This is a genomic window from Flavobacterium jumunjinense, from assembly GCF_021650975.2.
GTDB lineage: Bacteria > Bacteroidota > Bacteroidia > Flavobacteriales > Flavobacteriaceae > Flavobacterium > Flavobacterium jumunjinense.
Genome location: NZ_CP091285.1, coordinates 4034991 through 4092661 on the forward strand (window position 1 = coordinate 4034991; position 57671 = coordinate 4092661).

Genomic DNA, 57671 nt, shown 5'->3' on the forward strand with positions numbered 1-57671 from the left:
TTCGCTTACCAAACTGAACTGATAAATTTGAAACTGTTAACATTATTATGAGTTTTTATAAAATTGTTGCAAAAATAGAAAAAAATATGCAGTTTTGAGATTATAAAGTGGTTTAACTTTATTATGTTTATTTTAACGCATCGTTAACAACACTTTTAACATGGAAAATTTACTTTTGTTTCTGAAATTAATAAATTTATTAAATGTTTAAGAATTACATTAAATACTTTTTACCGCTTTCTATTGCTGCTCTAACCTCTCTTACTTCTTGTAAAAAAGCTTTTGAGCCTGATAATTTTGTAGCCTATTTTGGTGGAGAAATTATTAACCCTCAAAACAATTTTATTCTTTTTTCCAAAGATGACAAGGTTATAGACACAATATTTCTTGATGAGAACAATCGTTTTTTACACAAATTCGATTCGTTAGCACCTGGCTTGTATACATTTGTTCATCAGCCAGAATATCAATACATCTATTTTGATAAAAATGATAGTTTAATGATTCGCCTGAATTCATTAGATTTCGATAATACTCTTGCTTATTGTGGAAGAGGTGATGAAAAAAATAATTTCCTTATTGATTTATTTCTTAAAAATGAACTAGACAAATCTAATTTATACGACATTTTAGAAAAAGATTTAACTACATATACTAAATCTATAGACTCTAGCTATGAAAAAATTAAGTCACATTACTTAAAAAGAAAGTCAGAAGTCAATTGGAGTAAAAATTTTGATATTGTTGCCAAAGCAGGTGTTGAATACAATTATTTCTATAAAAAAGAATTATATCCATATGCTCATGAATATAAAACTGGAGAAAATATTTGTCCAAAGCTTCCAAAAGATTATTATAAATACAGAGATAGTGTTAACTTCAATAATGTAGAGTTAGGAAGTTATTCTCCATTTATTAAATATGTAGCAACACTTTTAAATAATGTTACTTATGAAAAAGGAAAATGCAAGTTAGACACCAAATCATTAGAAAATAATGTTCGAAAATTAAATATTACAGATACTTTAATAAAAAATCAAAACATTAAGAATACAGTTTTAAATAATATTGCTTATATGTATTTATTGGAAGATCAAAATATGTATAACAACAAGAAATTTATTGATCGTTATATTGAGTTATCTACCGATAAAGAACAACACAAAGAGGTTTCACAGATTTATAATGCTGTTCAGAATCTAAAAATCGGCAACCGACTTCCGAAAATTTCAATAATAGACAAGAACAATAAAGAAATTGATTTTAACAAGGTCATAGATAACAAAAAAACTGTCGTTTTCTTTTGGACGACACATGCCGAATCTCATATTAAATCGGTACACTCAAAAGTACACAAACTACAAGAGAAACATCCAAACATTAATTTTGTAGCCATAAACATTAACGACACAGATGAAAGTTGGTTAGGCGCTTTGGATAAGTACGATTTTAAAAACATTACAGAACTGAAAGCTGTTAATTTTGAAGAGATTAAAAAGAATTGGGTAATTACTAAAAATAGCCGAACAATTATACTAAACCCAGATGGGACAATTAAAAATGCTTTTTCAAATATTTTCGATGTAAATTTTGAAAAAGGATTATAAACACAAATAATCATAAAAAAAGGCGATTTACAATGTAAATCGCCTTTTTTTATGATTCTAATAGAAATTACTTGTTTCCTTTCTCGAAATCAGCAATAAACTGAGCTAAACCAATATCTGTTAAAGGATGTTTTAACAACCCTAAAATTGAAGATAAAGGTCCTGTCATTACATCGGCACCTAATTTAGCACAATTAACAACATGCATTGTATGACGAACAGAAGCTGCTAAAATTTGAGTATCGAAAGCATAATTATCATAAATTAAACGAATTTCATCAATCAAATTTAAACCATCTGTAGAAACATCATCTAATCTTCCTAAAAAAGGAGAACAATAAGTCGCTCCAGCTTTAGCTGCTAATAATGCTTGACCCGCTGAAAATATTAAGGTAACGTTTGTTTTAACTCCTTTATCTGAAAAATATTTACATGCTTTAATACCTTCTTTAGTCATTGGCAATTTAACAACGATTTGATCGTGTGATTCAGCCAATTCTTCTCCTTCTTTAATCATTCCATCATAATCCACTGCATTAACTTCAGCACTAACATCACCTTCAACAATATTGCAAATATCTACATAATGCTTTAAAATATTATTTTTTCCAGTAATACCTTCTTTCGCCATTAATGAAGGATTTGTTGTAACTCCATCTAAAACCCCTAAGGCTTGTGCTTCTTTAATTTGCTCTAAATTAGCCGTGTCAATAAAAAATTTCATACGTTTTGTTTTGTTTAAAATATGTGTGTTGTTTTAAAAATGCAAAATTACTAATTTATACAGCTCAAACAACGATTTTTAATTACTATTCTTATATTTTATTAGAGTAGAAAACTCATATATAATTCTCTTTTCTTCTTCCTTCAAATAATCGGATGCAAAAGGAGAACCACAATTTTGGTTATTCACTTGATGAACTAACTTACTCTTAATAAAATAACTTCTTTGCTCAACTATTTCATTTTCCGATTCACTAAACGTCTCATCATAAATTGGATATTCATAATCAATCCATTTTTCAAATACAAAAGACAACTTATCATCAAGTAAGTAATATTCTGTCAATTTCTGATTGGTTTCTGCAAAATTTCTAACCGTAATTTTTTCTAGTTTTTCATTAGAGTAATAACTAACCACTCCACCTTCGGAGCTTATATTATAGTCTTTCTGAATTATCGATTTCCAATTTTTATTAGAAATTGAATTAATTCTTTTAAAATTTACCCTTACAAGCTTTAAGTTTTCCTTTAAATAATCATTATATTCAATATCAACTTTATTATATGATTCTTTTAAAACAATAGTATCTATTCCATTAACCTTTGTTAAAACATTATCAATAGAATCATTTACATTTGATATATTATCTTTTAAAACTGTTACTTCACTTATTTTTTTATTTGAATTCAAATTACAACCTAACAAAATAAACATCGCCATCAGAATCAACTTCATAATTTCTATAACTTATAATGATTCATTAATAATTTTTCATAGATAGTATCTGGAAGAATACGTTTTAAAACAATTGAGAACTTTTGCATAAATACACCTACTTTATAATGTATTTTAGGATTAGGTTCATTAATGATCTTAAAAATCACTTCAGCCATTTCATTTGGGTTACTTCCTGAATCTACATGACTATCCATCATTTCTAAAACACTACCATACGTTTTTTCATATGCAGAACCTTTAACTACTGGTGCATGATACCTACCTGCTGCAATATTTGTAGCAAAATCCCCTGGAGCCACATTTGCAATACGGATTCCGAATGATCTCACTTCCATATTCATTGCCTCTGTTACTAGTTCTAAAGCACCCTTAGAAGCTGAATAAACACCTCTAAAAGGCAATCCCATATAGCCAGCAATAGAAGTTATATTCAAAATTAAACCACTTTTTTGCAAACGCATTTGTGGCAACACAGCTTTCATTACTTCAATTGGACCAAATAAATTGGTTTCAAAATTATTTTTTATTTCTTCTGTAGGAATTTCTTCTAACGGACCTGTAATTCCTACACCGGCATTATTAATTACAACATCAATTCTACCCGCTTTTTCTATAACTTGTTTAATTGCCGTTTTTATACTTTCTACATTTCTAACATCTAATGCTACTAATTCTATTTTAGAATCTTTAATTCTTTCCGGATTTCTACTGGTTCCAAAAACAGTAAAACCTTTATCTAATAAAAATTCTCCAATAGCCTTACCTATTCCAGACGATGCTCCTGTTATAAAAACAACTTTACTCATTCTATTTTTTTTGATTATGCAATGCGAAGTTACGCAACTTTTAGGTAAAAAAAAATCTCCTTTTTCAAGGAGATTAAAGTATATTGATATGATATGTTTTCTAAAAAAGGCAAGCGACCTACATCGCACCGCTACAACCGCTTACCCTTGCTGTGTTCCCACCCTGGGGGAGTCTGCAGGAGCTGGTCGTGTAGGACTTGCCGGTGCAAATATACAAACATTTTATATTTTTGCAAGCCCAATTGCAAATTTAAAAATTCATTGTATATTGTAATATCAAAAAAATGAATGATGAAAAAATATAAGCTATTAGCTTTCACAGTTTTAAGCACTTTAATAATTTCTTGTGGAGACACAAAAAAAGATGAAAAAAAATTATTTTCTATTGATACTTCTGCTTTAAAACAGGTTTATCTGCTAAATGAGAGCCTAAACTTGACATTGAAAAATGATAAAAATAAAATAATTGACTCCGTAATCTATTATATTAATGATAAAAATATTGGAGCTGTTAAAGGCAATAATCCATTAGAATTTGCTTTAAATAACCAAAAACTAGGATATCAAAACGTAAAAGCATTAATTTATTTTGAAGGAAAAACAGTAGACACAACTACTAATTTTACCATTACCCCATCTAAAGATCCTGAGTTATTAAAATATAAGATTGTAAACACCTATCCGCACGATATAAAAGCCTATACACAAGGTTTTGAATTTCACAGAGATACTTTATATGAAGGAACTGGAAACGGAGAAGGTAAAGGAACAGGTACTAGAGGAATGTCTAGTTTGAGAAAAACAGATTATAAAACAGGGAAAGTATATAAAACTGTAGAGCTTACTCCAAATTATTTTGGTGAAGGTATTACTATATTAAACAATAAAGTGTATCAATTGACTTGGTTGAATAATGAAGGCTATGTATACAACACAGATACTTTTGAGAAAATAAAAACATTTCAATATTTTAAGAAAATGCAAGGTTGGGGCTTAGCAAATGATGGTGAAAAATTATTTATGAGTGAAGGAAGTGAAAAAATCTACATTTTAGATCCTGAAACATTAAAAGAAATAGATTATTTGAATGTCTACACTAAAAGCGCTAAGATTGAAGCCTTAAATGAATTAGAATGGGTAGATGGAAAAATTTGGGCAAACGTATATGGTAAAGATGCAATTGCAGTTATTGATCCAAAAAATGGAACTGTTGAAGGGATTATTAATTTAAGTGATTTAAAATCGAAAGTAACACAACATCCAGATGTAGATGTTTTAAATGGTATTGCGTATAATCCTAAAACTAAAACGGTATTAGTAACAGGAAAAAATTGGGATAAAACATTTGAAATTGTTGTAGAGAAATAAAAACTAATGAAGACTCTTGTATTGCTATTTTTAATTATGATCCCAAAATTGAATACTCCATGTTTAGAACAAGAAAAAACAATAGAGGGTCAAATTGTTACAGCAAATGAAGAACCAATTAGTTTTCAAAAAATTAAATGCAGCCCAACTAAAGCAATTCATTACACAGATAAAAATGGGAAATTCAAATTTAAAACACATCTTGGAGAGCTGTTAATTATAAAACGAAAAGGTTTTAAAACAAGAAAGATTATAGTTACAACTAGTCATTATTATATTATTCTTTCCGAAAAAAAGAAAAATGAAAAAACAGTAACTTTTGAATGATTTCCAATAAAATAAACTTTTCAATTCCTACTCCTTGTCATGAAGATTGGCAAAAAATGACTCCTTTAGAAAAAGGAAAATTTTGTAGTAGTTGCCAGAAACAAGTACATGATTTCACTAAGTCATCAGACAGCCAAATACTTGCTGTTTTTGATACAAATGAAAATTTATGTGGTCGTTTTTTAGTAAATCAGCTCAATAGACCTATTGAAAAACCAAAAAACAAGAAAAAGAAATGGCTAGTTTTAGCAACACTTACAGGTTTTTTAAGTCTAGGAAATCAAAAAATATTTGCACAAGGTGAACCTATAAGAACAGAACACAGAGAACACAAAAAGGTCTTATCTTCAGAAACAAATAAAGATTCAACTCAAACGAGAACAATTACTGGAGTAATCTCTGATTCTCAAGGATTTTTACCTAGTGCTACTGTTGGAATAAAAGGGACAAAAAAAAACAGCATCACCAATTTTGATGGAGAATTTACTATTCAAGCCGCTACAAATGATATACTCGTATTTAATTATATCGGATATAAAACAATTGAAAAAGTAATAACGGACGAAACAAATTATCAGATTACACTTGAAGAAGATTTAGATGTAGTTTACGAATCTGTTATTGTTGGTGGAATTTGTGCAAGAAGATCTTTTCTTGGTCGATTATTTCAAAGTGTTCGCAATTGGTTTAGATAAATTATAAAAAGGAGAAACTCATACAGTTTCTCCTTTTCTTTCAATTATATGTTATACAACAAGACTTTGTTTTTAGGAAACTCAGGAGTGAGCTTTTCAGACCATTTTTTAGCAATACGCATTTCTTCTCCCATCATAAAATTCTTCTCATCGACTTTAAAAAATTCAAAATAAACTTTTGTATTTGAACTATACAATTCTATAGCTAACTCTAATTTATCAATATTTTTAGTTCCAGTTTTATAAGTACTTGCTATCGAACAATTCTTTATATCTTTTAATTCAACAACCATTTTCTCATCATAGGTTTCTGTTTTTCTTAAAAAATACAGTTTTGTGTTATCGTTACTAATTCCAATGATTGAATTATCTGTCCAAGCATCAAATTCGCCAATTTGTTTATTATCTAACTGTGCAAAGGCATTTATCTTTGCTATAATTCTTTTTCTTTTTTCTAATACTTTTTTATTAATTAAAAGTATAGGTAATAGAATAACTGCGAATAAAGTTATTCCCATTATTAAGTTTGGTATATCCATTTTTATGTGTAATTTTTAGTTGAACTTTTTAATATATTTATGAGTACAATATTAAATGTTACCAAAAATTATGAAACGGAAAAATAATTTGAGTAGTTGAAAAAAATATTGATACGTTATTCTGTCTTTTTCGATTTAAACAAATTAAACTTGAGAAATAAGTATCTCTTTGAAAAGAAAGTGTAGTTGTAAATTTTGATGCCAATTTTTTAAATGAAAGACCGCTCTCAAAATCGGAATGTTCTGTAAAATAATTTTCACTTTGAACTTGAATAGCATCTTTATTACTACTTTGCAAAAATGAACTGTAATAATTACTATCCGCATCAGTAGATGTAGCTATTACATGGGTATCTGTGTTGTTTTCACTTACAAAAACAGTACAGATTAATAAACAAAATAAGTACCAAAAAGGCTTATTCATTTTCTACAAATTAATATTCAAATGTAAATACAATTCTAAACTAATAACATAAAAATTTGTTAATTTTCACATCAAAAAAAAGAGCTAAAAAATCAACTCTTTTTAGCTCTTCTCGCTTTATAATATTTTTTTGTACTTATATAAATCGTTTTGTCCAATTCTGTAAAAACAGTTTCTTTACCATCAGTAATATACAATTGTTTCACAATATCAATTGCATTTTCAACCTTTACCCTTTCAATTATTTTTTCTATTTCTTCTTTTGTAAATTCGAAAGTAACGAAAGCATTTTTATAGGCTGGTCTTCTAAACCGAATATCGGTAGATTTATCCCAAACCACGTAATCAGACCCTAAAATATTCATCAATTGAATCATATAAATAGGATCGGTTGCAGAAAATAAACTTCCTCCAAACATAGAACCAACATAGTTTCTATTCTTATAATTTAAAGGAATTTTCACTTTAACGACATGCAAATCATCCGAAACAAAAAATAATTTACCACAACTCCTTCTATACATAGGAGAAATGTTAAACATTACCCTAAACAAGGTCGATTTTTTGAAGAAGCGGTTTAGAAATTTAAAAATTTTATCATACATACCATTAAACTGTCAAATGCGTCACAATATCTTTCACTGGTAAAATTGCTTTTGTATGTTCGATACTTGGTCCAGCAACCCAAACCGTTTTATAGGTAACCTGTGTAGCCGCTTTTTCAGTTGCTTTCATACCAATATAAAATCGAACCATTTTAACCCATTTTTTTAAGGTCTTATTTTTATTTAAAATACTTTCCAACCAACTTTGTTTTGTTCCAACTTTTTGAACATAAGGTGTATTAATTACTGTACAAGGTGTACCAGAAATACGTTCTGTCATTACAATATCTTTCTCCCCATAGTCCACACAGGCTTGTTTATATTCATCGGAAACTCCTCCTTCAATTGAAGCAATAAATGGACTTCCAACTGAAACACCAACTGCACCATAACTTATCATAGAATCAATATCTGCTTTACAACCTACTCCTCCTGCTGAAATTACAGGTAAAGAAGTACCTTCATTTAATTGTTCTATCAAAGTTTTTGGGTCAATTTCTCCTCTATGTCCACCTGCTTGATTGTTTACCGCAATCAATGCATCTCCTTTTAAGCTTTCTACTTTTTTTGCAAAAGCTAAGTCAGTTACATCACAAAAAACCTTCACTCCTGCTTTGTGAGCTTCTCTAATTGTTTCTTCTGGGCTTCCTAAAGATGTAATAATAAAGTCTACTTTTTCTTCACATAGAACTCTAAGTTGTTCTTTATATTTTATATTCGATTTATTCACAATTAAATTATATCCAAAACTTCCTCCTTCTACTTTTGCAGCCTTCAGCTCTTTCACCGAAGCTCTTAACTCTTCTAAAGTTCTGTAATTTAATGCTGGAATACAACCTGCTACTCCACTCTTCATACCTTCTATTACCATTTTTGTATTAGAAACTAAAAACATTGGAGCCATTATTATTGGATGTTTTATACCTAAAAGTGTCGTTAAATTTGTCTTTTCCATTTTTAAATTATTTTAGTCAAATATAGTAAAAAGATTAGAAAATAGTATGCGTGCATACTATTTTATTTTATTCTTTTAATAATTGTTATCTTCTTTTTGTGTTTTTAGTCGAAATAGTTTTTAAAGGTATATATTTCATACTTGAAGTATCAAAAGTATAAGTGTTATTTTGGGTTTTATTCTTTAAAATAAAATCTCCATTAGGCAATAGTTGAAATTCAAAACCTTCTTTTCTATTCTTTTCTTGTGTTTCGGAAGCAGTTTTATTACGATCTAAATAAACTGTTTCAATAATATGACTAGACGTTTGCGTATTACCTAACAATAATTCTTTGGTTTCAACATTCCAAATTTGAGTATATACTAAGTCTTGATCTTCTTGTTTCAATTTTGTTGAAATCTTATTTTTTTCTTCCCATTGAATATAGTAGAACTTTTTTCCTTTTGCTTGAAATGATTTTAAAGTAAAATTTAAAGGTTTAAAATCTTTTGGTACTATTTTTTTTACTTCTAAAGTATCAACTCCATCAGTATTTTTAACAAAAAGAACCATGGTTTTTAATTTGTTTATAGTAATAATCTCCGCTGAAACATGATCTAATTTTGCTACAAACACTTTTACACTACTACTCGGTTTCTTCGAAGATTTCTTTTTTTGACAATAACCTATCGATATACTAATAAGGAGTAAAAAAACAAATAATTTTCTCATTTTAAATATTTTAAGTGCACCAATGTACAAAAAAAGTTGAGTTGTTAATTATAATACTATTCAGAAACATATTTTAATATTTAAAAAGAAATAGCTACAAAAGAAAAACTGTTAAGAGAATGTATTTTATACATATATGCAGTTGGTATACAACAATTAAACGTTTGTTGAAAAAATAGTACACTTGGTTGAATTTATTTTTTAGCAATAAAAAATTAAGGTAAATTTAATATTAATTATAGTTAAAAACACACATTTCTTAACAGTATGTATACATAAACTATAAAAATATTCCAAGTAGAAAAATTACACTGCCAAATTAATCACATAAATATTCCCAATATTCGTCCAATTTGGACAAAAGTTGTATTCTCATTTAAATAATGGAAATGATACAGCCAAAGAAGTGATTTCGTAATAAAAACAAATAAACATAAATAATAAACACTTAAATTAAAACAAATGAAATCTAAAAATCAATGTAAACCCAGAAAAAGGGTAACAAAGCAATTTCTATTGCTACTAGTACTAATTCCCTTCATTACACTATCCTCCTATGCTCAAATTAATAGCGGAGGTTCACATTCAACTGCAAATCATAGTAAGCAAATAATTGGTTACGTTCCCAATTGGGATGCTTGGAAAGACACCAATCTTCATGTTCCAAAAGCATCTTTAAACCATTACAATATTGATTATTCTCAATACACTATTTTAAATTTCTCCTTTTTTGGAGTAGCTGTCGATGGTTCATTACATAGTGGTGATTTGAGAAACAAACAAATCTATGCTAATGGTCAAGTGCAACAACCCGCAGCATTATTACATCCAGATGAATTTAGTAGTCATGACCAAACCTTTGTACTAGGACAACCAAAAACTTTTTGGGGATGGGATGAAAAACTTAGAGCATTAGGCTATGAGCCTCATCCAGATGGTGGTTGGAAAGGCTGGATTAAAACAGCCTCTGGTCAGCAAGGTAATTGGCCTTTAGTAGAGTATGTTGAAGAAAGCATGATTAAAATTGCGCAAGCTAATGGTGTAAAAGTTATGGCTTCTATAGGAGGTTGGAGTATGTGTAAACACTTTCCAGAAATGGCATCCGACCCAGTTAAAAGAGCACGTTTCATTGCTGATTGTGTTACATTAGTAAACCAATATAAATTTGATGGAATAGATTTAGATTGGGAATATCCAGGACCATTTTCAGGAATGAATTTCACTGGTACAACTGCAGATTATCATAACTTTACCATTCTAGTTTCTGAAATAAGACAAGCAATTGGACCAAACAAGCTTATTACAGCTGCAATGTCTGCTTCTCCAAATAAACTAGATGGTATAGAATGGAGTGCCATTGATCAATACATGGATTATTACAACATGATGACTTACGATTTTAATGGTGGTTGGTCTGGTATTGCTGGACATAATTCTCCATTATATGATTATCCAGGTGCAGAATATGCAAACTTTTCATTAGATGCTACTTATAAAAAATTAGCAGCATTAAATGTGAATCTTGCTAAAGTAAACCTTGGAGTTGCATTCTACGGAAGAGCCGTAAATACATCAGTAGCACCAGCATTAGGAGCGCAAACATTAAAGACGCAAGTCAATTTTTCAGTTGATGGACCAGTACAGTCAGCTGCAGATATGACACGTTTTGCTACAATGGAAGGAACGCCATATTATACTCATTTACTACATGAAATTCAAAGCGGACAATGGAATGAACATTGGGATGATGTTGCAAAAGTGCCATATCTAACTCATAAAACTGCAAATTCATTCATAAGTTATGATAACCCACAATCCATTCAATTAAAAGCGCAATATATTAAAGATAAAAATTTAGCGGGTTGTATTGTTTGGGAAGTATTTAGCGATTGGGTTGTTGGACCAGAAACTAAAAAAATTGGACGTTATCCATATTGTCCAACTACTAAATCTCCGTTAGTTAACGTAATCAATCAAACATTTGCAGGTAGTGTAAATAATACAGCACCTCAATTAGCAATTGTTGCTCCTACAAGTCTGCAGGTGTTTACACAACAAACATTAGCAAACATAAATTTAAGCGCAACTGCAACAGACAGTAATGGAACTATTGCTAGTGTAGTTTTTGAAATTGAAGGTCAATCTTTAACAGGTCAAAGTAATGGGAATAATTATAGTGTGTCTTTCCTTCCTACTGCCTATAAAACTTATTCATTAACTGTTAGAGCGACAGATAATCAGGGAGCTGTTACAACGAAAAATGTAAGCTTCACTGTTGAATCACAAGGAAGTAATCAAGGACATCCATTAGTATCAGAAAACATGTGGAATACTTTATTCCCTTATAGATATGGTGCTGTAAATAATGGAACAGAATGGGTTTTAGATCCTGCTAACGATTTCTTCACTTACCAATCGTTTTTAGAAGCTCTAAATAGAATGAATAACATTAAAGCAGAATTAAAAAGAAGATGTGGTACAAATGCTTATGTCGTTACACGTATCAATAAAACAACAGGTGAGTCTGTAGAAATTCGTCATGATAGTGACTTTGATGCTCCAATGCATGCCAACAAAGCTATCATTACAAAAGAAGTAGACTATGGAACTTTCTTAGAAGAAGGAACGTTAGAAGAAAGAAAAAGAGAATTATCAGCTTTCTTAGCAAATATTGCTCATGAAACAACTGGAGGATGGCCAACAGCTCCTGGCGGACAATTTTCTTGGGGATTACACTTTAGAGAAGAAGTTGGAAGCCCAGCAGGATATAGAGATGAAACAAACATAAATTACCCACCTGCTCCAGGAAAATCATATCACGGAAGAGGTCCAATTCAACTATCTTGGAATTATAATTACGGACAAGTAAGTGAATATTTATATGGAGATAAAAATGTTTTATTAAACGAACCAGAAAAACTAGTACAAGATGCAGCTCTTGCTTTTCAAACTGCAATATGGTTCTGGATGACTCCTCAATATCCAAAACCAAGTGCACATGATGTTATGGCAAGTAACTGGCAACCAAATCCATTAGATGTAACTAAAAATAGAATTCACGGTCTAGGAATGACAGTAAATGTTATTAATGGAGGTTTAGAATGCGGACAAGGTGTTGAAAAATCGCAAGTATTAGATAGAATTGGGTACTACCAACGTTTCTCTGGTGTGTTCACAATAGGAACAGATATGGATGGTGTTCATGACCTTTCAGATTGTGGTTGTAAAGACATGAGCAGCTATGGTGGAGACAGTAATGATTTAACAGCTGAAGCTTGTGCCCAACAACCTTCGATTGCTTTCTCTGCACCTACAAACAATCAAATTATACAACAAGCTACTTTAGCTCCTGTTGCAGTTACTTTAGTTGTTGATCCAAAAAATACAACTTTAACTCAAATTAGTACTTCTGTAAATAATCAAACTTTTACGGGTACTTCTTTCAACTGGACACCTTCGGCTTACGGAAATTATACACTATTAGCTACAGCTACTTTTGCTAATGGTCAAACAGCTACGACTACTGTAACAGTGACAATTTGGGATGGCGGTTCTTTAAGTTGCGATGCTATTCCTGCATGGAATGGTACGTCGATATACGCACAAACCAATACTTTTGTAACCTATCAAAACGCATTATATAAAAACAAATGGTGGACACAAAACGAAAAACCAGGAAGCAATACTGTTTGGGAATTTGTTAGAAGTTGTAACGGATCTAATGATGGTTTACATTGTGGTCAATCGGCTTGGTTGTCTTCAAAAACATATAATAGTGGTGACAAAGCTTTTTATAATCAAAAAATATATAAAGCAAAATGGTGGACACTAAATGAAACTCCTGGAGTTAATGCTGTTTGGGAATTTGAATCTAACTGCGCTTCTTTAACTTCAAAAAATCAATCTTATACACTAGTGTATCCAACACATGTTAATGAGGAAATCACTTTTGAATTAGAGGTTGCAAAAACAGGTATGATTAAAATCCAATTACTTGATCTTACAGGAAATTCAGTAAAAGAAGTATACAATCAAAATACAAAATCTGGAAAACACATTGTTGTAAAAAATGTTAGCGACCTTAGAAAAGGAATCTACATTTATAAAATATTTACAGAAAATGATGTGCAAACTGGAAAAATCATAAAGAATTAGTAGTTTTTGAATTAGTAACTAAGGCCTCGTTTTCAAAAGAAACGGGGCTTTATTTTTTAACAAAAACTAAATTTAATAGCTTTTAAATCACACAAATGTTAAATAAATCTAATAATTCATGTCCAAAAAATAGATTCTAAAAAAAATAAAATATTTTTGATTGATATAAACTATACGTTAACAACCAAAAAATTATGTTTAAAAAAATTACACTAATTTCTACTTGTCTACTCTTGTTATGTAGTATTGATGGCTACTCTCAAAAAAGAGAAAGAAAGAAAAAATCGAAAGGTAAAATTACTGCAGAAGTTAAAAAACCTGAAGATAAAAAAGGACCAAAACCCTATGCTAAAGTAATCGATTCTTCAGCTATTACTCAAAATGGATTAATAGATATTCATAAATTAAAAGAAAAATATCTTTTTGAAATTTCTGATTCGTTAATAGGAAAAGAAATTATGACGATTACGCGTTATTCTAAAACGCCTGCTGGTGGTGGAATTTTTGGAGGAGAAGAAATTAACAGACAAGTTGTTAAATTCGAAAAAGGATTAAACGACAACATCTTACTTCGCTCTATTACTTATGTTATCATGACGCCAGATGAAGCTAAGCCAATTACTCAAGCTGTTAGAAATTCTAGTTCCGACCCAATTATTGGTAATTATGAAGTACTTGCCTATAAAAAAGATGCCACTGGTAATACCACTGGATATGTAATAGACATGACTCCTTCTTTTGATGCTGATGTTCAAACTTTTTCATTAAGTCCAATTAATAAACAGTTATTAAGTATTCAGTCATTTCAAAAAGACAAATCGTTTATACAAAGTATCAATAGTTTCCCAATCAATACAGAAATCAGATCAGTAAAAACATTTTCTACAGAACCACAACGTATTTCTAGAACACCTAGTCCAAAAATTGGTGTCAATTTACCTTCTGGTGTAGATGCTGGTGTTGTAACATTAGAACTAAATACATCAATGCTATTATTACCCGAAAGACCAATGCGTAAAAGAGCTTTCGACAAACGTGTAGGTTATTTTGCAAATCACTATGATGTTTTTGAAGAAGAATCTCAAAAAGCAGACAAATCCGTTTTTGCAGTACGATGGAGGTTAGAACCAAAATCGGAAGAAGATGCACAAAGACAAAAAAATGGAGAATTAATAGAGCCTAAAAAACCAATTGTATATTATATTGACCCTGCTACTCCCGAAAAATGGAGACCCTACATTAAACAAGGAATTGATGATTGGAAAGAAGCCTTTGAATTTGCAGGTTGGAAAAATGCAATTCGTGGTGAATATTGGCCTGAGAACGACCCAACAATGAGTTTAGAAGATGCTCGTTTTTCGGTTTTACGTTATTTTGCTGCTGATATTCCAAATGCCTATGGACCAAATGTTCATGATCCAAGAACGGGAGAAATATTAGAAAGTCATATCGGATGGTATCACAATGTAATGAGTTTATTAAGAGATTGGTATCTCGTTCAAACTGCTGCAGTAGATCCTAACGCAAGAAATAAAACTTTCGATGATAAATTAATGGGCGAACTAATCCGTTTCGTGTCTTCACATGAAGTAGGACATACTTTAGGATTACGCCATAATATGGGAGCAAGTTTTGCTACACCAGTTGAAAAATTAAGAGATAAAGAGTATCAAGAAGCTAACGGACATACAGCTTCAATTATGGATTATGCACGTTTCAATTATGTGGCTCAACCAGAAGATGGCGTTACTAATTTATTTCCAAGAATTGGAGATTATGATAAATGGGCAATTAAATGGGGTTATGCTTATTTTGATGGCGCTAAAAGTGAAGACGAAGAAAAAGCGAAACTTAATGAAATGACAAAAGAGGCGTATAAAAATCGTCGCTTATGGTTTGGAACAGAAACAAGTCCGTATGATCCAAGGTACCAAACAGAAGATTTAGGTGATAATGCTATGAAAGCATCCGATTATGGAATTAAAAACCTGAAAAGAATTCTTCCTAATTTAATCGAATGGAGTAAAGAAGATGGTGAAGATTATTCAGAATTAGAAGGATTATACGGTTCGTTGGTAGGTCAGTTTAGAAGATATATGGGACACGTTACCAAAAACGTAGGTGGAATTTATGAAACTCCAAAAACCTACGATATGGAAGGCGATCTATACGAAGTAGTACCTTCAAGTATTCAAAATGAAGCGGTTTCTTTCTTAAACAAAGAATTATTCGACACGCCAACTTGGTTATTAGATCAAAATATTATTGCTAAAATTAATCCTGATAGTGGTGTTGAAGCGATAAAAAGTATTCAAGATAGAACATTATCTAGCCTTTTAGATGGTGATCGATTGGTTCGTTTAATTGAAACATCTTCATTAAACAAGAAAAATTATTCTGTAGATGAATTAATGAGCGATTTAAGAAAAGGAATTTTCTCAGAATTAAAAACAAATGCTCCAATTGATATTTACAGACGAAATCTTCAAAAGTTATTTGTTGAAAATATTATCTCCTCTTTAGATGTAGATAAAAAAGCAACTGCACGATTTAACAGAAGGTCAATTAAAATTAGCGAGACAGATATTCCTTCTATCGCTAGAGGACAATTACTAGAATTAAAAGCGCAATTAAAAGTTGCAGCGAACTTAAATAGAGATCGTTTGAGTAAATTCCATTTATTAGATTTAGTTTCAAGAATAGAAGCTGCTTTAGATCCAAAATAATTAAAAAAAACATCCATTTTAAACCGTTTCATTTTTATGAAGCGGTTTTTTTATTTTTAATACCAGTTATGATTTGAATTTACTGTAAAAGAAAATGATGGTTTTTTTCTTGATATAAAATAGAAAATCAAAGCATAGCATCGTTACGTTTTTATTTTATATTGAAATAGCGAGGAAAAAAGGGCGTTTTATTACAGTAAATTCAAGTGATAAATGGTATAATACCAAAAAAAATACACTAAAAATCAATACTTTACAATTTTAATAAAAATATTTTTTAATTATTTTTCTACTACGCAAAATAATTACGCACACTGTTTTGAATATTTGTACTGTCGATAAGCGACATCATTTAATTTAAAATGTAAACCATGAAATTTAATTATTTTAACAAACAGAAAAATGTAACTTCTAATTATGAAGGAGCAAAAGCATTTACTTTAAATCCTGAAATGGAATTGTATACAGCTGTGGTAACAACAGGATTAAATGATGTTACCTACGAAAAAAATACAGATCGTTTAGCACGCATTCAAAAACTAATTGCACAATGCAATCCAGAATTTACCGCCAAATTAGCAATCTATGTGCGTAACCAAATGTATATGCGTTCCATTCCAATGGTATTAACCGTAGAATTAGCCAAACATACTTATGGAAATAGTATCGTAAAAAACACAGTACAAGGTGTGGTAAAACGTGCCGATGAAATCACAGAATTATTAGCCTATTATCAAATGGCAAATAAAAGAACAGAAACTAAAAAATTAAATCGTTTGTCGAAACAAATTCAAAAAGGTTTGGCTGAAACATTCAATAATTTTGATGAATATCAATTTGCAAAGTACAATCGTAATGGAGCAGTAAAATTAAGAGATGCTTTGTTTTTAGTTCACCCAAAAGCAAAAGATAAAAATCAACAAACCATATTCAATAAAATTGCAGCCGATACATTAACCACACCTTACACTTGGGAAACCGAATTGTCCGATGTTGGTCAATATAAATATGATAATGAAGAAGCTAAAAAAGCCGCTATCAAACAAAAATGGGAAGACCTAATCGACAGTAATCGAATGGGATATATGGCAACAATGCGTAACCTACGAAATAGTATAGAAGCAGAAGTATCTTTTGCTCATATCGAAAAAATATGCCAGTATTTGAGTAATGAAAAAGCTATAGCCAATGCAAAACAATTGCCTTTCCGATTTTTAGCTGCTTATCGAGAAATCAAAGTGTTTAAATCACGATACACAACAATGATTTTAGAAGCTTTGGAAGATGCAGTAATGCATAGTGCAAAAAATATAAAAGGTTTCGATGGAAATACATCTGTTGTAATTGCTTGTGATGTTTCTGGTTCGATGCAACAACCTATTTCACCAAAAAGTAAAATACAATTGTATGATATCGGTTTAATGTTAGGAATGTTAATGCAATCACGATGCAAAAATGTAATTAGCGGAATGTTTGGAGATACTTGGAAAATAATTAATATGTCTAACCGAAACGTATTAACCAACGTTCAAGAATTTTACCAACGTGAAGGTGAAGTTGGTTATTCTACGAACGGATATTTGGTAATCGAAGACCTAATCAATCGAAAAGAAATTGTTGATAAAGTAATGTTGTTTACCGATGTGCAACTATGGAATAGCAACCAAACCAAGCATACATTTGAAAATTCATGGAATACTTACAAACAAATTGCACCAAAAGCAAAATTATATTTATTTGATTTAGCAGGTTATGGACAAGTGCCTTTAGATATTAAAAGAAATGATGTATACCTAATAGCAGGTTGGTCTGACAAGATATTTGATGTGTTAGAAGCGCTAGAAAATGGCGATAGTACTTTAACGAAAATTAAACAAATTGCCATATAATTTATGAATACCGCAAATTTGGAATAGTATTTGTGATATTTTTCTTAACCTAAAAAAAAATAGATGACAAAATAGCATTACACATCAAAAATATGACAACTAAAGAAAAAAATTATTACGAAAACATTACTACAAATTTAATTGGACAAAAAATCTCAGAAGTTTATTATGAAGAAATCAATTATGAGGCCATAATTGAATTTTGGGAACATTCTACAGAAATTCATTCCATCGACATGAATGTAATTTTGAAATTAGAAAGTGGAAGAATAATACAAATTAAATGGGACAACGAATTTCACTGTTTTGGAATAGGCTTAGAAGTTTTAGAAAAAATGAAGCAGCAACCAAGTGGAATGAAAATAATCAATGTTTCAAATCACGCAAATTGGTCAAAAATTTTAAACAAAAAAATAACTGGAATTACAGTTTTTTGGGATACTGTTAATAGTATAGAAAAAACCGAACTTAAAAACGATTCCGAGTTAAAAACTGTTACTAAAAAATTACCTCAAACTTGGGAAATAGAAGTTGAAGATGAAAAACTTTGGATTTCAACTTTAGAAATCAATGAAGGCGGACACGATTACTACTGGTCTGATAATTTAACCGTATTTTTTACAGAAGCATGTCTTCAAAAATATGAATTGATTGAAAATGCTGATGAAAATTATATTCTTCGTGAAGAAATAATCATGAGTAAAATTAGCTAAGAAAAAAAATCAAAAAGAAAAGATGTCGTAGAATAGAGATCCTTCGAAACTAGTCAGACAGGTAGGTTCGATTCCTAAACTTGTTTAAACTATCTAGGATAGTACTCAAGATAGCTTAATGGCAAAAGCACCAAAGCCTTTTTTCGCTTTTCACTCTTTTCTTTTTGATTATACTATACAACAAACAAGTGCCGTAAAAAAGAGTTCCTTCGCCTGTCACGCTAGAGTTATAAGTAGCATCTTATATAGTTAGCAATAACTATTAGTTTAATTAAAACACTATCTCTTTTTGCTTTTTACCTTGTTTTTAAATGACTAGCGTAAAATAGTTGCGTAGTGAAATAGTAATTTTGTAGAAGAAAATATGACAACAAAAGAAATAAATTATTACGAGAGAATTGCTTCAAGTTTAATTGGACAAAAAATAGTTGAAATTTATTATGAAGAAATAAACCAAGATCCCATCCTAGAATTTTGGGAATATTCATCAGAAATTCATTCTATTGATATGAATGTAATATTCAAATTAGATAACGGAAAGATTATTCAAATAAAATGGAACAATGAATTTTATTGCTATGGAGTAGGTTTCGAAGTCTTAGAAAAGATAGAATTAAAAAATGATATATTTAAAACTATTAATGTTACTAATCATGTAAATTGGAAAAACATTTTAAATAAAAAAATAACTGAAGTCTCAGTATTTTGGGAAACTATAAATAGGTTGGTTGATGGTAGTTTAAGTGATGAAATTTTAAATAACCCATTACTTAATAAACTTCCTCAAACTTGGGAAATAAAAGTGGAAAATGAAAAAATCTGGATTTCAACTTTAGAAATTAGAAGAGAAGAAACTGTTCTTTACTGGGCTGATCATTTAACGATTTTGTTTTCAGAAAAAAGTCAGCAAAAATTCAAATTAATAGAACTTGCTAATAAAAAATACATTGTTAAATAAATAATAATCAAAAAGAAAAGATGTCGTAGAAAAGAGATCCTTCGAAACTAGTCAGACAGGTAGGTTCGATTCCTACACTTGTTTAAACTATCTAGGATAGTACTCAAGATAGCTTAATGGCAAAAGCACCAAAGCCTTTTTTCGCTTTTCACTCTTTTCTTTTTGATTATACAATACAACAAACAAGTGCCGTAAAAAAGAGTTCCTTCGCCTGTCACGCTAGAGTTATAAGTAGCATCTTATATAGTTAGCAATAACTATTAGTTTAATTAAAACACTATCTCTTTTTGCTTTTTACCTTGTTTTTAAATGACTAGCGTAAAATAGTTGCGTAGTAGAAAACTACATTTGTAGTATAAAAATAAAAATCATGAAAAACGCTAAAAATGAAATCCAAGAAATTCACCCATTCAATGAAACATTTTATATTGAGAGTTTATATATAAAGACACACATTATTTTAAGTGAATTAGAATACTATGATGAAATTTGCGACAATCCTAATATCAATTTTGAAGAAAATCATGAGTTAATATTAAGTTTAATTCAGAATATAATTGCTCAAGTAGCAGGAATTTCGAGATTTTTTTGGCCTTCAAAAAATAGTCCTTTTCATAAAATTAGAGCAGAAAAATTACGTAAAGTATATAGTATAGATGATTCTTGTCCAATAAAAAATAGAGGCATGAGGAATTTGATAGAACATTTTGATGAAAGGTTAGATTTATTTTTAAATGAGTTTGGCACAAAAAAAATAGTACCAAGTTATGTTGGTAACAAACCAAATAATAATGACCCAACTATCCTTTTTAGAGCATTTTTTTATGATGAATTTATTTTTAAAGTTTTAAATGAAGAATATGAGCTTAAACCAATAATTAAAGAAATAATTAGAATTCACAGAATATTACTTATTCAAAGAGAAAATGGTAGATTCTAATAGATAGAAAAACAAGTGCCATAGATAAGTGTTACTTCGCTTTTAACGACGTGGTCGCGGGTTAGAATCCCGTCTCTTCCACAAAGAATAACAAATGGGAAAGTAGCTCAGCGGTAGAGTACGATTCACTTATTGCTTTTTGCCTTGTTTTTTTAAAACTAATCACTAATTACTAAAAAGATCAAGTGTCGTAGAAAAGAATTACTTCGATTAAGGGTACAACGTTTCAGGTTCGATTCCTGATTCCAAGAGGAATGGTGTAATGGTAACACTCTGTAATATAGTATCTTTTCGAACATTACCTTGATTTTATAATGGTATATTTTCCGTCTGTTCGAGTGTTTTTAATGGAACAAAGTGTAATTAAAAATGTATCGAGAACTCGTGTTCTGAAAACAAAACTTCTCGATATAATAATAGACTAAGTACTAACAACTAATTACTAAAAACAAATAAGTGTCGTAGAGAAGAGTTACTTCGTAACTATAACGGTCCTAAGGTAGCGTAATTCGGGCGACCGAACGAGCGAAGTTGGGTTGAAAACCAACAGGGTAAAAGTTTTCGCTAGAAAATGCAAGTCTCTCGTAGATGTAGAATTACCGGTTCACTGTCCGAAAAAATCGGATAAGAACGGCTGCTCTTAAAGAGCAATTTCTCTTCTCGTTTTTTACCTTATTTGTATATAAAATAAAAGAATGTCATAGTAAAGTGATACTTCGTCCACATTTCAATTTTTTATAACCTCAAACTTGTCATCCTGAAAGGATCTCATTAGAGGAGACACAAGAAGAATTATAAATATTTTTATTTTTTTAATCCTAGCTCATCTACAATATCTCTAGTGAATTTTGACAATGGTTTTTTTTCATCATTAACTAAATCAAATTCTTTACCAAAAGCCAAAAGATAAGCATCATCAATACTCTTTATAATATTAGGGAAATCTGATTGAAGATTTTTTAAGTAGGAGTCTGAAAAAACTCTTCGTTTATTAATTATCTCATTTAACTCTTGACTATGAACCGAATATTGTTCTCTTAATTTAAAAAGTTTTATATTTTCCTTTGACTTTCTTATATGGTCATCATTTCCTAAAAATAAAAAATCGATTAGTGGTTTTCCTTTACCAATTATCTCATCATAATTTTTAGGCAAATATGTAAAAATTGTTTTGTTATCAAAGCCTTCAGCATAAGGATAAATATTATCTTTAATAGATGTATTATTTTTACCTTTTGCGTTTCGATTACAAATGACACAACATGGTATCAAATTATAAAAGGATAACCGAAAATATGGATAAATCGATTTTGCTAAAAAATGATCAAAATCTCCTCGAACAAACTTTTTATCATCATCACCTACTGTAGTTATATATGTCCTATTACAATAGGCACAAGTGTTGGTTCCAATATCAATTGAAACTTGATAAGCTTTCCATATATCTTGAGATTCATAAAACAAAATTTGATTAATTGCTTTCTTAAATGGTGTGTCAACTCTCTTCTTTGATTCAGTTGATTTATCAATTTCCAGTTTATAATTATCTTCAAATAGTTTTTTTAGTTCATCATTATATTTTTTAATAAACTGTCTACTTAGTGGGGATTTTATTAAATCTGGAATTTCTTTTTCAAGAAAATCTCCTAAAGGCTTATTTGTATTATTGGTATAAAATTTATTTAACAAGGCTTTATTCTCTTTTATTTTTGATAAAATAGATTTTTCAATACGAATATAAAATTTCTCACTAATTTTTTCTAAATCTCTATTTTTTGAATTTAAATTTATCATTTCTAATTATTTAAATCATTTATCTTTTTCTCATAATATCTCCTTAACCCAACTTTATCATTTTGTTCTGTTGCAAGAAAATATAATTGATATAATTTATCTCTTACCAATGAATCTCCAATTAATCCAATAAAATTTTCTCCTCCTAATACTTCTAGCTTCTTTAATGACTTTTTCAATGAATTAGGCTTATTAAGCCTTCGATTTGAATATGCTTCATTAACTACTTTAGCAAATTCATCTATTTTCATTCTTGAATATTCACCTATAGTAGATTTCATAAAGAAATTATCAATCAAAGAATCATGAATATTAGTTCCAAAAGTTCCATCCGTAGAAAAATCTACTCCATTATCATCATTTTTACCCTTAAGTAAAAGAGTATTCTGTTTAGGTATATCAGAAAGAATAAATGGAGAATGTGTAGAAAAAAGAAAATTTAATCCTTTTATTCTTTTTTCTGAATCTTCATTTATGTATTTTAACCTTTTAATGTTATTGAGTAAATCATTTATAAATTCCCGTTGGAAATCTGGATGGAAATATAATTCTATTTCATCAAATATAATATTCACATAATTGTATTTTATGCGATGTACTTCTTTATTTGATTTATGTACTGAGAAAATATTATTTAGATGATAAACAATTGAGTTTATTGTATGAATCTTATGTTGTTCACCAGAACTTAAATGATAAAGTCTTGGAAGTTTATTCTCTTTATCTTTATTATAAACTATTTTATCTTTTTTTTCATCCAATATAAAATCAAATTCAAAAATAGAAGGAGGTATTCGTTCAAAAATTAAATACAATTCAGCAACACTCTTTATCTCCATCCATTCTAGCAATTCATATAAATCAAAATCAATAAATTCTTTTTCTTCATTCCAAAGCAAATTACTTTTTTTATCTAAACTTTTTTTTAAAAAGAACATCGCTCTAGAAATTTTAAATGTAATATGTGAGTTATCACCTTTTAATTTAGGTAATACTTTTCTAAAATAAATTGTTAAATTACTATTAAATTCATTTATAGTATATTCTGGATAATTTAGCAGTATTTTTTTTATTTTACTTATTAGATAATTAATTATAATTCTTGAATAAGGTAAATTTTTATTTTGTACATTTATTTGAGTAAAAGTGTCGAAATAAAGTGGTAAAAGTTCCATAACTAGATTTACATCATTTATATCACCTTTTATTATAAAATTTTCTTTCTCTTCTTTAGAACCATAATCTCCGAGTTCAATATTATTGTACTTTTTATCATCAACATTATATTTAAATCTTACCTTGTAAACATATTGATTTTCAGTTATATTTATCTTTTTAGAACTATCCTTATTATGTAAAGCTTCTATTAATAAATTTATTAGCAGGCGAGATTTTGCAAGTTCATTTTCAACATTTATATCTATGTTTCCATCAGTTCTCATTGGGTTTATTACTGCTGGTGTTTTATACCCATCATTCTTATGAAATAAAGTATTTATCCAATATCCTAAATGTTCTGAATTTAAAGCATGATGAGAATAATTCAACATAACAGAATAGAAAAAAAAATCCAAAACATCATAGTTATCAATATTCTTTGACCCTACATTTTTATCTTCTTTTTTTGCTGCAAATTGTTTAATGTTGATAACCAATTTATCTGCCGTATTAAATTCGTAAACTAAATCATTAATCTCAAAATAGATACTACATTTTAAATTTTTTAAAATAAAGTTGTGTTCTTTTTTAGATTCTTTAATGTTCGTATCCCATACTTTTTTGTTTTTTTGTAAATCATTTAGCTTAAATTCATAATCTAGAATTTCGTCCAATTTTTCTTTAAAATCAGCAACTTGCTTGTCTGTATTTTTATTAGAATTAATTTTTTCAACGCAATCTTCCAACTCATCTCTTTTTTTAAGGAATAATGCTATCTTTTTATCATTGGAAATATTTTTCTCTAATAAATCTTCATGAAATGGTTTTAATATTGGTTCATTATTCTTTAATTTAGATGTTGTTCCTAACACATAGATACTATATAAAAAAAGCTCAATTATAGTACTTTTTCCAGTACCATTTTTCCCAACTATTGCAGAAATATTTATTTCTAAATCACCAATTTTATATAAGCCATCGGGCACTAATTGTTCTATAGAATAACTATCAATAGAATCTTGATTATTTATAAAATCTTTCCCAAATTTATTATAAAATTTATATTCACTGTAAAACTGATATAATTTACCTTTCTCTAAAACTTTAGTAAATTTTATATCACAATCATTATGAGGTCTTATTGCTATTAATTTAAATCCACTCATGCTTTTTTTATTTGTTTTAACTCCCATTTACAAGCCAATAAAATCATTTACAAAATAAATGTTTCCAAGAACTTTATCAAACCTAACCATTTCCAGTAAGATTAACAATAGTAAAACTAACTGTTTTTATACTCATTAAGTTTTCTAACAAAAAACAAAATACTTCATTTTTGAGTTACAAATGGGATGACAATATTGTGGTGAAGGTTCAGTGATTCTCTTTTTTTAAGAATCAAACAAGTTTCAAAAACCAACTTACAACCTCTAACCTATTAAACAATAGCAAAAAGACTATAATTAATACCTTTTTGCTATTAAATAATATCTTTAAGATTATAATTCGTTATGTTTTGGTTATAATGAATAGCTTCTAGGTTATAATTAAAATCTAAGAGTCTATAATTTTAACCTTTTTTAATATAATTAATACCTTTTCGTATATAATTCCTTTTGGGGGTAAACCCAAAATAGCTTAAAAAAATAAAATGAAGCTGTCCTAAAAATCAGTAATCTTTCATTTTCGACACTAGGATAAATCATATAACATTAATTATGAGACTCCTCCTAACGTCGGAGTGACAAACAGGTGTTTATTTTTTACTTTTCGGACAGCTTCATTTTTTTACTCCTCTTCATAATAGAACACCTCATGGGCTTCAAAAAGACTAGGTGGTTGCCACTTTAATAGCATTTTAAACAAAACGGTTTCGGGTACTTTTCTTTCCCGATTATGATTTTGTTGCAACCACTTTTTATGTGGTTTTTCAATATAATGAATCACAACTTTGGCTTTATAATCGGTAAATAATTCAATGAGTTGTGTACGCATTAATTGAGACGTATTCGTAGCATTCCAAACAAAATCTTGTCCAGAAGCTAAATACTGTTTGGCTCTTTTTTTGGCTTCTTGCACTACTCTACCATTTCCAGCAATGTCTGTTGGTGCTACTTTCAATTCAATACGCAAAGCATCTAGCGAAACAATAGGTAAATCTAGATTTTGTTTAATAAAATAATCTTTTCCCATGCCTGGTAATGCCGACAATACATGAACGGTAGCTTTATAACTATCGAACGGTTCATAATCAGGATACATTTCGTCTGTATTGAAATAATGAAAACGCCCTTCTGAAGTAGTAAATGCTCTTGGTTTTCCAAAACAATTATGCTCTTCACACATCATTTTAAATAGCGTTACCCGATCTAGCATTTCCTTTTGATCGGCACAGATTCTTCCTAAAACATCCGCTTTTGCTAAAATGTACAACCAAAGTGTATTGGTTTCTAAAGCAACTTTTAACAATTCCTTTTCTGGATTTTTCTTTTCCATTAACCAAATTGGAAATCCGTGATAACGAACCAAACCCACTAGTTGTTCTCTTTCTTTCACGGTTAATCCTCCTTTTTCAAAAAGAATATTCCGAAAGGTAAACGCTCCTTTTTTAGCATGACCTGGTGAAAGTATTCTACCCTTTTCTTCTACAGTAGTACTTCTTTTTTCAATATCATGAGCCAAAGCAGCCGCAAGAAGCATTTCTTGTTCCCAAGATGCTAATGCTTGAAATTCTTCCAAATCTTGCATGGCTTGTAGTACCATTTGTGTATGTATGGCTACATTTCCTTCTGCATGATGGATGCTATCTTGTGGCACCGATTGCATATCGGCTACCCAAGGAAACTCTTTTTCAAGAGCTTCCCAATTGCTATAATTATTTGTAAGTGTCCACATTTCTTTCCCAATTTAAATTTGCTCTTTTCCAGTTTCTTGTCCAATGTTCGTCTGTTTTTACATGATTTTTTCGAACATATTTAAAAACATTTTTGTAGAAATCATCTACTAAATAAGCGTTTGTATTTCTTGCCACTACACCTTCCATAGTACAAGGTTGTTTGGTATAAGTATCCAAGGAATCAAAACGACTGGGTTGCGCAATTGTGTTTAAAATTTTTTCTTTAAAACTAGCTTGTGTTTCTTCTTTTGGTTGTATCATATCCAAAACAGGAACCGTAGGCAATTCAAGTAAATTTGCATAAAAAACGACTTCTTCCCATGATAGCCAACGCTCCTTATGTCTTACTGCAAATACGTAAAAATGTTTGTCGATATTGGGATATTCTATGGAATGAATAGCATATAGATTCTCTCCAAAAATTTCCAATTCATTTAATTCATTACGTATTAATTGCCAGTATTCTTTAAGGTAATTTGCCCAAGGATGTAGCGTGGGTGCAGCATGCGATCGTGAAAAAACACCATACTGATTGAGACAAGTATTTTCACCGTCTAATTTTTCCGTGATTAGTAATTCAGGAATTTGTTGTATATAGTCCCAATAGTCATGACTGATTCTGTCATCGCTGGTTGTTCCAGGTGAAAAGGGAAAGTGATACGTTCTATTGTATTTTTTTGATAAACTCATTTGTGTAATTTTTATATAATAAAGTATTGACATAACAAAACTTCCTCATAGTTTATGAGGTGAAGTCAATTGGTTTATATAAAAAGTATTACACTGTAAATAGTCTTAAAAGGTTGCAACTTGATTTATCAATTCTGAAGTGCAAAAGTAGTCTTTTTTTTAATTTAAAAGACAATTTTACTAATTTCACTAATTATTTTGTAAAAATTAGTGAAATTAGTGTTCAATAAACTCTTATTCTTTATGCACGTCTTTAAACTGTATCATGTCTAATAATCGTTGTTCTTTTTCATTATCAAAACCGCAAGTAGATTGAAACTCTTTTGGATTTTCATAGGTTCCAAACAACATATCCCACCACACAATATCTCCGTAATTATTAGTATGTTTATCGTATTCGTGGTGAATGCGATGCATTTCTGGTCGTTGAAAAATGTAACCAATCCATTGCGGTGTTTTTACATTCGTATGATAGAAAAATTCGCCCAAAGCCGTAAATAAAGTATAAACAGCTCCTGCTTCGATACTCAAACCCAAAGTAGTGAAAACTAAAAGGCTACCAATAATGGAATTTATTGTCATTTCTAACGGATGCTTATAGAACGAAGTAATAACTTCTAAGCGCTGTGGACTATGGTGTATTTGGTGAAAATGTGTCCAAAGAAAATCGATTTTATGTCTCCATCTGTGCCACCAATAAAAAATAAAAGTGGCAATAAAATAGGCAATTAAACCCCCAAAAAAAGGATTCACATGATCTGATAAATGAAATAATGAAATTTTTGACAACCAAATTTCCCATGTATAACCAGCTAATGTAACTACACCAAGTTGAATAAAATTAACTGCTAAGACACGTATTGTCCAAGTAGGTACTTCTGGTAATTTCCACCCAGGAATCATACGTTCTAATATAAAGCAGAAGCCAAAAACGATAAAAATAATTAATAATGTCATGATAATTTTGTTTGCGATTCTATTCGTCAAAATTACCAAGCTAGCTTATTACAATTGATGCACCTAAGTTAAGAAATCACAACAAAATTCTTTTTCTTATTCTCTTAAAAATGTAATTTAATAAATTAATTAAAAAATAGATTGATAAAATACTTAATGTTGATAACATTTCAAGATTAATTATCATCCAAGTTCCTTTGTCTATATTATGCCTACCATAAAATCCTGTTTTTTCTACATTAATAATCCAATATAAAAGACCTAAAAAAATTGAACATATACATATAATTGAAAAAAGAATTGACTTTACAAGCCAGCCATTGATGGCATGTTTTTTATCTATATTCTTTGTAATTATAATTAATAATAATGGATGAAATAGGGCATTAAAAAAAAAGAAAAAGTTGACACTAGAACAAAGTCTAATTGCCATAAAAAGAATAAAATGAAATTAGAATATAAAGTTAATTTGGAAATTGTAGTACTTATTTCAAATAAATAGTTTAGGGTGTTTTTATTTGATTCCCTATTATTTAAAAAAGATTTTATCTGTATCATACCATTTATTTTTATTTTAAAAACAAATATATTAGTAGATTAAATATAATAAGATGCACCTAAGTTAAGAAATCACTACAAAATTCTTTTTCTTATTCTGCTTAAGGATTGAGGTTTTACGCCAACATAAGAAGCAATAAGGTATTGGGGAATGCGTTGTACCAAATCTTTATAATGCGTTACAAAATAACGATAGCGCTCTTCGGGAGAATAACGGCGTACTGTTAAAAATTGGTTCACCATAATAATAAAACGATGTTCGATGATAATTCGACCTAATAAATTGGCACTTGGAGCCGTTTTATATAATTGTTGCAAAGCATCATAATCAATCACTAGAAACTCACAATCTTCAAGGGCTTGTATGTTTTGAATGGATGGTTCTTTCGAAATAAAACTAGCATAATCGGCTACAAACTCTCCTTCTTTAGTAAATTCTAATGTAGATTCTTCCTCATTTCTGAACACGAAATAACGCACCAAACCTTTGCTCAGAAATCCTAATTGGTAATTTATAGCTGTAGATTGCAAAAAATATTCGTTCTTTTTTAGAGAAAAAGGGTGAAATGCTTTTCTATACAATTGTTCTTCTTCTGGCTGTAAAGAAGTGATTTGTTTTAAAGTGGCTAAGAGTTTTTCAAAGGAATCCATGGTACAATACTACGGAAAATTGATGAAGTATCCTGATTTTTTAAAATCCTTTCAAGTAATTATTCCTTTTCATAATACAAAAAAACCTTTGTCATTGCATGATTGGCTCTAGATTGACAATCCATTACTTCACCTTCAAAACGAAGCCTATTTGGAACACCAAAACAATATATTCCTTTTCCTTTTGCCATTCTATCTAATGTTTTAATAGTTCTAAGAGATAAACTTTGGTAAAGCGGTTCTAAAGCAACACATTGTTCATTTGTAGCATAAAGTATATCCCAGTTTTTTGAAGTCTCACCTTCAAGTGCTGTGGAAGAAAGATACACTTCTTTCAAAAGTGGAAAAGCATAAGCCAATACTAATTTTGAACCTTCATTACCAAATCGATGCACTTCTTTATTTCTAATTACAAAATGTAAAATCCACCAATTCTCTAAAATTGATAATTGTCCTGCAACAATACCTGCAATTCCAGCCGCTTTGATCTGATGTCCTTTTGCAATTCTTTCATTATCAAACCATAAATAAAAATCTCTAATTTGACGAATGGAATGGTATTTTGTTTCCCCTTTTTCTTGCAATAGGTTGTATACATTCGCATTTTCCCAAACTATTGTCTGTTGCTTTCTATCTTTTTTTAACCAAGCTCCTTCTGGCAACTCTTTTAAACTAGTTTTTTCCTGAAACGTTTTTAAATTTTTATATTCCTGTGCTAGTGTCCATTCAAAAATAAAAAAAAACAACACAATAGAAAAAATAGTCTTCATTTTACACTTTATAATTTATCCAAAATTAACTAATCGATTACAATTATAAAAAATGTTTTCAATTATATCTAAAAAAAGCAAATCTATTGGTTCTATTTCAATACTACAATTAATACCCTTGTTTCAATTCTCCCAAAACAGCACTATCATTTCCAATAATTTTAAAAACGACTTGTTTGTTCTTAAAATCAAAAGCTAACGTACCAAAGCTTTTTGATGTTACCACCTCTCCTACTCTATATGGATTAGGTTCTCCCGAAAAATTGGTACTTGAATGTGTCAAACCACTACTGGTAAAATCAATTACTGGATAGGACAAACCATTCACTTCTTTTTTAGAAAATTCAGAAATATGTCGATCACCCGATAGAAGAATCACTCCTTTGGCATTCGAATCTACTAATAAGCGTTCTAATTTATCAACTTCATGTGGAAAATTACCCCAAGTTTCATAACCATGTTCGTTAGAAAACACTTGAATACTACTCACAATAACGTTAAAATCGGCTGTACTATTTTTTAATTGATCCTCTAACCATTTCCATTGGGTTTCACCCAAAATGGTTCCTTCACCATAGGCATTGGGTTGGAATCGTTTTCTAGTTGCAGTATCTTTTGTTAGCTCAGTTCTAAAATAGCGTGTATCCAAAACTAGGACTTTTATGGTTCCTTCCTCTAATGTATAATCGTGAACAGCATAAACGCCTTCTTGTTCTCTTCTTGGACTGTCTTTGGGAACTCCCATAAAATCTAAAAACACTTGCTGACTTTCTTTTTTGGCTTTAAACGCTACTCCTCCATCGTTTAGTCCATAATCATGATCGTCCCATGTGCCAATTACAGGAACCGTTGCTTTTAATTCTTGATACCCTTTCACTGCATTTTGAGTATCATATATTTCTTTAAGTTTGGTCATATCATCGGTGTCAGCATAAACAATATCGCCTCCCCAAATCCATACATCTGGTTTTGTGTTTAGAATGTCATCCCACAAAAGATTCGCTACAGTGTGCTTATTACATGAACCGAACGCAATGGTAAAATCGGATTGGTTTTCCTCTTGTGCATAAATTGAAAAGGAAACTACTAGAAAAAGAATTGATAAAAATTGATGTGCTGATTTCATTGTTGGAATAGTATTTGTAGTACAAAAATAGCGTTTACAATTGGGCTTGGTATTAAAAAAATATTAATTTAACGTTGGGTGCAATTATCAAAAACTAATTACAGTAAAAAAATGTTTTCTACACACAACTTCAACACTGTGACAATTTCAAATTTCTTTTCAAAAACGTCACGATTTCTGTGACAAAACGCATTTCATTTTAAGATTGTCACGTTTTCTGTGACAAAATCCAATTTTAGAAAAAATTGTCACGAAAAATACGTATTTATACCTATTGCATGCTTAAATTAGAACAATTAGATTTGTAATAAACAAAAAAGGACCATTCATTTCAATTGAACTAAACCATTCATTCATGGAAACAAAAAAACAATTTAAAGATAGAATACAATTACCATTTACGTTCGATGTTTCAAAAATGCTTGAAGAGGCACAAGCTTTAAAACAAGAACACTATGAATATTATAAAGTGATTCAATTACGAGCTCCTGCACATTTGGTAGATACATCCTTGCCTTTTCCTCCACCAGCAAGCGATTATGCCGATGGTTCTTGGACCGATTGGCTAGATACACCTTCACTCGAAAAATCCCCTTATTTAAAAAGTATCATTGATACCTTTAGTCAATATACAACGGTTAATTTGGTGCGATTATTATTTTTAGCCCCTAATTCGGTTGTAAAAGAACACACCGACCCAACATTAGGATTAGAAGAAGAAAAATCGATGATTCGACTGACCATTCCTATAGATAATAATGAGGGTGTTGAATTTTTCTTAAATGATACCTTAGTACCTATGAAAGTAGGAGAATGTTGGTATTTACGCTTAACAGATAGTCATCATGTTATTAATGGTGGTGCTACAGATCGTATTAATTTAACGATAGATGTAATTCCTAATGATAAGATTGTTGAACTGATTGAGAAGGGGTAGTAAATTCATTTTTAATTTCTATTTATCTAAATTCATTTTTAATCTACGAAAAATAATTGCGTAGTATAAAATTACATTTGTTTTATAAAATTAATAAAAACATTAAATGAATAATAAATACTCTCCTTTTTGGATTTTAAATCCTTTAAGCAATCAAATAAACGTTAGAAATTATAAAAAATGGAGATTTTATTCGTCAAAAGAAGTTATTGATGGATTATCCCCATTAAATGAATTAGGTAAAACTTTTTATGAAATTTCTCATCAAAAAGCAAGTCTATATGATCATTGTATATGGATTTTTAATGATAGTGAATATGATTTTAATAATTCTGTAAAGCTAACAGATATTTTAGAATCAATAGTTGAAACATTTACTTGTTCTTTTCTTTCTCAATGTGGAAGTATAATAAAACATAAAAATGGGAGTATAACCAAACAACCTGCTAACCCTAAAGTTATTGATTCAGCAAAAATTGAATATTTGACTTTAGAAAAACTAAAAAGGATAATAGATATTACCGAAGTTATTTACGAAAATAATCATAATGATTATTTAGAAATTTTCAAGTATTTAAGGGATATAAAAATGTCAAAACCATTTATTGGACAACTTGCTTTATGGTCTTTTTTAGAGCATCATTGGGCAAGTAAAAAAGAATATTCAAAACTTGATAGTTCATTATCTAAAATGTTAAATATTATTTACGAAGGAAAAGAATTAAAACATGAAAAAAAAAAAATCAGAACGGCTATTCAAGATGTTGGAAAAAGCTTAGGTAAAGAATATGATGAGATTCATTTAAGAAACATTCTTGCACATGGAAAGCATTATACTTTAAAAGAGAAATGGACAGATTTAGAATGGAATAACTTTTTTAAAATTCATGATGAGTTATTTGAATTAGTTATTAAGGGAATAGAGAAAGAAATACTATCAAAATGACTTTATATATTACTGTAAATGATTCCAAAAACACTTACTTACAATAATAGATTACATATCAAAACCTCTAATTTATCTAAACAAGAAATTTCAAGAAATGTTAACTGATTTTTATAGATTTTAAAATAGAAGCATAATATTTTTTTTTTATTATTACTAAGTTTTATTTGCTCAAATCAAAATAAAAAATATGACACACAATAATACTTCAAACCATTTTGGAGACGAAGAGAATAAAACAAAAAGGCTATTAAATGAGCTTTACTCTGGAGAGCAAAGCAAGAAAATTAAAAATTTCGACCGTAATAAAAATCTTGAACGAATTAATGCGAAATTTAAGAAATGATATAATTTAAAACAACCTACGCAAAATAATTACGCACCACTACTCCACCTTTGTATCAGAAATAAAAAACAAAGGTTATGCAAATTATCATACAATCAGAAAACAATCATTTACTAGACATACTTTACAAAAACCCAGCAACCGATTTGGGTTTGTATTGCAAAACATTACGCAATGGTGTTTTAGTTGGTAACGCAGTAAATAAAAACGAATATCACTGTTTGTTCCAAGATACTAAAAACAGCTATTTACCAGACGAAGGTAATCCAATCGATTTTCAAAGCTATTGCAGTCCGTTATTGGCATTGAATATGGCAACGGAATTTTTCAATCATTTGTTCAAAAGCAACGAAACATTAGAAAGCACAACTTTGTCTTGGTTAGGAAAAACCTATGCTGAAATTGATACTTTACCAGCAAATGTAGTAGTACCTACTTTTTTTATCGATTCAGGTTGGTATAAAAACGGAACGTTCTTGTTATCAAAATACATTGACGGGATTACGGTTACATCAAAAATAGGAAATAATTATAGTTTAAAAGTAGAAGGGAAAACCATTCGAGAAACCTTACATAAGTTTTCGGTAGTGGCATTGTTTTGTCATTTTACCAATAAACATTCTGAGTACATGTACATTGATGATTATTTCATTCAAAAGCATAGTACGATATTGGCTAATTTACCAAATGTTCCTTATTTCGTGTACTATTTGTTCATCAAACGATTAATGCGTTCACCAGAACAGTTTAGAACCTTCAAGCCACAATTAGAAGCGTATTTTAACAACACAGTTCAGTTTGTTTTTACCGACACACATCAATCTCGTAAAGAATTTATTTGCAATAGAATTGAAAATAACGAAGCTGTTTTGGATTTTGGATGTGGAAACTTACAATATTTCAAGAAATTACGTAAAAGTGGTTTCACAGCAGACTATTTAGCACATGATGAAGAGGATTTTGAAGACACCGTAGATAAAATAATTGGCTATGAAAATGTGGAGAACTTGCATTGGATAGCCAATAAAGAAGACTTAATTGGTTTTGAAGGACAAGTAATTTTGAGTGAAGTGATCGAACACAATACATTAGAAGAAGCTACGGAATTGTTGCATTGGATAAAAGAGAACATTCATTTTACAACTTTGTTTATCACTACTCCAAATAGCGAATTCAACGTAAATTATGAAATGGCAGAAGAATTCCGTCATGATGACCACGATTTCGAATTAACAAAACAAGAATTCATAGAATTAATCACTTCGATATTTCCAAATAAAATGGAATATCACGGCATTGGAGACTGCGTTAACGGCATATATCCAACAAGTGCTATGATTGTTTATAAACAGTAAACTCAGCACGTCAGTTCGAGTGTTTTTAATGGAACAAGGTGGAGTTAAAAATGTATCGAGAACTCGTGTACTGAATACAAAAACTTCTCGATACACTTCGTATACTCGAAGTGACATAGCAGATAAATAATAACATCACAACTAATAATCAAAAAAATGATCGACATACCTACCAAAAAAAGAATAGAATGGTTCAGCAACAATCAAATTAACGATTTTGCACCTACCATTTCACCAGCTCCAAAATATTTGAGCACAAACGAAATAGAAAGCATTCGGCAAGCAGTAAAATTCTTCTTGCAAGAAAATCAAACTGAAATTGTAGTACAAAAAAAGTACATGGGTTCGTACTGTAGTATTTACTTAAAACGCAATTTAGAAGAGACCTATTTTATTTCTCGTAACGGACATAAAATAAACCATATCGATTTGGAAGGGGCTATTGCAAGTTTGAAATCGTTACATGAAAAAATGCTGCTTCAATATCCCGATTTTGATACGCTAATTATCGCGTCAGAATTATTGCCTTGGAGCGTTTTGGGTGGTGGATTAATTGAAAGGGAATATACTGCCTATCATGATGCGTTGGAAACACATACGAATTATCTAGAAAAAAGTGATTTGTATTGTAAAATTGATACAGTCAAAGCTTCAGAAAATTATGTGGAGTATCTTGAAGACAAGAAAGCATTAAAAAATAAAGAGTTAAAAGCAAAATATCCAGGTCACGTTATAAGACAATACGATGCTATTGCTAATTTGAAAGTAGTCGATATTCCAAAACAAAAGGAATCTTTGACCATTTTTAAAACACAGATTGATACGTTTGGAAAAGACGATAATCTTCATTTTAAACCCTTCAATATCTTAAAGGTAGTACATAATGATGGTAAAGAAACACTTCCGAATAGTAATTTAACCTATTCATTAGTAAATGACGATGTCTTTTTACATTTGAATTTTACACCCGAAAATGAAGCAGAAAACTTAACCAAAATCTATGATTTTTTTAATACGTTAACTACTGAAAACGAAGAAGGTATTATGATAAAACCAGCTAAAAGTTATGTAAAAGGAGTGCCACCTTGCTTTAAAGTAAGAAACAACAATTATCTCACGATGATTTACGGAATCAATTTTAATGTTAATTTTGACTATTATTTAGAACGCAGGAACATCAAAAGAAAATTGGAACAGTCAATCAATGGTTGGGAAATTAACCAACAAATGTTGGAAATTCCATATAAATCCTTGAATGCGGAAAATTACTTAATGAAATTATTGTTGTTAAAACGAATCAATAACGAAGAAATTGAAAAAACGTTAGATCCAAGGTTATAGCCTTTTTTACCGTCAGTTCGATTATTTTTGTGGAGTGTAATGGAACAAAAATGTATCGAGAACACATGTACTGAATACAAAAACTTCTCGATACGCTTCGCACTCGAAGAGACATAAATCGAGAAAATTAGAAATAAAGAATTAACATGAATGAGTAGTACAATTCGTGTTCAAAAAATATATTAAAATGAAAAAAACACCAAAACTAATACTCTTAATAGGTTGCCCAGCTTCTGGGAAAAGTACGTTTGCCGAATGGCTTGTAAAATCTGAATCAAAAACATTTCGTGTAAGTCGAGATGAAATCCGATTTTCGCAATTCCAGGAACAAACTAATGATGCTGTGGAGAAAATGATTACCAAAATGGTTCACGAGCAAGTAAAAACACTATTATCAAATGGTTGGAATGTAGTTTTGGATAATTGTCATACTAAAAAGGACTACATTAAAACTGCCATTAAAGAATATAGTGATTTGGCAAATATTGAATTCAAATTGTTTGATGTTCCTTTAGATGAATTGTTAGAACGTAACGCAAAACGAACAAGAGTGGTTCCAAAACCAGTTATTGAAAACATGTTCAAACAATTGGAACATCTTAAAACGAATTTCGATTTCGAACCTATTAAAAAAAATAGACGAAAAGATTTAGAATATGGAGAGCAAGATACTTCCTTGCCAAAAGCTATAATTTGTGATTTAGATGGAACATTAGCCTTAATGAATGGAAGAAATCCTTTTGATGCTAGTAAATGTGATGAAGATTTGTTGAACGAACCCGTTGCGAATATCTTGAAAAACTATAAAAACATAGGTCATACAATTATTTTACTTTCTGGAAGAGAAGACAGATACAAAGAACCTACGTTACGATTTTTAGAAAAATACAACATTGAATACGATCATTTATTCATGCGAAAAAGCAAAGACAGCCGAAAAGATAGCGTTATTAAAACGGAATTATTCGATACCGAAATTCGTAACAAATATTTCATAGAATTTGTATTAGACGATAGAAACCAAGTAGTTGATATGTGGAGAAACGACCTGAAGCTACCTTGTTTTCAAGTATATTACGGGAATTTTTAAAATCTGACAGGTTTCAAAAACCTGTCAGATTTGTTAATATTAACAATAATTTAAAAAAATAAATGATTAGAAAAATACTTTTTATCGCAACTATTATAGCATTAATTTCATGTAATTTAAAATCAAATGATTTTCCATTTTATAAGCAAAAAACAACTCAAGAATGTGGACCAACTTGCTTGAAAATGATTTTTGAATATTATGGAGATAAAATTTCTTTGGATTCTATTAATAAATTATCAAAATTAGATAGTATTGAAGGTACAAATCTTCTTAACCTTAGTGATACAGCTGAAACTTTAGGATATAGAACATTAGCAATTAAAATAGATTTTGAAAAATTTAAAGAGGCTCCATTACCAGCGATGTTACATTGGAATAACAATCATTTTGTGGTTATTTATAAAATAGAAAACGATTCCATTTCAATTGCAGATCCAGCAATAGGCTTATACAAATTAAATATTAATGAATTTAAAGAACATTGGTGTGCAAATCCTGATTATGAAAATGAAGGTATTGCGTTATTAATTGAAAAATTGAATTCAAAAGAAAAAATGAAGCATAAGGTTAATCAAAAAAGAAAGAAGAATACTCATAAGTAATTCCACAAAAAAACGTATTTTTTTATTTTGTAAAGTGAAGATTTGACAACTTTTAAAAAGTTGTCAAATCTATATAGTAGGTGAAATTTTTAACTAATAGTAGTGGATAAAAAACAATTCTTTATGAAAAATACTAAAATTCCTTATCATTTCTTTGGTTCAGCCGATTCATTAGATTATGATGTGGTTTTCATTATCGAAAAAATGCCAGAAACCATTGCTGATAAATTAGCTTTAAGTAAAAAATTAAGCGCACAATTAGTTGAGAAATATCCAACCAAAACAATCAATACCAATCTTGCGGTTTGTGAAAAAGGTCAAATTACTCAAGTTTACAAAGGAACAGCTGACGAATTGAACAATGCTATTCTAAGAACTTTTCATTTGCATCAGCAAGATTTTGATAATCAAATTACTTACGTTGTGAAACGAGATGTTCATTTGAAAATGATTCGTTGTTTGCGAATGTTGTTATCTTTTGTATCTAAAACACAATATAGAACAATCGTAAAACAGGCTTTAAAACAAGATATTTATGTTAAAATAGAAGCCTTGAAAACAATTGATTTTAATTTGATAGAAGATTTTGGTAAAGGAAGTAATGCTTTAGATTTAAAAAAGTCAATGGCTTTTCAATTGGGACAAACACTTGCTTTATATGACGATGTAGAAGTGTATAGTAAGCAAGAAATTGTTGCCTATTTTCCAGAATTAGAACCTTTTTTAAAACGATTACCCAATACAAAGATGGAAACAATTCAACAATTTGTTAATCAATTCATTGCTGTTATTGAAGTGGAAGTACCAAAAATGAAAGTCACAGCAGAACTTTAAAACATACAAGTCTCGTAGAGACGACCCATATTGTAGCAACGTGATTTTAATCCGTTGCTATGTAATTTTTGTTCCACCATTATCCACGCAAAATAATTACGCACATCGTTTTCATCTTTGTACCGTAAAATAATAAGAAATGAATACTACGTTACTAAACCAAATGATTTCGGAAGGTTATATCAAGTGCAACAAACATCCTGAGCAAGATTTGTACATCTATAATTATACTCAAACGGCACAATTTGAAAAACGTTGGAACGAAGTAACTTTGGCTTGTCGTGGCGTTATTATGGATGGTAATCAAAATATTGTTGCTAGACCTTTTACTAAGTTTTTCAATTTGGGCGAACAAGAAGGTGTCGAAATTCCAAAGGCCTCTTTTGAAGTCTATGACAAAATGGATGGTTCATTAGGTATTTTATATTGGATTGAAAACATTCCGTACATAGCTAGTCGTGGTTCCTTTACAAGCGATCAAGCCATTAAAGCAACCGAAATGTTACATTCGACTTATAAAGATGTTTGGTCACGTTTAGATACATTCAAAACCTACCTTTTTGAAATCATTTATCCAGAAAATAGAATTGTTTTAGATTATGGTGCTACAGAAGCTTTGGTTTTATTAGGTATCATTGATACGCAAACAGGTGTAGAATTGCCTTTAGAAGACATTGGTTTCCCAATTGTTGAAAAATATGATGGGATTAACGATATTGCCTCTTTAAAAAATTTGGAAAAAGACAACAAAGAAGGTTTTGTTATTAAGTTTGAAAACGGTTTCCGATTGAAAGTTAAGTTTGACGAATACGTTCGTTTGCATCGTATTATTACTCAACTAACCAGTATTGATATTTGGCACCATTTAAAAGAGAAACAACCTTTAGATACTATGCTCGAACACGTTCCAGACGAATTTTTTAACTGGGTAAAGAAAACCATTAAAGAATTAAACGAAGCGTTTCAGACAATCGAAATTCAATGTAAAAACGATTTTAAAATATTAGAAACACGTAAAGAAACAGCATTCTATTTTATGAGCTGTGAAAATGCAGCAGTTTTGTTTTTAATGCTTGATAACAAAAGTTACGATCACGAAATTTGGAAAAGAATTCGTCCTACTTTTGAAAAACCATTTATGAATAGCGAAGAGGAATAAAAAAAGAATACGATAGGTGTTTTTGATGTCCTTAACTTCCGCAATCGAGTGTCAAATGTTAGAAGAAGTTGTAAAAACAAAAACTGTTTGAGCAAAGCGAGTTTTTTTGTTTTAAACTTCGAAAACTAATTTGACCGATGAGGAAGTTATGACTTGATTTTTTTGTTTCTTTTTTTATCAAGAAAAAAAGAAAATTATCATTCATAAAATACCTTATTGTATTTCAATTGCAACCATAGAATAGTAAACAATCATGTCAAAACAAAGCAATAGAGGAAAAGAAGCCAAAGACGATTTCTTTTTTGGCACATCCAAATTCAAAGAAAACATAAAGGAAGCCCTGGTCGATATGAATTATCTATTGACCAGAGGCTATTCAGAGAAAAATGCTTTGTTTACTGTAGGAACACGCTATAAATTAGCGAGTCGCCAACAAAAAGCAGTACAAGGCATGAGTGCTTCCAACGAACAATTAGCGCTTCGCAAAACCAAAGAAGTTACATTGGAAACATTGGAAAACAAAACGCTAGTAATCGATGGATTCAATATCCTAATTCTATTGGAAAGTACCTTGTCTAATGGATACATTTTCAAAGGACAAGATACCTGTTATCGCGATTTATCGAGCGTTCATGGGAATTATAAAACCGTCAATCAAACCGAAATGGCTATTGATTTAATAGTAAATTTTTATAACGAAAGTAAATTACAGCAACTGATTTGGATTTTTGACAAACCCGTTTCAAACAGTGGACGAATTAAAGCCAAAATAGAAGCCAAAGCGGCAGAACATAATTTAAATTGGCAAGTAATCTTAGAAGATAATGCCGATCAAGCCATTGTAAACTCCAATCAAATAGTAGCTTCTTCTGACGGAATTGTATTGGATAAAGCGATTAATTGGTTTAATTTGGCAACCTATTTAATTGAAACGAAAATAGACAGTAAAACGATTTTTTAGCCGTATAATGATAACTCAAGAAAACCTATATAAAACACTAGTAGCAGCAAAAGCCTTTCTTTCAGAAGATTGGAAAAGTAAAAATCAAGCTTTTCTACAAGATGAAATCCTATCTTTTTTTACCAAACAATTGTTTATTCAATTAAACTCAACTTCAAACGAACCCAGATTGCCTTATTTTGAAGAAGAAATAATACAAGACTATTCAGATGCTTTGAACCAATTTAAAAATGTGTTTACCAATGAAAATGTGTTGGTTGAACCAAAAATTGTTAGCCAACTACTGGAAAAAATTTCTTTTAAGGAGCTTTTGTTACTCATGGGACAACGCATCACATCAGCTAGTGTACAAGATCAACAAGCCATTCCACCTTTACGAAAAATAGTACTAGCAAGTTGTTTTCAACCTTTAAACAAAGAAACAACAGTAGTAGTAAAAGCTTGGGAAAAGCATGTAGGTCGTTATCCAGAAAGCATTTTCGAAACATTAAAAGGCAATCAGAAAGAAAAAGAAATCACGATAAGTAAACAAATCGATTATATCATAGAAAATCAAACCTGGTGGAATGTTTTTTTTCATTATAAACATGGTTTAGTATATGAAATTAGAATTGCAAACGGACAAGGCATGCGTTGGACAAGTAATGGTAAACAATTTATAGGTTTTTTAGAACAATTTTTAAATGAGTAAATAAATGCGTAAAATAGTCGCGTACTTCATTTTGAACATTTGTTGAAAATTAAAACAAATGAAAAACCTCTATAACAAAGGACCTTATCGTGGTTATGAGTATGCTAAACATTTGAGACCTTTTAGTAAGAAATTAGGGAATAAAAAATGGCGCGCTACGGTTGACGCTGTTATACATGAAGCACTTGCTTTGGAGCAAAACAATACAAATGCAATTAGAAATCCTGCAATCAAAAAGAAACCTAAGAAAAATATTAAAGTTAAAATAAAATACAAGGGGTATAATGACATAATCTCTTCTGTTTATACAAGCTATAGTTCTTACAAACAATTAGAAGATGCTATAAAAAGAAATAATGTTATTACAGTCTTATTTAAAACAAACAAGAAAACTCCATCAGGGAGATATTACCAATATGAAGAATTACATAGACATCGGAATCAACCTAACGAATAGGCAATTCCAGAATGATACAGACACTATCATTCAAAATGCATTAGACAATGAAGTAGTGCAAATGATACTTACAGGAACAAGTGTACAAGGTAGTAAAACAGCAGCTACAATAGCAAAAGAATACCCTTCTACCCTATTTTCAACCGCAGGCATTCATCCGCATGATGCTAAAAGTTTTAATAACCAAAGTATTTCAGAGCTTAGAAAATTAGTACAATTACCACACGTAGTTGCTGTTGGTGAATGCGGACTCGATTTTGACCGAGATTTTTCACCACGAGACCAACAAGAAAAGTGTTATCGAGCGCAATTAGCATTAGCAATTGAAGTTCAAAAACCGCTTTTTTTACATGAAAGAGCTGCGTTTACTCGCTTTATGGGGGTAACTAAAGACTATTTACCGCAATTGCCAAAAGCAGTGGTACATTGTTTTACAGGAACTTTACAAGAAGCCAAAACGTATCTAGATAATGGATTCTACTTAGGTTTTACAGGAGCTATTAGCGATACCAAACGATTTGCCCATTTACAAGAAGTAGTAAAATATGTTCCATTAGACAAAATAATGATTGAGACCGATGCTCCTTTTATGTTACCCAAAAATGTTCCTAAAACAAGCCTAACCAAATACCATGAACGCAGAAACGAACCTGCTTTTCTACCTTATGTTGCACAAACTGTTGCTAGTTTTAAAGGAATTTCTTTGGAAGAAGTTGCTTTGGCAACTACTGAAAATGGGAAAGGATTCTTTGAAATTTAAGCTGTAAAGGTATATTGAAATAACAAACGAGTTCCTTTTGTTGTTTCAATAATTTCAAATTTACCATCAATTTTTTCCATTCTCAATTCCATATTGGTTAAGCCATTTCCTTTTTTAACTACCTCAGACAAGCCAATACCATCGTCAATTACCTCAATCTTAAAATCAACTGATGTTTGCTCAAATTGAATATTTAAGCATTTTGCTTGACTGTGTTTGTACACATTATGAACCGCTTCTTTAACTACTAAAAAAAGATTTCTTCTAGCTTTTACAGGCAAATTGGTTTCGCTCTCTATTATATTGGAATCCAACTGTAATGTTATTCCTGTTTTATCTAAAAAACGTTCTACATACAAACTAGTATAATCTATAAAATTACCAATAGTATCATTCTGAGAATTCAAACTCCATAGAATTTCTCGCATAGCCAAATTCATATCTTCGGAAGTAGTAATAATCGCTTCTAAATCCTCAGTATAAGTTACCTCTTTTACCTTGTATTTTAAAAATTCAGCTTGTAGTTTTATAGCTGAAATTCCTGCACCTAAATCATCATGCATGTCTTGTGAAATACGTTCTCTTTCTAGTTGAATGGCTTTTTGTCGTTCCAATTCTTTTTGCAACAACTGATTTTGAAACTCGCTTTCTTTAATTTGGTTTTCCTGCTGTTGAATGAGTTGTTTTTTATTGTAAACAAAAACAACCATAATAATAAACCCTACGAAAAGTAGCATTACAATGATAGCAATGATGTAAGTAAGTTTTATTTCGTGTGGAAGTTCGTTCATTTGTTGGCTTTTTTTGTAACTAGTTCATAGTTTACCAATGCAATATAAAATAAAAAGTACATTATTAAATTGACTACAGAGCTGATTTTTCTTAGAATTCCTAAGAAAAACAAGTCTTCTTTTTCAAATAGATACATTGGTGTAAATCTAAAAATAATGTACGTACTCCAAAAAAGTAATGCGGTTGCTATCCAAAAATTAGGATCATTAGTGATTTTTCCTTCAACAGGTAGTTTTAGTTTTTGATAAAACCATAAAATAGCATTGAAAATATAAAACAAAGCAACTAATATTCCCAATTCAGTTATAAATTGTTGGCTTAGAAAATCAACATAAAAAAAGATATAGCATAATAAAATACAACTTACTATTAGGAGTATTTTTTTTAGCATTCCAATGAAAACCTTTGAGAAATAAAAACTAAAGAACATAATGCAAAAAACAGCATAAAGATTGAAGTAAATAGCATAATCAAACTGTTTTAGATACGTTTTGATACATCCAAAAACTTCTAAAGAAAGCGTAATGATTAAATAAATCACTAAAAAGTTTTGAGCTCGAAGCGAATACTTCAAGCTCAAAACAATTGCTTTAGTTGTTGTAATGATTAAACAACTGATATATAAAAGTTGAAATATTTCCATATCTTATGGATAAACAGTTCCGAAATCGAAGGCTTCGCCTTGTTTTAAATAATTATCTTTTGCACGAACAACACAACTCAATTTATTTTGATGCTTTTTTTCGCTATATTCTTTCTCAAAAATTATCATTTGAAAAAATAGCTTTGAATAATCATTTTCTAATAAAAAATGGCTAATGATAAACAAATAAACGTCTTTAAGTTTAAAACTAATTACTTCAGTATTTTCCATCTCTTGACCATTAATTTTAGTATTTAAATTAATATCTTTTAGTAAATTATTTTGAAATTCTTGACGTCCTTTCTTAAAATATGGTATTTCTCCATTATTATCTTTTTCAAGTTTTTCTAATTCATCATTACCATCAATTTTAAAAAAAATATCTTCTTTTCCTATTTCCATATTTTCTAGTGAAGATATAGAAAAACAAATAGAAAATTTTTTATTATCGTCTTCAATGAAATGGATTTTAAAGTAGTCTGTAGTTTTTTTTATTTCAACATTTAAATTCTTATAAGAATCAATTATTTTGTTAATAAAGCTTTCTGCATTAATTGAAAAATTATATTTCATGTTTTTAATGTTCAATTTTTCTAATCTTTCATGTCTTGGTTGAACTCTTTCATCAGGCATGATATCAAGGAAATCAATTTTTAATATTTCCAAAAATGCTTTATTAATACTTTTCTCTTGTAATTTTTGCTTACCCATAATTTCTAATTTTTGTTGTTAAACTTATTAATTGCTTCAATTTTGTTGCTTACTTGTAACTTTTTGTAGATGTTGCTAATATGCTTTTTGATGGTATCTATAGTGACACATTTTTTATCGGCAATTTCTTTATAAAGCAGTCCTTGTGCTAGCAATTCTAGGACTTCTCTTTCGGTAACAGTAAGTAATGATAAACTTTGTACTTGTACTTTAGATTCTTGAAAATGGTGTAAAACACGCTTGGCAATACTAAAACTCATGGGTGCACCTCCTTTATGCGCTTCTTGTATGGCTTGTATAATTTTATCCATCGGTTCTCCTTTTACCAAATAACCACTCGCTCCTGCACGCAAAGCTGAAAATATTTTTTCATCGTTTTCAAAACTGGTACACATTACGAAAGTAGTGTTTGGCATTGTTTCTGTCAATTGAAACACAAGATCAATACCTGATAAATCTTGTAGTTGAATGTCCATTAAAACCACGTCTGGTTCTATAGCTTCTAATTCTTGCAAAGCTGTTGTACCATTATAAAACTGAGCTACACATTCCATAGCTTCTTGAAAATCGATAATTTTCTTCAAAGCTTGGTTGTAGTTTTTATCATCTTCTACTATGGCAATTCTAATTTTCATGGTGTTACATTTTCAGGACAAAGTTGGACAATAAATAAGGTATCCACAATTACCCTTTTGGGTGATATTCAAAAAAATAAATCTAAATATACAAATCTTATTTAAAAATAAACTTTCCAAAAAAGAATGATTTTAACATTTACAAAATATCACCCGAAAGGGTAATTGATTGGTATAGTGCTGTGTAGATACCTTTGAAAGGTAATATCAATACTATAAAAATATGATAACAACAGCCATTAAAGAAAAATGCGATTCATTAAAAAAGAATAAAGAGGAACAAAAAGAGTTACTAATTAAAAACTCTTATACGCTTAGAATGTTAATTGGAGTATTAGGAATTTTATTACCGTTAATATTACCATTACTCTTACTTTTTACTGATAAATTCAAAGAAGTATTACCCTCTATAAGTCATTATTATTATACAAAATCAGGGCCGTTATTCATTGCAATAATGTCTTTATTAGCTGTTTTTTTTATAATATATAAAGAAAAATGTGCTGATTTTATTATTTCTTCTATAGCTGGAATAGCTGCCTTACTTGTAGTTCTATTACCTACAGATAGCCTTGAAAACGGATGCTTAAATCCATATAAAAATCATGTTGTGACTATTTTGGAAAAGAATGAAACAAGAGAAAATCTTCACTACATAGCTGCAGGCATTTTTCTTCTGGCATTAGCTTATATGTCCATTTTTCGATTTACGATTATTAATCAAGGCTATGAGAATGCGAAAAAACAATTACAATTACGCCATCGGTTATATAGAACATTAGGTATAATAATGGTATTCTGCTTACTAATTATCTTTTTTGGGAGCGATCATTTTAATAAAATGTATAATAATTCATTTCATAAATTCCATGATGATCATAATCTAACCTTTTGGTTTGAGAGCGTTGCTGTGGAATGTTTTGGTATTGCTTGGTTAGTAAAAGGAAGGGAATATAAATTTAAAAAATAACAATTAAACTTTAAAATCATGAAAACAAAAATCGTATTTCTACTAATTGTTTTATTTACAATTAGTATACAAGCACAAATACCCACTTTGGCAGAAAGAAGTGTAAGTAATAAAAAAGTAAAAGAAAACGTCTATAAAGATTTAAATAGAATTACTTTTTTAAACGAAAAATTAGAAGACTTAAATAATGAAAACCAAAGCTTGAAAGATTCCATAAAAGTAAAAGAACAACTTCTAAACAATAAAGCATTTACTTTAGATACTCTTAAAATAAATAAATTGAATAATGAACTAAACGTAGATAGTTCCATTATTAATTTAAATAATAGTAGAGTCTCATATATTAATGAGTTATTAACAGATATTGATAAAAACAATTTTGAAACCAAATATCAATATAATACTATCTACGATGATTTATTTAATAAAAAAATTGATTCAATTCGAGACATAATTGATGAAAAGATTGAAGCAATTAAATATTTAGACAATATTGATATGGTAGATAAAGAAATTGCACTAATTCAATCATTAAAAAAAGAAATCTTGAATTTAGAATATGAATTAAAAACAAAAAATACAATTTTTCATTGGTTTCCTTCAATAAAATCTAGATATGGTAATCTTTTTTATAAACAGTTTTACAATATTAAAGATGATAAAACAAGTTTTTTAAATTCATTTGCTTTAAATTATAATGATTTGGGAGCTATTGTTCAATCGGAAATCATTGGTGATACTTTTAATTCTTTTAGAATGAGTTTTGGAAGTATGTTGCAATCAAATGTTAAAACTTCTGAAACTGAAGAAGAAAAACTAAAGCAAACAGAACAAAATCAATTGGAACAATTATTAAATGGTGGTGGTAATTTCTATCTTGAAACAATTTACCCTGTCTACTATAATCTGGGAAACATTTGTTCATTATATGGTTTTTTAAGTAATAGAACCGCATTTAGCTTAAAAGAAATAAATGAATCAATTGATAGTGAAACTTTTAATACAGCTTTTGGAGCTAATTTGTATTTAGGTTTAAATTCTGATAAGAATAAATTCAATTTGTTTTTTAAAGGAGATTTTAATTATATAATTGGTACAAAATCCTTATATCAAAACTTACAATTAGCTGAAGAAAAACCTTTTTTACAAGGAAAATTAATAGTTGGAGTTACCTTTCTGAGTAAATTTCGTTTAGCGGCTACTCTCAATTCTTTTGGTAGTGATGATGCTGTAAGAAGAAGTAAAATAACTGTAGGCTTACAGGTAATTCCATAACTAATCCTGTTCTTTTCTTTAAACAAAATCCACTCCTACGTAAAATAATTACGCAGGAGTGGTTATATTTTGCATCATAATCTAATAGACAAAGTATTGCTTTGAAATCGAAGAATAAGCTTCGTTTCCAAAACAATAAATATGTAAAAAATGAATATCAAAATTCAAAAACTATTAGAAGGAGAAACCATTGTTTCTCGAGAAGCAGGTAACAGCATGTTACCCATTTTAAAGTCCAAGCAAGCCGTACGATTGGAACCAACAAGTTGGGAAAAATGTAATGTGGGTGATATTGTGTATTGTAAAGTAAGAGGCAACGTTTACACGCATTTAGTAAAAGCGAAAAACGAAAGAAGAGGACTACAAATAGGCAACAACCACGGGCGAATAAACGGCTGGACCAAGCAAGTATACGGAAAAGTAATTGAGATACTCAAGAGCTAATCCATATACTTTATTCATTTGTTTTCACTCCAGCAGTATATCGATCAAATAAAAAAAAGCCATTTTAATTCACTTAAAATGACTTTTAAAATAGAATAGTTAATGGTTATAGCAGGCAATTATATTTTTACCTAATCATATCTTATACTACAAATATATAAAATAGTACTCAACATCTAGTTAACTATTTTACCTAAACACTTGACTATTTTACATTTACAAAGCAGTTACTTAATAATCACTCCATTTTCTATCTCTTCATGAGTAGGTTTTTCAAACCATGTTTCCATAAAATCAAAATCTGATTCTGTCACTTCAAACTCAAAACTTATCCCTTTTTCATTATTACGTTTCACTATTCTTTCCCATCTTTTCTCTTTTGGAATATCTAAAAAGTGTAATCTAAGGTCATAGCCTTTTGAGGAAGCAAAATTTATGAATTTAGCTCTATGTTCATGTTTAGAAAAACCTAAATCTAAAATAGAATCAACTCCCGAACTTTCTAACTGGTTTATCAAATCCATTATTAAACATTCTGAACGTTCAATGCGTTCTAAAAACCACTCTAAACCATCATCTTCACCCCTATCAGGTAAAAACAATGTTTTATTCCATTTGTCTATCGAAAAAACAATCCCTTTTGTATTCTTCTTTAGCTCAATTGCATAGGTTGTTTTTCCTGCTCCTGTATTTCCTACTATTAAATGTATCATTCGTTTTTTTATACAAAAATTACTTAATACAGTAAAAATATAACTAATTAACAATACTTTATAGATAAAAAAACAAAACAGGCTAAAATAGCATCATTTAATGGTAACATACTACAAGTCTGCATTTTAAAAACACTCTAATTTTGTTTTTATAATCTTAGTTAAGGTTATAAAACACTAACAAACAACTATCACAAACATGAAAAAAATTATAAAACAACGACTCTTATTCCTGCTTTTGGAATAATAAGTAGTAATGGGTTCTCAGAAAATGTCCCACCAAAAGAAATTTCACATCAAGCGCAAGGACAGCATCCTTGTTCAAGAGGAATTTCTTTAGCCACTCATTTTTCAACCAACAACAACAAACGCAGCTTGGTCTGCTTATAGTGGAAATGTATTAGTACAACAATTAAAATCTACTACAGATCATGATAGTTGTTCGAGTTCTCTAAATGAAAAATGCTATCCGTAAATTAACTATCGACAACAACTGGCTTACCATTGTTAATGATAAGCAATTGATGTAAAAATATGTAACGGCATATAATAGAATGCTTAAAACGAATCCAAACTGGATTTACAAATTAATAGCCACTATTAAAAACCAAAATAGTTATTCGGTTCAAGAATTAGCGAAGGTACTTTATTTCGTAAAAATTACTTCAGAAACATTCGAAGAGACGAAAAAACTATTCATAGCGTAAACTACTCAATACAATTGAAACACAAAAAATGAGGCTATCAATAAAGATAGTCTCAAATTAACTATAGTATTTATAAACAAAAACCAATTAACATGAAAAAAAGAATTTTATCCTTAGCGCTTATCATCATGAGTAGCATAGGTATTTTTGCACAATCTACACATCATTGTAGAGCACAAGAAGAGAACGCAGCATTCTATAAAAAAAACCCGAAGGCACTCAAAGAACACGTACAATTCGAAACATTTACTAAAAACTATGCTAAAAACAACAGTAATAATAAGGCTGGAGAATCTTATACTGTACCTGTTGTTTTTCATATTTATGGAGATGTTCAAAGTGGTAAAACAGTAACCTATAATAAAATTGCTACAGCATTAAATGTATTAAACGATGATTTTAATGGTTTAAATAGTGATTATAATACTGTTGAGCCTTTTTTCCAAGCGAGAAGATCAACCATGAACATTCAATTTAAATTAGCAAAAATTGATCCTAACGGTGGAAGCACTTCAGGTGTTATTTTTCATCCAACGCGTAATGGTTATGGTAACGGTGGTGGTTATGATAATAAAATTGCAGCAGATGCATGGGACAATAAGAAATACATGAACGTTTACATTCAAAATGATTTGTACAACGATGGAAGCCTAACCAACTCTGGTGTAGCGTGGTATCCAGACATTTCTATGACCAATTCAAATTTAGCACGTGTAGTGTTTAATGGGGCTTACTTATATGGAAATGGTGATAGCGAATTTTCATCTACACTTACACATGAGTTTGGGCATTTTTTAAACCTAATACACACTTTTGAAGGGGGTTGTACGGGTACAGACCAAGTAGCCGATACACCAAACGAAGATGGAAATCATGCTTTATCTTGTACTCCAGGAACAAACTGTTCAGGAGGTAAAGTAAATATTGAAAACTACATGGGGTATAATGGTGCAAGAGGTTGTTATAAAATGTTTACACAAGGACAAGTAGCTAGAATGCTAGCTGCACTACAACACCCTGCTAGAATTACTTTATGGCAACCACAAAATCTAATTGATACTGGAGTAAATGCTACAGGCAGTTCAATTGTATCATCTAAATCGATACTAAAAGAAGCTATCGCTAACAACGGAACTTTTACAGACAATAGTACAATAAGTATAATTGGTACTAAAACTTTTGCTGTTACAAGCGGAACAATGACAGCTGGTGTCCATTATACACATACTTTCCCAGCTGGAATTACACCTGTTTTAACTGCAAACGGAAATAATACAATAACACTTACGCTTTCTGGACAAAGTAATAATCATACAACTGCAAACAATGCTACCGGAGGAATCACATTTTTAGCGGCTGCTTTTTCTGGAGGAACTTCTGGAATCATTGCATCCAATTTAAATTTCAACTTTGAATTTTATGATCCGTATGGAATATTTTATGTAAATATGGCCGATGTAACAGCTTCTGATGCGGCTACATGGACTTATTTTACAATTAACAAAGGGGACGATCCTGCATTCGGTACTTGGAGATATGCAGCAAACCATTACAAATTAGAAACTTATGGTAAAAAATTAGTTTGTGAAGCGAACTCTAGAAACATTTCTGCTTTAAATGCAGGAGCTGTTATAAGTCAAGGGAATAATTTCACTCCGCCAGGTGCCTATCCGAATCAATTGGATGTTAGAACACCATCGTATACGAATTGGGATGGAAAGACAGCATACATCGGTTTTGAATATACTATCGACGGAAATCCATGCTATGGTTGGTTTAAAGTAATTGCAACAAGCAATGGTTCTGGGTATACAGTTACAGAGTATGCATATAGCACGCAACCATTTGGAACAATTACTGCTGGATCTACATCAAACGGTACAACCGTAGTAGCACCAACAAATTTAACAGCTACTGCAAACAATACGTCTTTACAAGTGGTTTTGTCTTGGACGGACAACGCAAACAATGAAACCGGTTATACTGTAGAAAGAGCAACTGGTACAGGTACTTATGCCGTTATTGCAAACTTAGCTGCTAATGCTAATGCATACACTAATACTGGACTTGCAACTGGAAATACATATTCTTATAGAGTGAGAGCAAGTGCAAACGCAGTAAATTCAGATTATTCTAATGTGGCTACAGCGTCACTAACGAATATTCCATCTGGTTATTGTACAGCACAAGGAAACAATCAATATGAACATATAAAAACAGTAAGTATTGGTAGTTTTACAAATACTTCTGGAGCAGATGCAAGCGGTTATGGAAACTATACTAGTCAAACAATTACGTTAACTCCTAATGCAACTGCAACAATCAACTTAACACCTGGTTTTTCTGGATCAGCTTATACCGAATCTTGGTCGGTTTGGATTGACTATAATAAGAATAACATCTTTGATGCTTCCGAATTAGTGGTCTCTAACCTTTCATCAAACGGAGCGGTTTCTAAATCTTTCGCTGTGCCTAGTACTGCTACAGGTACTACAAGAATGCGTGTTGCTATGAAATATTATTCAGCAGCTACTTCTGCCTGTGGAAATTTAGGAGATGGAGAAGTTGAAGATTATACAGTTGATTTTTCAGGAAATCAACAAAACACTTTAGCAACACCAACAAATATTGGTAACTCAGGAATATACGGAACAGGATTCTATGCTTCTTGGACGCAAGTGAGTGCTGCTACAAATTATGAAGTGCAGTTATTTCAATCGAATGCTTGGACAACAGTAGGAACATCAAACACTTATTATTTATGGATTCCAAAACAAGGAACAACTACAAACTATAGATTTAGAGTGAGAGCTACTAATGCTACAAGTACTAGTAATTGGAGTAATTTTGTGGATATTGTATTAACGGGTACAGCTAAAATAACTAAAGAAACAGGAAAACCATCAATCACAATGTATCCAAACCCTGCTGTTGATATGGTATATTTCAACACGAATCAGGAAGATACAAAAAACACTACGATTACTATTTATGATAGTTTTGGTAAATTGATAGCTACTATTAAAAACCAAAATAGTTATTCGGTTCAAAAACTTACAAGAGGACTTTATTTCGTAAAAATTGTAACGGAAACGTTTGAAGAAACAAAGACACTATCTGTAAAATAATTGTATTGCGTTAGAATGAAATAGGCTGTCCGAAAAGACAGCCTATTTTTTTTATTATATATATAAGAGTTAAAGAATTATACTCTTCCCACTCTAATTTCTTCTACACATTCAGGATTCAATAACGTTGAAGTATCACCAAAGTTTTCAAAATCACCTTCGGCAATTTTTCTTAAGATTCTTCTCATAATTTTACCCGAACGCGTTTTTGGTAATTCCCTAACAAATTGAATCTTATCTAACTTAGCGATTGGTCCTATTTGATCTGAAATTAATTGATTAATCTCTTTCGTCAAATTATCCTTATCTCTACTTTCTCCCGATTCTTTCAAAATAATAAATCCATATAATGCATTTCCTTTCACATCATGAGGGAAACCTACAATTGCACTTTCTGCAACCGCTGGATGTTCATTAATATTATCTTCAATTGGAGCAGTTCCTAAATTATGTCCAGAAACAATAATTACATCATCTACTCTACCTGTAATTCTATAGTATCCAACCTCATCACGCAAAGCACCATCTCCTGTAAAATATTTACCTGGGAAAGCCGTAAAATAAGTCTCCTTATAACGTTGATGATCGCCCCAAATAGTTCGTGCCATAGAAGGCCAAGGGAATTTAATACACAAACTACCTGTTACTTGATTGCCTTCAATTTCATTACGCAATTCATCCATTAAAACAGGCTGTATTCCTGGCATTGGTAATGATGCATAGGTTGGTTTTGTTGGTGTTACAAAAGGAATTGGAGAAATCATAATACCTCCTGTTTCAGTTTGCCACCAAGTATCTACTAACGGACAACGCTTTCCTCCAACATGGTCATTATACCAGTGCCACGCTTCTTCATTAATAGGCTCTCCTACAGATCCAATTACTTTTAAACTTTTAAATTGAAAAGGTTGAACATATTCTGTACTTTCTTTTGCTAAAGCTCTAATAGCTGTTGGAGCAGTATAAAACTGTGTCACTTTATGTTTTTCAATTACTTGCCAAAAACGGCTAAAATCAGGATAAGTTGGTACACCTTCAAACATTACTGTTGTAGCACCATTTAATAATGGTCCGTATAAAATGTAAGAATGTCCTGTAATCCAACCTATATCTGCAGTACACCAATAAATATCGTCTTCTTCATAATCAAAGACATTTTTAAAAGTATAGGCTGTATAAACCATATATCCGGCAGTAGTATGCACCATTCCTTTTGGTTTTCCTGTAGACCCCGAAGTATACAATATAAATAAAGGATCTTCCGCATCCATCACCTCAGCAACATTATTTCCTAAAGCCTCATCTAAAAGGGGTTGCAACCATACATCTCTATCTTCCTTCATGTGTATTTTCTCATTGGTACGATTTACAACCAATACTTTTTCAACACTAGGACAATTGAATAAGGCTTCATCTACAATACCTTTAAGATTGATTGTTTTACTACCTCTAAAACCACCATCGGAAGTAATTACCATTCTACATTCACTATCATTAATACGAGTAGAAAGTGCAGTTGCAGAAAAACCAGCAAAAACAACAGAATGAATGGCTCCAATTCTAGCACAAGCCAATACAGCAACAGAAAGTTCAGGAATCATAGGTAAATAAATACAAACTCTATCTCCTTTTTTAATTCCTTGATCTTTAAGAACATTTGCCATTTTAGAAACTCTAACATACAATTCGTTATACGTTATGTGTTGTGCTTCTTCTTCTGGATTATTTGGTTCAAAAATAATCGCTGTCTTATCTCCTCTTTTATTTAAATGTCTATCAATACAGTTTTTAGCAATATTTACTTTTGCATTAACAAACCATTTAAATTGAGCGTTTTCCATATCAAACTCAAAGACTTTATCCCATTGTTGATACCATGTAAAGTTTTCATCGGCTATTTTGTCCCAAAATTTTCTAGGCTCTCTAACAGATTTCTTATACATTTTAAAATAATTCTCTAGGTCTTTAATTTTATAGTAGCTCATTTTTATCTATTTATTATCTATTGTGTTGTAAATATAAGTATTCTTTAAAAAAAACTAAATTAATTATCGCTAATTTAGTATAGTTTTCAATCAATTAGTTAAAATTATATTTAAAATCTATTTTAAAACATTAATTCTTTTACCTTATCAACTAACTTCTTTAATGAAAATGGTTTAGTCATATAGGCACTTGCTCCTAAGTCTAGTCCTTTTTGAATGTCTGATTCTTTATTTTTTGCAGATAGAAAAATTACTTTACAGTTTTTTAATTTTTCTTCTTTGTTTATTTCTACCAATGTAGCATAACCATCTACATTAGGCATCATAACATCTAAAATGATAACGTCTGGAATTTGTTTTTTTAGGATTTCTAAGGCTTCTTGTCCGTCTCTTGCAATAAAAACTTCAAAATTATTCTTTTTGAAAGTATATTCAAGCGACATAATTATGTTTGGTTCATCATCTACAATTAGGATCTTCTTCATTCTTTTCTTCTTTAATTTTCATACCCCAAGTTTGGTAGCGTAAAAGTAAAACATGCACCGGAATTTTCATTGTTTTCTGCCCAAATTTTTCCACGATGTAATTCTATAATTTGCTTGCAAATTGCCAAACCTAATCCGCTACCAATTGGTTTTTTAATGTTTTGATTATCAGACTGATAAAACTTATCAAAGATGTTTTCAAAGTCATTATTTTGAATTCCTTTACCATTGTCTTTTATACTTATTTTAAAAAAATCTTCCTTTTGTTCTATAGAAACAGTAATTATTCCGTCATTTTCAGGACAAAACTTAATTGCATTCGACAATAAATTGGTAATCACTTGTACCAATCTATCCTCATCATAAACGAAGAAATAGGGCTTTTTATTTTCAAAAGACAAGAAAATTCCTTTATTTTTTAGTAACTGTTGTAGTGGCTCAATTGTTTTCAAAATGGTAACACTAATGTCTTGTTCGGTGAGGTTTAGTTTTTGTTTTCCAGTTTCAAACTTTTCCAAATCTAGAATTTTATCTATCAAACGATTCAACCGATCGGATTCGGAAATGATGTTTTGAAGAAATTGTTTTTTTAAGCCATCAGGAATTTCGTCATCGTCAATTAATATCTCACTGGCAGCTCGTATTGCGGTAATAGGTGTTCGCAACTCATGTGTAACTGTATCTAAAAATTCATCTTTTTGTTTGTCTTTAGCTACTAAATTTTCATTTGCGTGTTGCAACTGTGCCGTAATTTCTTTTAATTCATTTGATGTTTCCGTTAGTTTTTTATTGATTAAAATCGTTTCATTCGATTCTTCTAATATCTTCAATACTTCTGTTAGTGTCACTTTTTCTTCTTTCACCACACTTGAAATTAGAATTCTTGCCGAAGCCGTACCAATATGTCCTGTTAATAAATTCTCTGCAAATTTCACCAAACGCGCATCGGCCAATTCTTGTTTTTTATCTACATTATATTTTGCATTAAAAATAGCCATTGCTCTTTGGGTTCGTTCCTCTCCTAGAAACTTTACCAAAACCTTTTCTATGTCTCTAGTATACGCTGTTCCTTTCCACACAAAAGCATTTTCATGATTGGTACTGTACTTATCTATGTCGATATACATTTCTGCATAGTTCCGCTCACGATAATTCCCTTTAAAACTTACCGAAACCGCAAAATAAGTCATAGTGTTAAAAAACAAACTCCAAAAGAAAGCATGAGCAATTGGTGATAAATAATCCAAGCCAAACAAAGCCAAGGGTTTTAAAAATTCGATATTAAAAAAACCAGTACTAATAAAAGTATTGTTTGTATTGGTAATACCAAAAGAATAAGGAATTAGCAAAGTGTACAAACAGACACCAAAACCAATTATAATTCCCCAAATAGCGCCCAAACGAGAGCCTCTTCTCCAAAACAAAGCACCAAAAAAGGCAGGAGCTAACTGACCAATAATTACAAAAGACACTAACCCAATAGACCCTAGGCTATAATCTAAAGCAAAAAAACGATAGATGAGATAGGACGCAATAATCAATGAGAAAATACCAATTTTACGAATGGTTACAATCTTCTTATTGTTTACCTCTTGTTCTTCGTTTTTTAAACGCCCTAAAAAGGTATAGGGTATTAATAAATTATTACTCAACATTGTCGACAAACTAATACTCGAAACTATAATCATTGAAATGGCTGCTGAAAAGCCGCCCAAGAAAACCATCGTTGTTAAAAAAGTATGATTGAAATATTGCGGAATTAACAACGAAAACGTATCTGCATTCTTAGCTTCCCCTTCAAACAACACATTGCCACCCCAAGCAATTGGAAAAACAAAAAGATTGAAAATAAACAAATACAACGGAAACAACCACAAAGCCGTTTTAATATGTCGCTCCCTATTGTTTTCTACTACTGCTACTTGAAACTGTCTTGGTAAAAGGAAAATAGCAAACAAAGACAACATGCACAAGAAAAACCAATTCATCCCTTGCTCGAGTCCTCCTATTGTATTTTTTGCCTCAAAATTTTCTAATACACTTGCTTGCTCATAAATATCTCCGAAACCATCAAACACATAGTACGTAACATAAACACCAATAATTACAAAAAACAATAACTTTAAAACACTCTCCATAGCGACAGCCGTAATAATCCCTTTTCGCTTTTCGGAAGCATCTACATAGCGTGTTCCATAGTAAGAAGCAAACAAGGCAAGA

52 protein-coding genes and 1 other RNA gene (2 of these 53 cut by a window edge) are annotated in these 57671 nt (G+C 30.2%); 27 read left to right on the plus strand and 26 right to left on the minus strand.

Features of this window, described 5'->3' with window-relative positions; all coding sequences use genetic code 11:
* On the minus strand, nucleotides 1-43 hold the 5' end (the start) of the coding sequence (locus tag L2Z92_RS18325) for an ABC-F family ATP-binding cassette domain-containing protein (protein WP_236456117.1). Its footprint begins 1574 nt before the window's first position; the window shows 43 of its 1617 coding nt (coding positions 1-43); the start codon lies at nucleotides 41-43; the stop codon falls past the left edge of the window.
* Between the two features lie 160 nt (nucleotides 44-203).
* Between L2Z92_RS18325 and L2Z92_RS18330 the strand changes: the two genes are divergently transcribed.
* On the plus strand, nucleotides 204-1607 hold the full coding sequence (locus L2Z92_RS18330; protein ID WP_236456118.1) for a TlpA family protein disulfide reductase: 1404 nt from the start codon (nucleotides 204-206) through the stop codon (nucleotides 1605-1607).
* A 67-nt stretch (nucleotides 1608-1674) separates the two neighbouring features.
* Here L2Z92_RS18330 and fsa read toward each other — a convergent pair whose 3' ends face one another.
* The 4 genes from fsa to ffs all read right to left on the minus strand — a co-directional run bounded on the left by fsa (nucleotide 1675) and on the right by ffs (nucleotide 4078).
* Nucleotides 1675-2331 (minus strand): fructose-6-phosphate aldolase, encoded by a 657-nt coding sequence (gene fsa, locus L2Z92_RS18335; RefSeq protein ID WP_236456119.1) that lies wholly within the window; start codon nucleotides 2329-2331, stop codon nucleotides 1675-1677.
* A 78-nt stretch (nucleotides 2332-2409) separates the two neighbouring features.
* Nucleotides 2410-3066, minus strand: coding sequence for a hypothetical protein (locus tag L2Z92_RS18340; protein WP_236456120.1), 657 nt, complete (start codon nucleotides 3064-3066; stop codon nucleotides 2410-2412).
* Nucleotides 3067-3071: 5 nt separating this feature from the next.
* Nucleotides 3072-3875, minus strand: coding sequence for an SDR family oxidoreductase (locus L2Z92_RS18345; protein WP_236456121.1), 804 nt, complete (start codon nucleotides 3873-3875; stop codon nucleotides 3072-3074).
* Nucleotides 3876-3979: 104 nt separating this feature from the next.
* Nucleotides 3980-4078, minus strand: an RNA gene (gene ffs / locus L2Z92_RS18350) — signal recognition particle sRNA small type.
* 88 nt (nucleotides 4079-4166) lie between these two features.
* Here ffs and L2Z92_RS18355 point away from each other — a divergent pair.
* Genes L2Z92_RS18355 through L2Z92_RS18365 form a run of 3 tightly spaced genes read left to right on the plus strand, consistent with a single transcriptional unit; the run spans nucleotide 4167 to nucleotide 6265 of the window.
* Complete coding sequence (locus L2Z92_RS18355) at nucleotides 4167-5243, plus strand: glutaminyl-peptide cyclotransferase (RefSeq protein WP_236456122.1); 1077 nt, start codon at nucleotides 4167-4169, stop codon at nucleotides 5241-5243.
* A 36-nt stretch (nucleotides 5244-5279) separates the two neighbouring features.
* On the plus strand, nucleotides 5280-5570 hold the full coding sequence (locus L2Z92_RS18360) for a hypothetical protein (protein ID WP_236456123.1): 291 nt from the start codon (nucleotides 5280-5282) through the stop codon (nucleotides 5568-5570).
* The gene (locus L2Z92_RS18365; protein WP_236456124.1) at nucleotides 5567-6265 is read left to right on the plus strand and encodes a carboxypeptidase-like regulatory domain-containing protein; all 699 of its coding nucleotides are present in this window, start codon (nucleotides 5567-5569) and stop codon (nucleotides 6263-6265) included. The genes L2Z92_RS18360 and L2Z92_RS18365 overlap by 4 nt, the downstream gene beginning before the upstream one ends.
* 44 nt (nucleotides 6266-6309) lie before the next feature.
* On the opposite strand, the gene L2Z92_RS18370 is transcribed toward L2Z92_RS18365, so the two are convergent.
* From L2Z92_RS18370 to L2Z92_RS18390, 5 genes are all read right to left on the minus strand, one after another.
* Nucleotides 6310-6804: a hypothetical protein gene (locus tag L2Z92_RS18370; protein ID WP_236456126.1), complete on the minus strand. Its 495-nt coding sequence runs from the start codon at nucleotides 6802-6804 to the stop codon at nucleotides 6310-6312.
* Between the two features lie 58 nt (nucleotides 6805-6862).
* Nucleotides 6863-7228: a hypothetical protein gene (locus L2Z92_RS18375; protein ID WP_236456127.1), complete on the minus strand. Its 366-nt coding sequence runs from the start codon at nucleotides 7226-7228 to the stop codon at nucleotides 6863-6865.
* Nucleotides 7229-7320: 92 nt separating this feature from the next.
* A complete protein-coding gene (locus tag L2Z92_RS18380; protein ID WP_236456128.1) occupies nucleotides 7321-7752 on the minus strand; it encodes a DUF4442 domain-containing protein in 432 nt (143 codons plus the stop codon).
* 85 nt (nucleotides 7753-7837) lie between these two features.
* Nucleotides 7838-8788 carry an NAD(P)H-dependent flavin oxidoreductase gene (locus L2Z92_RS18385; RefSeq protein ID WP_236456129.1) on the minus strand — a complete coding sequence of 317 codons (951 nt, stop codon included), beginning with the start codon at nucleotides 8786-8788 and terminating at the stop codon, nucleotides 7838-7840.
* Between the two features lie 85 nt (nucleotides 8789-8873).
* The gene (locus L2Z92_RS18390) at nucleotides 8874-9500 is read right to left on the minus strand and encodes a hypothetical protein (RefSeq protein ID WP_236456130.1); all 627 of its coding nucleotides are present in this window, start codon (nucleotides 9498-9500) and stop codon (nucleotides 8874-8876) included.
* 516 nt (nucleotides 9501-10016) lie between these two features.
* On the opposite strand from L2Z92_RS18390, the gene L2Z92_RS18395 reads away from it, so the two are divergent.
* From L2Z92_RS18395 to L2Z92_RS18420, 6 genes are all read left to right on the plus strand, one after another.
* Nucleotides 10017-13655: a glycosyl hydrolase family 18 protein gene (locus L2Z92_RS18395; RefSeq protein WP_236456131.1), complete on the plus strand. Its 3639-nt coding sequence runs from the start codon at nucleotides 10017-10019 to the stop codon at nucleotides 13653-13655.
* Between the two features lie 194 nt (nucleotides 13656-13849).
* Entirely contained in the window at nucleotides 13850-16381 is a 2532-nt protein-coding gene (locus tag L2Z92_RS18400; RefSeq protein ID WP_236456132.1) for a zinc-dependent metalloprotease, read from the plus strand.
* A 371-nt stretch (nucleotides 16382-16752) separates the two neighbouring features.
* Entirely contained in the window at nucleotides 16753-18270 is a 1518-nt protein-coding gene (locus tag L2Z92_RS18405) for a TROVE domain-containing protein (RefSeq protein WP_236456133.1), read from the plus strand.
* Between the two features lie 92 nt (nucleotides 18271-18362).
* Nucleotides 18363-18983: a hypothetical protein gene (locus L2Z92_RS18410; protein WP_236456134.1), complete on the plus strand. Its 621-nt coding sequence runs from the start codon at nucleotides 18363-18365 to the stop codon at nucleotides 18981-18983.
* 364 nt (nucleotides 18984-19347) lie between these two features.
* Entirely contained in the window at nucleotides 19348-19941 is a 594-nt protein-coding gene (locus tag L2Z92_RS18415) for a hypothetical protein (protein ID WP_236456135.1), read from the plus strand.
* A 370-nt stretch (nucleotides 19942-20311) separates the two neighbouring features.
* Nucleotides 20312-20881 carry a hypothetical protein gene (locus L2Z92_RS18420; protein ID WP_236456137.1) on the plus strand — a complete coding sequence of 190 codons (570 nt, stop codon included), beginning with the start codon at nucleotides 20312-20314 and terminating at the stop codon, nucleotides 20879-20881.
* A gap of 804 nt (nucleotides 20882-21685) precedes the next feature.
* Here the strand turns inward: L2Z92_RS18420 and L2Z92_RS18425 are convergent.
* The 8 genes from L2Z92_RS18425 to L2Z92_RS18460 form a co-directional block, all read right to left on the minus strand.
* Nucleotides 21686-22675, minus strand: coding sequence for a hypothetical protein (locus tag L2Z92_RS18425; RefSeq protein WP_236456138.1), 990 nt, complete (start codon nucleotides 22673-22675; stop codon nucleotides 21686-21688).
* Between the two features lie 2 nt (nucleotides 22676-22677).
* A complete protein-coding gene (locus tag L2Z92_RS18430) occupies nucleotides 22678-24999 on the minus strand; it encodes an ATP-binding protein (RefSeq protein WP_236456140.1) in 2322 nt (773 codons plus the stop codon).
* A gap of 622 nt (nucleotides 25000-25621) precedes the next feature.
* Nucleotides 25622-26728 (minus strand): AAA family ATPase, encoded by a 1107-nt coding sequence (locus tag L2Z92_RS18435; RefSeq protein ID WP_236456141.1) that lies wholly within the window; start codon nucleotides 26726-26728, stop codon nucleotides 25622-25624.
* Complete coding sequence (locus L2Z92_RS18440; protein WP_236456142.1) at nucleotides 26709-27419, minus strand: RNA ligase family protein; 711 nt, start codon at nucleotides 27417-27419, stop codon at nucleotides 26709-26711. The genes L2Z92_RS18435 and L2Z92_RS18440 overlap by 20 nt, the downstream gene beginning before the upstream one ends.
* 234 nt (nucleotides 27420-27653) lie before the next feature.
* Nucleotides 27654-28376 carry a sterol desaturase family protein gene (locus L2Z92_RS18445; RefSeq protein ID WP_236456143.1) on the minus strand — a complete coding sequence of 241 codons (723 nt, stop codon included), beginning with the start codon at nucleotides 28374-28376 and terminating at the stop codon, nucleotides 27654-27656.
* 633 nt (nucleotides 28377-29009) lie between these two features.
* Nucleotides 29010-29585 carry a Crp/Fnr family transcriptional regulator gene (locus tag L2Z92_RS18450; RefSeq protein ID WP_236456144.1) on the minus strand — a complete coding sequence of 192 codons (576 nt, stop codon included), beginning with the start codon at nucleotides 29583-29585 and terminating at the stop codon, nucleotides 29010-29012.
* A gap of 59 nt (nucleotides 29586-29644) precedes the next feature.
* A complete protein-coding gene (locus L2Z92_RS18455; RefSeq protein WP_236456145.1) occupies nucleotides 29645-30355 on the minus strand; it encodes a hypothetical protein in 711 nt (236 codons plus the stop codon).
* 109 nt (nucleotides 30356-30464) lie between these two features.
* The gene (locus tag L2Z92_RS18460; RefSeq protein WP_236456146.1) at nucleotides 30465-31481 is read right to left on the minus strand and encodes an alkaline phosphatase D family protein; all 1017 of its coding nucleotides are present in this window, start codon (nucleotides 31479-31481) and stop codon (nucleotides 30465-30467) included.
* Nucleotides 31482-31836: 355 nt separating this feature from the next.
* On the opposite strand from L2Z92_RS18460, the gene L2Z92_RS18465 reads away from it, so the two are divergent.
* From L2Z92_RS18465 to L2Z92_RS18525, 13 genes are all read left to right on the plus strand, one after another.
* Nucleotides 31837-32418 carry an aspartyl/asparaginyl beta-hydroxylase domain-containing protein gene (locus tag L2Z92_RS18465; RefSeq protein ID WP_236456147.1) on the plus strand — a complete coding sequence of 194 codons (582 nt, stop codon included), beginning with the start codon at nucleotides 31837-31839 and terminating at the stop codon, nucleotides 32416-32418.
* Between the two features lie 106 nt (nucleotides 32419-32524).
* On the plus strand, nucleotides 32525-33364 hold the full coding sequence (locus tag L2Z92_RS18470; protein WP_236456149.1) for a hypothetical protein: 840 nt from the start codon (nucleotides 32525-32527) through the stop codon (nucleotides 33362-33364).
* Between the two features lie 190 nt (nucleotides 33365-33554).
* Entirely contained in the window at nucleotides 33555-33710 is a 156-nt protein-coding gene (locus L2Z92_RS18475; RefSeq protein ID WP_236456151.1) for a hypothetical protein, read from the plus strand.
* 77 nt (nucleotides 33711-33787) lie between these two features.
* Nucleotides 33788-35065: a methyltransferase domain-containing protein gene (locus L2Z92_RS18480; protein WP_236456153.1), complete on the plus strand. Its 1278-nt coding sequence runs from the start codon at nucleotides 33788-33790 to the stop codon at nucleotides 35063-35065.
* A gap of 156 nt (nucleotides 35066-35221) precedes the next feature.
* Nucleotides 35222-36406 (plus strand): hypothetical protein, encoded by a 1185-nt coding sequence (locus L2Z92_RS18485; RefSeq protein ID WP_236456155.1) that lies wholly within the window; start codon nucleotides 35222-35224, stop codon nucleotides 36404-36406.
* 187 nt (nucleotides 36407-36593) lie between these two features.
* Nucleotides 36594-37496 carry a phosphatase domain-containing protein gene (locus L2Z92_RS18490; RefSeq protein WP_236456157.1) on the plus strand — a complete coding sequence of 301 codons (903 nt, stop codon included), beginning with the start codon at nucleotides 36594-36596 and terminating at the stop codon, nucleotides 37494-37496.
* A gap of 62 nt (nucleotides 37497-37558) precedes the next feature.
* The gene (locus tag L2Z92_RS18495) at nucleotides 37559-38101 is read left to right on the plus strand and encodes a cysteine peptidase family C39 domain-containing protein (RefSeq protein ID WP_236456159.1); all 543 of its coding nucleotides are present in this window, start codon (nucleotides 37559-37561) and stop codon (nucleotides 38099-38101) included.
* Nucleotides 38102-38224: 123 nt separating this feature from the next.
* Entirely contained in the window at nucleotides 38225-38935 is a 711-nt protein-coding gene (locus tag L2Z92_RS18500) for a hypothetical protein (RefSeq protein WP_236456161.1), read from the plus strand.
* A gap of 139 nt (nucleotides 38936-39074) precedes the next feature.
* Nucleotides 39075-40094: an RNA ligase gene (locus L2Z92_RS18505; protein WP_236456163.1), complete on the plus strand. Its 1020-nt coding sequence runs from the start codon at nucleotides 39075-39077 to the stop codon at nucleotides 40092-40094.
* Nucleotides 40095-40347: 253 nt separating this feature from the next.
* Nucleotides 40348-41055, plus strand: coding sequence for a DUF434 domain-containing protein (locus L2Z92_RS18510; RefSeq protein ID WP_236456165.1), 708 nt, complete (start codon nucleotides 40348-40350; stop codon nucleotides 41053-41055).
* 7 nt (nucleotides 41056-41062) lie between these two features.
* Nucleotides 41063-41746: a hypothetical protein gene (locus tag L2Z92_RS18515; RefSeq protein WP_236456166.1), complete on the plus strand. Its 684-nt coding sequence runs from the start codon at nucleotides 41063-41065 to the stop codon at nucleotides 41744-41746.
* Nucleotides 41747-41804: 58 nt separating this feature from the next.
* On the plus strand, nucleotides 41805-42203 hold the full coding sequence (locus L2Z92_RS18520) for a hypothetical protein (protein ID WP_236456167.1): 399 nt from the start codon (nucleotides 41805-41807) through the stop codon (nucleotides 42201-42203).
* Entirely contained in the window at nucleotides 42163-42963 is an 801-nt protein-coding gene (locus L2Z92_RS18525) for a TatD family hydrolase (protein ID WP_236456168.1), read from the plus strand. The genes L2Z92_RS18520 and L2Z92_RS18525 overlap by 41 nt, the downstream gene beginning before the upstream one ends.
* On the opposite strand, the gene L2Z92_RS18530 is transcribed toward L2Z92_RS18525, so the two are convergent.
* The 4 genes from L2Z92_RS18530 to L2Z92_RS18545 are packed head-to-tail and all read right to left on the minus strand — an operon-like array spanning nucleotide 42960 to nucleotide 45744.
* On the minus strand, nucleotides 42960-43754 hold the full coding sequence (locus tag L2Z92_RS18530) for a sensor histidine kinase (protein ID WP_236456169.1): 795 nt from the start codon (nucleotides 43752-43754) through the stop codon (nucleotides 42960-42962). The genes L2Z92_RS18525 and L2Z92_RS18530 overlap by 4 nt on opposite strands.
* On the minus strand, nucleotides 43751-44398 hold the full coding sequence (locus L2Z92_RS18535) for a hypothetical protein (RefSeq protein WP_236456170.1): 648 nt from the start codon (nucleotides 44396-44398) through the stop codon (nucleotides 43751-43753). The genes L2Z92_RS18530 and L2Z92_RS18535 overlap by 4 nt, the downstream gene beginning before the upstream one ends.
* 3 nt (nucleotides 44399-44401) lie before the next feature.
* Complete coding sequence (locus tag L2Z92_RS18540; protein WP_236456171.1) at nucleotides 44402-45109, minus strand: hypothetical protein; 708 nt, start codon at nucleotides 45107-45109, stop codon at nucleotides 44402-44404.
* Nucleotides 45110-45114: 5 nt separating this feature from the next.
* Nucleotides 45115-45744, minus strand: a complete 630-nt coding sequence (locus L2Z92_RS18545; protein WP_236456172.1) for a response regulator transcription factor — start codon at nucleotides 45742-45744, stop codon at nucleotides 45115-45117.
* A 223-nt stretch (nucleotides 45745-45967) separates the two neighbouring features.
* Here L2Z92_RS18545 and L2Z92_RS18550 point away from each other — a divergent pair, with 223 nt between their 5' ends.
* The 3 genes from L2Z92_RS18550 (at nucleotide 45968) to L2Z92_RS18560 (ending at nucleotide 48433) form a co-directional block, all read left to right on the plus strand.
* On the plus strand, nucleotides 45968-46714 hold the full coding sequence (locus L2Z92_RS18550) for a hypothetical protein (RefSeq protein WP_236456173.1): 747 nt from the start codon (nucleotides 45968-45970) through the stop codon (nucleotides 46712-46714).
* A gap of 18 nt (nucleotides 46715-46732) precedes the next feature.
* The gene (locus L2Z92_RS18555; protein WP_236456174.1) at nucleotides 46733-47989 is read left to right on the plus strand and encodes a coiled-coil domain-containing protein; all 1257 of its coding nucleotides are present in this window, start codon (nucleotides 46733-46735) and stop codon (nucleotides 47987-47989) included.
* Nucleotides 47990-48139: 150 nt separating this feature from the next.
* Nucleotides 48140-48433 carry a hypothetical protein gene (locus L2Z92_RS18560; protein WP_236456176.1) on the plus strand — a complete coding sequence of 98 codons (294 nt, stop codon included), beginning with the start codon at nucleotides 48140-48142 and terminating at the stop codon, nucleotides 48431-48433.
* Nucleotides 48434-48660: 227 nt separating this feature from the next.
* Here L2Z92_RS18560 and L2Z92_RS18565 read toward each other — a convergent pair whose 3' ends face one another.
* Complete coding sequence (locus L2Z92_RS18565; protein ID WP_236456178.1) at nucleotides 48661-49146, minus strand: AAA family ATPase; 486 nt, start codon at nucleotides 49144-49146, stop codon at nucleotides 48661-48663.
* Between the two features lie 799 nt (nucleotides 49147-49945).
* Here L2Z92_RS18565 and L2Z92_RS18570 point away from each other — a divergent pair.
* The gene (locus L2Z92_RS18570; protein ID WP_236456179.1) at nucleotides 49946-52981 is read left to right on the plus strand and encodes a M43 family zinc metalloprotease; all 3036 of its coding nucleotides are present in this window, start codon (nucleotides 49946-49948) and stop codon (nucleotides 52979-52981) included.
* Nucleotides 52982-53058: 77 nt separating this feature from the next.
* On the opposite strand, the gene acs is transcribed toward L2Z92_RS18570, so the two are convergent.
* The 3 genes from acs to L2Z92_RS18585 form a co-directional block, all read right to left on the minus strand.
* Nucleotides 53059-54966, minus strand: a complete 1908-nt coding sequence (acs, locus tag L2Z92_RS18575) for an acetate--CoA ligase (protein WP_236456180.1) — start codon at nucleotides 54964-54966, stop codon at nucleotides 53059-53061.
* Nucleotides 54967-55088: 122 nt separating this feature from the next.
* Nucleotides 55089-55451, minus strand: a complete 363-nt coding sequence (locus L2Z92_RS18580; protein WP_236456181.1) for a response regulator transcription factor — start codon at nucleotides 55449-55451, stop codon at nucleotides 55089-55091.
* Between the two features lie 11 nt (nucleotides 55452-55462).
* Nucleotides 55463-57671, minus strand: the 3' portion of a protein-coding gene (locus L2Z92_RS18585; RefSeq protein WP_236456182.1) for an ATP-binding protein. The gene runs 488 nt beyond the window's last position; only the last 2209 of its 2697 coding nucleotides appear in the window; its start codon lies beyond the right edge, outside the window — the gene reads right to left on this strand; it ends in the stop codon at nucleotides 55463-55465.

Coding starts and splice junctions, on each gene's coding strand:
- L2Z92_RS18465 (WP_236456147.1), top strand. CDS start 31,837: ATGGAAACAAAAAAACAATTTAAAGATAGAATACAATTACCATTTACG.
- L2Z92_RS18570 (WP_236456179.1), top strand. CDS start 49,946: ATGAAAAAAAGAATTTTATCCTTAGCGCTTATCATCATGAGTAGCATA.
- L2Z92_RS18530 (WP_236456169.1), bottom strand. CDS start 43,754: ATGAACGAACTTCCACACGAAATAAAACTTACTTACATCATTGCTATC.
- L2Z92_RS18480 (WP_236456153.1), top strand. CDS start 33,788: ATGCAAATTATCATACAATCAGAAAACAATCATTTACTAGACATACTT.
- L2Z92_RS18355 (WP_236456122.1), top strand. CDS start 4,167: ATGAAAAAATATAAGCTATTAGCTTTCACAGTTTTAAGCACTTTAATA.
- L2Z92_RS18550 (WP_236456173.1), top strand. CDS start 45,968: ATGATAACAACAGCCATTAAAGAAAAATGCGATTCATTAAAAAAGAAT.
- L2Z92_RS18445 (WP_236456143.1), bottom strand. CDS start 28,376: ATGACATTATTAATTATTTTTATCGTTTTTGGCTTCTGCTTTATATTA.
- L2Z92_RS18525 (WP_236456168.1), top strand. CDS start 42,163: ATGAAGAATTACATAGACATCGGAATCAACCTAACGAATAGGCAATTC.
- L2Z92_RS18405 (WP_236456133.1), top strand. CDS start 16,753: ATGAAATTTAATTATTTTAACAAACAGAAAAATGTAACTTCTAATTAT.
- L2Z92_RS18390 (WP_236456130.1), bottom strand. CDS start 9,500: ATGAGAAAATTATTTGTTTTTTTACTCCTTATTAGTATATCGATAGGT.
- L2Z92_RS18340 (WP_236456120.1), bottom strand. CDS start 3,066: ATGAAGTTGATTCTGATGGCGATGTTTATTTTGTTAGGTTGTAATTTG.
- L2Z92_RS18565 (WP_236456178.1), bottom strand. CDS start 49,146: ATGATACATTTAATAGTAGGAAATACAGGAGCAGGAAAAACAACCTAT.
- L2Z92_RS18330 (WP_236456118.1), top strand. CDS start 204: ATGTTTAAGAATTACATTAAATACTTTTTACCGCTTTCTATTGCTGCT.
- L2Z92_RS18540 (WP_236456171.1), bottom strand. CDS start 45,109: ATGGGTAAGCAAAAATTACAAGAGAAAAGTATTAATAAAGCATTTTTG.
- L2Z92_RS18505 (WP_236456163.1), top strand. CDS start 39,075: ATGAATACTACGTTACTAAACCAAATGATTTCGGAAGGTTATATCAAG.
- L2Z92_RS18375 (WP_236456127.1), bottom strand. CDS start 7,228: ATGAATAAGCCTTTTTGGTACTTATTTTGTTTATTAATCTGTACTGTT.
- L2Z92_RS18510 (WP_236456165.1), top strand. CDS start 40,348: ATGTCAAAACAAAGCAATAGAGGAAAAGAAGCCAAAGACGATTTCTTT.
- L2Z92_RS18450 (WP_236456144.1), bottom strand. CDS start 29,585: ATGGATTCCTTTGAAAAACTCTTAGCCACTTTAAAACAAATCACTTCT.
- L2Z92_RS18555 (WP_236456174.1), top strand. CDS start 46,733: ATGAAAACAAAAATCGTATTTCTACTAATTGTTTTATTTACAATTAGT.
- L2Z92_RS18455 (WP_236456145.1), bottom strand. CDS start 30,355: ATGAAGACTATTTTTTCTATTGTGTTGTTTTTTTTTATTTTTGAATGG.
- L2Z92_RS18365 (WP_236456124.1), top strand. CDS start 5,567: ATGATTTCCAATAAAATAAACTTTTCAATTCCTACTCCTTGTCATGAA.
- L2Z92_RS18430 (WP_236456140.1), bottom strand. CDS start 24,999: ATGAGTGGATTTAAATTAATAGCAATAAGACCTCATAATGATTGTGAT.
- L2Z92_RS18580 (WP_236456181.1), bottom strand. CDS start 55,451: ATGAAGAAGATCCTAATTGTAGATGATGAACCAAACATAATTATGTCG.
- L2Z92_RS18385 (WP_236456129.1), bottom strand. CDS start 8,788: ATGGAAAAGACAAATTTAACGACACTTTTAGGTATAAAACATCCAATA.
- L2Z92_RS18440 (WP_236456142.1), bottom strand. CDS start 27,419: ATGAGTTTATCAAAAAAATACAATAGAACGTATCACTTTCCCTTTTCA.
- L2Z92_RS18435 (WP_236456141.1), bottom strand. CDS start 26,728: ATGTGGACACTTACAAATAATTATAGCAATTGGGAAGCTCTTGAAAAA.
- L2Z92_RS18420 (WP_236456137.1), top strand. CDS start 20,312: ATGAAAAACGCTAAAAATGAAATCCAAGAAATTCACCCATTCAATGAA.
- L2Z92_RS18425 (WP_236456138.1), bottom strand. CDS start 22,675: ATGATAAATTTAAATTCAAAAAATAGAGATTTAGAAAAAATTAGTGAG.
- fsa (WP_236456119.1), bottom strand. CDS start 2,331: ATGAAATTTTTTATTGACACGGCTAATTTAGAGCAAATTAAAGAAGCA.
- L2Z92_RS18490 (WP_236456157.1), top strand. CDS start 36,594: ATGAAAAAAACACCAAAACTAATACTCTTAATAGGTTGCCCAGCTTCT.
- L2Z92_RS18495 (WP_236456159.1), top strand. CDS start 37,559: ATGATTAGAAAAATACTTTTTATCGCAACTATTATAGCATTAATTTCA.
- L2Z92_RS18485 (WP_236456155.1), top strand. CDS start 35,222: ATGATCGACATACCTACCAAAAAAAGAATAGAATGGTTCAGCAACAAT.
- L2Z92_RS18360 (WP_236456123.1), top strand. CDS start 5,280: ATGATCCCAAAATTGAATACTCCATGTTTAGAACAAGAAAAAACAATA.
- L2Z92_RS18415 (WP_236456135.1), top strand. CDS start 19,348: ATGACAACAAAAGAAATAAATTATTACGAGAGAATTGCTTCAAGTTTA.
- L2Z92_RS18535 (WP_236456170.1), bottom strand. CDS start 44,398: ATGGAAATATTTCAACTTTTATATATCAGTTGTTTAATCATTACAACA.
- acs (WP_236456180.1), bottom strand. CDS start 54,966: ATGAGCTACTATAAAATTAAAGACCTAGAGAATTATTTTAAAATGTAT.
- L2Z92_RS18545 (WP_236456172.1), bottom strand. CDS start 45,744: ATGAAAATTAGAATTGCCATAGTAGAAGATGATAAAAACTACAACCAA.
- L2Z92_RS18345 (WP_236456121.1), bottom strand. CDS start 3,875: ATGAGTAAAGTTGTTTTTATAACAGGAGCATCGTCTGGAATAGGTAAG.
- L2Z92_RS18520 (WP_236456167.1), top strand. CDS start 41,805: ATGAAAAACCTCTATAACAAAGGACCTTATCGTGGTTATGAGTATGCT.
- L2Z92_RS18470 (WP_236456149.1), top strand. CDS start 32,525: ATGAATAATAAATACTCTCCTTTTTGGATTTTAAATCCTTTAAGCAAT.
- L2Z92_RS18560 (WP_236456176.1), top strand. CDS start 48,140: ATGAATATCAAAATTCAAAAACTATTAGAAGGAGAAACCATTGTTTCT.
- L2Z92_RS18410 (WP_236456134.1), top strand. CDS start 18,363: ATGACAACTAAAGAAAAAAATTATTACGAAAACATTACTACAAATTTA.
- L2Z92_RS18400 (WP_236456132.1), top strand. CDS start 13,850: ATGTTTAAAAAAATTACACTAATTTCTACTTGTCTACTCTTGTTATGT.
- L2Z92_RS18515 (WP_236456166.1), top strand. CDS start 41,063: ATGATAACTCAAGAAAACCTATATAAAACACTAGTAGCAGCAAAAGCC.
- L2Z92_RS18460 (WP_236456146.1), bottom strand. CDS start 31,481: ATGAAATCAGCACATCAATTTTTATCAATTCTTTTTCTAGTAGTTTCC.
- L2Z92_RS18370 (WP_236456126.1), bottom strand. CDS start 6,804: ATGGATATACCAAACTTAATAATGGGAATAACTTTATTCGCAGTTATT.
- L2Z92_RS18500 (WP_236456161.1), top strand. CDS start 38,225: ATGAAAAATACTAAAATTCCTTATCATTTCTTTGGTTCAGCCGATTCA.
- L2Z92_RS18380 (WP_236456128.1), bottom strand. CDS start 7,752: ATGTATAGAAGGAGTTGTGGTAAATTATTTTTTGTTTCGGATGATTTG.
- L2Z92_RS18475 (WP_236456151.1), top strand. CDS start 33,555: ATGACACACAATAATACTTCAAACCATTTTGGAGACGAAGAGAATAAA.